At 49.3% G+C, this 56,868-nt stretch carries 61 protein-coding genes, 1 pseudogene, 2 riboswitches and 1 other annotated feature (1 of these 65 only partly in view); of the genes and pseudogenes, 39 read left to right on the top strand and 23 right to left on the bottom strand.

What is annotated here, in order from left to right:
* Together nrdD and nrdG are read left to right on the top strand one after the other, a co-directional pair.
* Positions 1-1,536, top strand: the 3' portion of a protein-coding gene (nrdD, locus tag TX85_RS21550; protein ID WP_101781210.1) for an anaerobic ribonucleoside-triphosphate reductase. The gene continues 645 nt to the left of window position 1, outside the view; 1,536 of the gene's 2,181 nt are visible here — the last part of the coding sequence; its start codon lies off the left edge, out of view; it ends in the stop codon at positions 1,534-1,536.
* A 5-nt stretch (positions 1,537-1,541) separates the two neighbouring features.
* Entirely contained in the window at positions 1,542-2,045 is a 504-nt protein-coding gene (gene nrdG / locus TX85_RS21545) for an anaerobic ribonucleoside-triphosphate reductase activating protein (RefSeq protein WP_044481932.1), read from the top strand.
* 73 nt (positions 2,046-2,118) lie between these two features.
* Here the strand turns inward: nrdG and TX85_RS21540 are convergent, their stop codons facing one another.
* The 3 genes from TX85_RS21540 to ylbJ form a co-directional block, all read right to left on the bottom strand.
* Positions 2,119-3,588, bottom strand: a complete 1,470-nt coding sequence (locus tag TX85_RS21540; RefSeq protein WP_049895151.1) for a S41 family peptidase — start codon at positions 3,586-3,588, stop codon at positions 2,119-2,121.
* Between the two features lie 23 nt (positions 3,589-3,611).
* Positions 3,612-4,415, bottom strand: a complete 804-nt coding sequence (locus TX85_RS21535) for an NAD kinase (RefSeq protein ID WP_044481931.1) — start codon at positions 4,413-4,415, stop codon at positions 3,612-3,614.
* Between the two features lie 77 nt (positions 4,416-4,492).
* Positions 4,493-5,662 carry a sporulation integral membrane protein YlbJ gene (gene ylbJ, locus TX85_RS21530; RefSeq protein WP_233500836.1) on the bottom strand — a complete coding sequence of 390 codons (1,170 nt, stop codon included), beginning with the start codon at positions 5,660-5,662 and terminating at the stop codon, positions 4,493-4,495.
* A gap of 475 nt (positions 5,663-6,137) precedes the next feature.
* On the opposite strand from ylbJ, the gene TX85_RS21525 reads away from it, so the two are divergent.
* Both TX85_RS21525 and TX85_RS21520 read left to right on the top strand, forming a co-directional pair.
* Entirely contained in the window at positions 6,138-6,521 is a 384-nt protein-coding gene (locus TX85_RS21525; RefSeq protein ID WP_044481929.1) for a globin domain-containing protein, read from the top strand.
* 39 nt (positions 6,522-6,560) lie between these two features.
* Complete coding sequence (locus tag TX85_RS21520) at positions 6,561-7,259, top strand: DUF2225 domain-containing protein (RefSeq protein WP_044481928.1); 699 nt, start codon at positions 6,561-6,563, stop codon at positions 7,257-7,259.
* 52 nt (positions 7,260-7,311) lie between these two features.
* Here the strand turns inward: TX85_RS21520 and TX85_RS21515 are convergent, their stop codons facing one another.
* The gene (locus TX85_RS21515; protein WP_044481927.1) at positions 7,312-7,542 is read right to left on the bottom strand and encodes a hypothetical protein; all 231 of its coding nucleotides are present in this window, start codon (positions 7,540-7,542) and stop codon (positions 7,312-7,314) included.
* Positions 7,539-7,712 (bottom strand): YycC family protein, encoded by a 174-nt coding sequence (locus tag TX85_RS26065; RefSeq protein WP_071784237.1) that lies wholly within the window; start codon positions 7,710-7,712, stop codon positions 7,539-7,541. The genes TX85_RS21515 and TX85_RS26065 overlap by 4 nt, the downstream gene beginning before the upstream one ends.
* A gap of 127 nt (positions 7,713-7,839) precedes the next feature.
* Between TX85_RS26065 and TX85_RS21510 the strand changes: the two genes are divergently transcribed.
* Entirely contained in the window at positions 7,840-9,645 is a 1,806-nt protein-coding gene (locus TX85_RS21510; protein WP_044481926.1) for a M3 family oligoendopeptidase, read from the top strand.
* Between the two features lie 333 nt (positions 9,646-9,978).
* On the opposite strand, the gene TX85_RS21505 is transcribed toward TX85_RS21510, so the two are convergent.
* Positions 9,979-10,227 carry a hypothetical protein gene (locus TX85_RS21505; RefSeq protein ID WP_044481925.1) on the bottom strand — a complete coding sequence of 83 codons (249 nt, stop codon included), beginning with the start codon at positions 10,225-10,227 and terminating at the stop codon, positions 9,979-9,981.
* A gap of 272 nt (positions 10,228-10,499) precedes the next feature.
* On the opposite strand from TX85_RS21505, the gene TX85_RS21500 reads away from it, so the two are divergent.
* Positions 10,500-10,916 (top strand): hypothetical protein, encoded by a 417-nt coding sequence (locus TX85_RS21500; RefSeq protein ID WP_044481924.1) that lies wholly within the window; start codon positions 10,500-10,502, stop codon positions 10,914-10,916.
* Positions 10,917-10,986: 70 nt separating this feature from the next.
* Here TX85_RS21500 and TX85_RS21495 read toward each other — a convergent pair whose 3' ends face one another.
* Positions 10,987-11,208: an alpha/beta-type small acid-soluble spore protein gene (locus TX85_RS21495; RefSeq protein WP_044481923.1), complete on the bottom strand. Its 222-nt coding sequence runs from the start codon at positions 11,206-11,208 to the stop codon at positions 10,987-10,989.
* A 228-nt stretch (positions 11,209-11,436) separates the two neighbouring features.
* Positions 11,437-12,420, bottom strand: a complete 984-nt coding sequence (locus TX85_RS21490; RefSeq protein WP_044481922.1) for an aldose 1-epimerase — start codon at positions 12,418-12,420, stop codon at positions 11,437-11,439.
* A gap of 139 nt (positions 12,421-12,559) precedes the next feature.
* Positions 12,560-12,814 (top strand) — a binding site (T-box leader).
* Positions 12,815-12,877: 63 nt separating this feature from the next.
* Between TX85_RS21490 and trpS the strand changes: the two genes are divergently transcribed.
* The 3 genes from trpS (at position 12,878) to TX85_RS21475 (ending at position 16,784) form a co-directional block, all read left to right on the top strand.
* Positions 12,878-13,861 (top strand): tryptophan--tRNA ligase, encoded by a 984-nt coding sequence (gene trpS / locus TX85_RS21485; protein ID WP_044481921.1) that lies wholly within the window; start codon positions 12,878-12,880, stop codon positions 13,859-13,861.
* 1,362 nt (positions 13,862-15,223) lie between these two features.
* Positions 15,224-16,171 carry a heme o synthase gene (cyoE, locus tag TX85_RS21480; protein ID WP_044481920.1) on the top strand — a complete coding sequence of 316 codons (948 nt, stop codon included), beginning with the start codon at positions 15,224-15,226 and terminating at the stop codon, positions 16,169-16,171.
* 13 nt (positions 16,172-16,184) lie between these two features.
* Positions 16,185-16,784 carry an SCO family protein gene (locus TX85_RS21475; RefSeq protein WP_044481919.1) on the top strand — a complete coding sequence of 200 codons (600 nt, stop codon included), beginning with the start codon at positions 16,185-16,187 and terminating at the stop codon, positions 16,782-16,784.
* Positions 16,785-16,790: 6 nt separating this feature from the next.
* Here TX85_RS21475 and TX85_RS21470 read toward each other — a convergent pair whose 3' ends face one another.
* The 3 genes from TX85_RS21470 to TX85_RS21465 form a co-directional block, all read right to left on the bottom strand.
* A complete protein-coding gene (locus TX85_RS21470) occupies positions 16,791-17,138 on the bottom strand; it encodes a toprim domain-containing protein (RefSeq protein WP_044481918.1) in 348 nt (115 codons plus the stop codon).
* Between the two features lie 108 nt (positions 17,139-17,246).
* Positions 17,247-17,369 carry a sporulation protein YjcZ gene (locus TX85_RS27770; protein ID WP_101781209.1) on the bottom strand — a complete coding sequence of 41 codons (123 nt, stop codon included), beginning with the start codon at positions 17,367-17,369 and terminating at the stop codon, positions 17,247-17,249.
* Positions 17,370-17,511: 142 nt separating this feature from the next.
* Positions 17,512-18,666 carry an MFS transporter gene (locus TX85_RS21465; RefSeq protein ID WP_044481917.1) on the bottom strand — a complete coding sequence of 385 codons (1,155 nt, stop codon included), beginning with the start codon at positions 18,664-18,666 and terminating at the stop codon, positions 17,512-17,514.
* 171 nt (positions 18,667-18,837) lie between these two features.
* On the opposite strand from TX85_RS21465, the gene TX85_RS21460 reads away from it, so the two are divergent.
* The 17 genes from TX85_RS21460 (at position 18,838) to TX85_RS21380 (ending at position 38,013) form a co-directional block, all read left to right on the top strand.
* Complete coding sequence (locus TX85_RS21460; RefSeq protein ID WP_233500820.1) at positions 18,838-19,296, top strand: hypothetical protein; 459 nt, start codon at positions 18,838-18,840, stop codon at positions 19,294-19,296.
* Between the two features lie 64 nt (positions 19,297-19,360).
* Positions 19,361-20,518 carry a transglutaminase domain-containing protein gene (locus TX85_RS21455; RefSeq protein ID WP_044481916.1) on the top strand — a complete coding sequence of 386 codons (1,158 nt, stop codon included), beginning with the start codon at positions 19,361-19,363 and terminating at the stop codon, positions 20,516-20,518.
* A 101-nt stretch (positions 20,519-20,619) separates the two neighbouring features.
* Complete coding sequence (locus tag TX85_RS21450; RefSeq protein ID WP_044481915.1) at positions 20,620-22,686, top strand: peptidoglycan D,D-transpeptidase FtsI family protein; 2,067 nt, start codon at positions 20,620-20,622, stop codon at positions 22,684-22,686.
* Positions 22,687-22,862: 176 nt separating this feature from the next.
* On the top strand, positions 22,863-23,837 hold the full coding sequence (locus TX85_RS21445) for a metal ABC transporter solute-binding protein, Zn/Mn family (protein ID WP_044481914.1): 975 nt from the start codon (positions 22,863-22,865) through the stop codon (positions 23,835-23,837).
* 277 nt (positions 23,838-24,114) lie between these two features.
* Positions 24,115-24,876: a metal ABC transporter ATP-binding protein gene (locus tag TX85_RS21440; protein WP_044481913.1), complete on the top strand. Its 762-nt coding sequence runs from the start codon at positions 24,115-24,117 to the stop codon at positions 24,874-24,876.
* A 4-nt stretch (positions 24,877-24,880) separates the two neighbouring features.
* Positions 24,881-25,852 (top strand): metal ABC transporter permease, encoded by a 972-nt coding sequence (locus tag TX85_RS21435; RefSeq protein WP_081671840.1) that lies wholly within the window; start codon positions 24,881-24,883, stop codon positions 25,850-25,852.
* Positions 25,849-26,742: a metal ABC transporter permease gene (locus TX85_RS21430; protein ID WP_044481912.1), complete on the top strand. Its 894-nt coding sequence runs from the start codon at positions 25,849-25,851 to the stop codon at positions 26,740-26,742. The genes TX85_RS21435 and TX85_RS21430 overlap by 4 nt, the downstream gene beginning before the upstream one ends.
* Before the next feature lie 216 nt (positions 26,743-26,958).
* Positions 26,959-27,708, top strand: a complete 750-nt coding sequence (locus TX85_RS21425; RefSeq protein WP_044481911.1) for a Cof-type HAD-IIB family hydrolase — start codon at positions 26,959-26,961, stop codon at positions 27,706-27,708.
* A gap of 10 nt (positions 27,709-27,718) precedes the next feature.
* The gene (locus tag TX85_RS21420) at positions 27,719-28,204 is read left to right on the top strand and encodes a DUF456 domain-containing protein (RefSeq protein ID WP_044482160.1); all 486 of its coding nucleotides are present in this window, start codon (positions 27,719-27,721) and stop codon (positions 28,202-28,204) included.
* Between the two features lie 21 nt (positions 28,205-28,225).
* Positions 28,226-29,878, top strand: coding sequence for a putative polysaccharide biosynthesis protein (locus TX85_RS21415; protein WP_044481910.1), 1,653 nt, complete (start codon positions 28,226-28,228; stop codon positions 29,876-29,878).
* Between the two features lie 96 nt (positions 29,879-29,974).
* Entirely contained in the window at positions 29,975-30,343 is a 369-nt protein-coding gene (locus TX85_RS21410) for a thioredoxin family protein (RefSeq protein WP_044481909.1), read from the top strand.
* Positions 30,344-32,259: 1,916 nt separating this feature from the next.
* The gene (locus tag TX85_RS21405; RefSeq protein WP_044482159.1) at positions 32,260-33,258 is read left to right on the top strand and encodes a COX15/CtaA family protein; all 999 of its coding nucleotides are present in this window, start codon (positions 32,260-32,262) and stop codon (positions 33,256-33,258) included.
* 101 nt (positions 33,259-33,359) lie between these two features.
* Positions 33,360-34,076, top strand: a complete 717-nt coding sequence (locus TX85_RS21400; RefSeq protein ID WP_044481908.1) for a Cthe_2314 family HEPN domain-containing protein — start codon at positions 33,360-33,362, stop codon at positions 34,074-34,076.
* 93 nt (positions 34,077-34,169) lie between these two features.
* Positions 34,170-34,315: riboswitch (SAM riboswitch) on the top strand.
* A 115-nt stretch (positions 34,316-34,430) separates the two neighbouring features.
* On the top strand, positions 34,431-35,456 hold the full coding sequence (locus TX85_RS21395; protein ID WP_044481907.1) for a methionine ABC transporter ATP-binding protein: 1,026 nt from the start codon (positions 34,431-34,433) through the stop codon (positions 35,454-35,456).
* Positions 35,456-36,124 carry a methionine ABC transporter permease gene (locus TX85_RS21390; protein WP_044481906.1) on the top strand — a complete coding sequence of 223 codons (669 nt, stop codon included), beginning with the start codon at positions 35,456-35,458 and terminating at the stop codon, positions 36,122-36,124. Before TX85_RS21395 ends, TX85_RS21390 begins: the two co-directional genes overlap by 1 nt.
* 95 nt (positions 36,125-36,219) lie before the next feature.
* Positions 36,220-37,095 carry a MetQ/NlpA family ABC transporter substrate-binding protein gene (locus tag TX85_RS21385; protein ID WP_044481905.1) on the top strand — a complete coding sequence of 292 codons (876 nt, stop codon included), beginning with the start codon at positions 36,220-36,222 and terminating at the stop codon, positions 37,093-37,095.
* 135 nt (positions 37,096-37,230) lie between these two features.
* Entirely contained in the window at positions 37,231-38,013 is a 783-nt protein-coding gene (locus tag TX85_RS21380) for an SDR family oxidoreductase (RefSeq protein WP_044481904.1), read from the top strand.
* 73 nt (positions 38,014-38,086) lie between these two features.
* Here the strand turns inward: TX85_RS21380 and TX85_RS21375 are convergent, their stop codons facing one another.
* Both TX85_RS21375 and mqnE read right to left on the bottom strand, forming a co-directional pair.
* Positions 38,087-38,332 carry a NifU family protein gene (locus TX85_RS21375; RefSeq protein ID WP_044481903.1) on the bottom strand — a complete coding sequence of 82 codons (246 nt, stop codon included), beginning with the start codon at positions 38,330-38,332 and terminating at the stop codon, positions 38,087-38,089.
* 76 nt (positions 38,333-38,408) lie between these two features.
* Positions 38,409-39,515, bottom strand: coding sequence for an aminofutalosine synthase MqnE (mqnE, locus tag TX85_RS21370; protein WP_044481902.1), 1,107 nt, complete (start codon positions 39,513-39,515; stop codon positions 38,409-38,411).
* A 162-nt stretch (positions 39,516-39,677) separates the two neighbouring features.
* Between mqnE and TX85_RS21365 the strand changes: the two genes are divergently transcribed.
* The 3 genes and pseudogenes from TX85_RS21365 to TX85_RS26345 all read left to right on the top strand — a co-directional run bounded on the left by TX85_RS21365 (position 39,678) and on the right by TX85_RS26345 (position 40,630).
* On the top strand, positions 39,678-40,034 hold the full coding sequence (locus TX85_RS21365) for a HesB/IscA family protein (RefSeq protein ID WP_044481901.1): 357 nt from the start codon (positions 39,678-39,680) through the stop codon (positions 40,032-40,034).
* 167 nt (positions 40,035-40,201) lie between these two features.
* Positions 40,202-40,449 (top strand): annotated as a pseudogene (locus TX85_RS26060) (type II toxin-antitoxin system HicA family toxin).
* Positions 40,415-40,630: a type II toxin-antitoxin system HicB family antitoxin gene (locus tag TX85_RS26345; protein ID WP_044481900.1), complete on the top strand. Its 216-nt coding sequence runs from the start codon at positions 40,415-40,417 to the stop codon at positions 40,628-40,630. The pseudogene TX85_RS26060 and the gene TX85_RS26345 overlap by 35 nt, the downstream one beginning before the upstream one ends.
* A 194-nt stretch (positions 40,631-40,824) precedes the next feature.
* Here TX85_RS26345 and TX85_RS21355 read toward each other — a convergent pair whose 3' ends face one another.
* Positions 40,825-42,024, bottom strand: coding sequence for an AI-2E family transporter (locus tag TX85_RS21355; protein WP_044481899.1), 1,200 nt, complete (start codon positions 42,022-42,024; stop codon positions 40,825-40,827).
* 34 nt (positions 42,025-42,058) lie between these two features.
* Positions 42,059-42,277, bottom strand: a complete 219-nt coding sequence (locus TX85_RS21350; RefSeq protein WP_044481898.1) for a hypothetical protein — start codon at positions 42,275-42,277, stop codon at positions 42,059-42,061.
* Positions 42,278-42,438: 161 nt separating this feature from the next.
* Between TX85_RS21350 and TX85_RS21345 the strand changes: the two genes are divergently transcribed.
* A complete protein-coding gene (locus TX85_RS21345; protein ID WP_044481897.1) occupies positions 42,439-43,104 on the top strand; it encodes a YheC/YheD family protein in 666 nt (221 codons plus the stop codon).
* A 261-nt stretch (positions 43,105-43,365) separates the two neighbouring features.
* The gene (gene sda / locus TX85_RS21340) at positions 43,366-43,506 is read left to right on the top strand and encodes a sporulation histidine kinase inhibitor Sda (protein ID WP_101781208.1); all 141 of its coding nucleotides are present in this window, start codon (positions 43,366-43,368) and stop codon (positions 43,504-43,506) included.
* A gap of 35 nt (positions 43,507-43,541) precedes the next feature.
* On the opposite strand, the gene TX85_RS21335 is transcribed toward sda, so the two are convergent.
* Both TX85_RS21335 and TX85_RS21330 read right to left on the bottom strand, forming a co-directional pair.
* Entirely contained in the window at positions 43,542-43,790 is a 249-nt protein-coding gene (locus tag TX85_RS21335) for a hypothetical protein (protein ID WP_044481896.1), read from the bottom strand.
* A 72-nt stretch (positions 43,791-43,862) separates the two neighbouring features.
* On the bottom strand, positions 43,863-44,861 hold the full coding sequence (locus tag TX85_RS21330; protein ID WP_044481895.1) for an NAD(P)/FAD-dependent oxidoreductase: 999 nt from the start codon (positions 44,859-44,861) through the stop codon (positions 43,863-43,865).
* A gap of 405 nt (positions 44,862-45,266) precedes the next feature.
* Between TX85_RS21330 and TX85_RS21325 the strand changes: the two genes are divergently transcribed.
* Positions 45,267-46,460 (top strand): NAD(P)/FAD-dependent oxidoreductase, encoded by a 1,194-nt coding sequence (locus TX85_RS21325; RefSeq protein ID WP_044481894.1) that lies wholly within the window; start codon positions 45,267-45,269, stop codon positions 46,458-46,460.
* Positions 46,461-46,712 (top strand): hypothetical protein, encoded by a 252-nt coding sequence (locus TX85_RS21320; protein ID WP_044481893.1) that lies wholly within the window; start codon positions 46,461-46,463, stop codon positions 46,710-46,712. It begins immediately after the preceding gene.
* A gap of 107 nt (positions 46,713-46,819) precedes the next feature.
* On the opposite strand, the gene hemQ is transcribed toward TX85_RS21320, so the two are convergent.
* Positions 46,820-47,566 carry a hydrogen peroxide-dependent heme synthase gene (gene hemQ / locus TX85_RS21315; protein ID WP_044481892.1) on the bottom strand — a complete coding sequence of 249 codons (747 nt, stop codon included), beginning with the start codon at positions 47,564-47,566 and terminating at the stop codon, positions 46,820-46,822.
* A 189-nt stretch (positions 47,567-47,755) separates the two neighbouring features.
* Between hemQ and TX85_RS21310 the strand changes: the two genes are divergently transcribed.
* Entirely contained in the window at positions 47,756-48,049 is a 294-nt protein-coding gene (locus TX85_RS21310) for a YuiB family protein (RefSeq protein WP_044481891.1), read from the top strand.
* A 35-nt stretch (positions 48,050-48,084) separates the two neighbouring features.
* On the opposite strand, the gene TX85_RS21305 is transcribed toward TX85_RS21310, so the two are convergent.
* The 4 genes from TX85_RS21305 to TX85_RS21290 form a co-directional block, all read right to left on the bottom strand.
* Complete coding sequence (locus TX85_RS21305) at positions 48,085-48,417, bottom strand: helix-turn-helix domain-containing protein (protein ID WP_044481890.1); 333 nt, start codon at positions 48,415-48,417, stop codon at positions 48,085-48,087.
* Between the two features lie 146 nt (positions 48,418-48,563).
* On the bottom strand, positions 48,564-49,160 hold the full coding sequence (locus tag TX85_RS21300; protein ID WP_044481889.1) for a TasA family protein: 597 nt from the start codon (positions 49,158-49,160) through the stop codon (positions 48,564-48,566).
* 77 nt (positions 49,161-49,237) lie between these two features.
* Positions 49,238-49,810, bottom strand: coding sequence for a signal peptidase I SipW (sipW, locus tag TX85_RS21295; protein WP_044481888.1), 573 nt, complete (start codon positions 49,808-49,810; stop codon positions 49,238-49,240).
* The gene (locus tag TX85_RS21290; RefSeq protein WP_044481887.1) at positions 49,800-50,741 is read right to left on the bottom strand and encodes a hypothetical protein; all 942 of its coding nucleotides are present in this window, start codon (positions 50,739-50,741) and stop codon (positions 49,800-49,802) included. Before TX85_RS21290 ends, sipW begins: the two co-directional genes overlap by 11 nt.
* Positions 50,742-51,109: 368 nt before the next feature.
* Positions 51,110-51,192: riboswitch (cyclic di-GMP riboswitch) on the top strand.
* Positions 51,193-51,228: 36 nt separating this feature from the next.
* On the opposite strand from TX85_RS21290, the gene TX85_RS26340 reads away from it, so the two are divergent.
* The 3 genes from TX85_RS26340 (at position 51,229) to dnaI (ending at position 54,094) form a co-directional block, all read left to right on the top strand.
* On the top strand, positions 51,229-51,399 hold the full coding sequence (locus TX85_RS26340; RefSeq protein WP_101781215.1) for an anti-repressor SinI family protein: 171 nt from the start codon (positions 51,229-51,231) through the stop codon (positions 51,397-51,399).
* A gap of 159 nt (positions 51,400-51,558) precedes the next feature.
* Positions 51,559-53,088, top strand: coding sequence for a DnaD domain protein (locus TX85_RS21285; protein WP_044481886.1), 1,530 nt, complete (start codon positions 51,559-51,561; stop codon positions 53,086-53,088).
* A 43-nt stretch (positions 53,089-53,131) separates the two neighbouring features.
* Complete coding sequence (dnaI, locus tag TX85_RS21280) at positions 53,132-54,094, top strand: primosomal protein DnaI (RefSeq protein ID WP_044481885.1); 963 nt, start codon at positions 53,132-53,134, stop codon at positions 54,092-54,094.
* 86 nt (positions 54,095-54,180) lie between these two features.
* Here dnaI and TX85_RS26585 read toward each other — a convergent pair whose 3' ends face one another.
* On the bottom strand, positions 54,181-54,336 hold the full coding sequence (locus tag TX85_RS26585; protein ID WP_101781207.1) for a YqzM family protein: 156 nt from the start codon (positions 54,334-54,336) through the stop codon (positions 54,181-54,183).
* Between the two features lie 193 nt (positions 54,337-54,529).
* Here TX85_RS26585 and trxA point away from each other — a divergent pair, with 193 nt between their 5' ends.
* A complete protein-coding gene (trxA, locus tag TX85_RS21275; protein WP_044481884.1) occupies positions 54,530-54,847 on the top strand; it encodes a thioredoxin in 318 nt (105 codons plus the stop codon).
* 142 nt (positions 54,848-54,989) lie between these two features.
* Positions 54,990-56,868: excinuclease ABC subunit UvrC (uvrC, locus tag TX85_RS21270; RefSeq protein WP_044482157.1), on the top strand; the 1,879-nt coding region annotated here is incomplete at its 3' end.

Below are 56,868 nucleotides of genomic sequence, written 5' to 3'. Positions count from 1 at the left end.
AGTCATATCTATGGCGGCAATACGATTAATGAGATTGATGTCATTTTGGCTCCGTATGTGTTTGAATCTTTTAAAAAGCATTATCGCAAAGGCCTGGAATGGCTGTATATGCTTGAAGATGAAGAAATCGAAGCCATCGATGTTTCCTGGGAAAATGCTGATCTACATAAGAAATACCCTCGTTGTCTCGAATATGCGAAGAAATTGACCGAAAAAGAAACGTATGATGCATTTCAATCCCTTGAATATGAAATCAATACGCTGGTAAGCGCCAACGGACAAACTCCATTCAGCACGTTTGGCTTCGGACGCGGATTGTCTTGGGCGGAGCGCCAGATCCAGATCGCTATTTTGCAGAACCGGGTCCGCGGGCTGGGAAGAGACGGGAAAACCGCCATTTTCCCTAAGCTGATCTTCGGCCTGGAAGAGGGAGTCAATTTAAAGCCCGGGGATCCCAACTACGATATCAAACAGCTGGCTTTAAAATGCAGCACATTACGGATGTATCCCGACATTATTTCCGTTCCGAAAGTAAAAGAAATTACCGGTTCTTTCAAGTTTCCAATGGGCTGCCGCTCATTTCTGGGCAGATATGAAGAAAACGGGGAGGAACTGCATGACGGCCGATTTAATATGGGGGTAGTAACCGCCAATTTGCCGCGGATCGCAGTCAAAGCGAACGGCTCCGAAGCCGCCTTCTATCGACTCTTGGACGAACTGCTGGAAGTGTGCAAGGAAGGGCTGATGTATCGCATCGAGCGCTTAAAAGGCGTGAAAGCAAAGGTGGCTCCTATTTTGTACATGGAGGGGGCGGCGGGCAGCCGTCTTCAACCGGAGGACACGATCGATCATCTGCTTAAGAACGGCCGAGCCAGCATTTCTTTAGGCTATATCGGGATTCATGAAACGATGATGGCTCTGTACGGCACCTGCCTTTTTGATGATGAGGAATTACGAAAAAAAGGGCTGCAAATCGTACAGCACTTAAGCCAAAAAGCCGAGCAGTGGAAAGAGGAGACCGGTTACGGCTTCAGCTTGTATTCCACACCGGCGGAATCGCTATGCTACCGGTTCTGCAAGCTGGATGAGGAGAAGTTCGGCCATATGGACGGAGTGACGGATAAGGGGTATTATACGAACTCCTTCCATCTCGACGTGAACAAGAAAGTAACTCCTTTTGAAAAGATCGAATTCGAGAAGGATTATCCTCCGTATGCCAATGGCGGATTTATTACGTACTGCGAATTTGATTCGCTCGTCAACAATCCGGAGGCGCTGGAAGCGGTATGGGATTACGCTTATGAACGGGTGCCTTACTTTGGCACGAACACGCCGACCGACAAATGCCTGGAGTGCGGGTTTGAAGGGGAGTTTGAAGCAACCAACACCGGGTTCCAATGTCCAAACTGCGGCAATGCCAATCCGAAAACCTCTTCCGTCATCCGGCGCTGCTGTGGTTATCTGTCGGAGCCGAGCCAACGGCCGTTCAATGCGGGCAAGCAAAAAGAAGTGCTCTCCCGCGTGAAGCATATGTGACGCTTATGTACATCGCGGATTATAAAAGATTTGACGTCATCAATGGGAGAGGACTTCGGCATTCGATATTTACATCAGGCTGTACGCATCACTGCAAAGGCTGCTTTAATGCAGCCACATGGAACTTTAATTACGGAAAGCCCTATACGGAAGAACTGGAAGAGCAAATCATTGGCGATTTGAATATGCCGGATGTTCATATTGCCGGCTTGTCCATATTAGGCGGAGAGCCGTTTCAGAATGTCGACGGACTGCTGCGGCTTGTCTCCAGGGTTCAGAGCGAATGCAGCGGCAAGGATATCTGGGTCTGGTCGGGTTATACGTTCGAAGAGATTGTCGCGGACGAAAGCAGGCGGGAACTGTTAACCTATTGCGACGTTCTGATCGACGGAAAATTTGTTCTGGAACGGCGCAATCTGAAGTTAAAGTGGAGGGGCTCCGACAATCAGCGCGTGATCGATGTGCGTGAAAGCTTGCGATCCAAGCAGGCTGTACTAATGCCCCTATAAACAGAGAAAATACAAAACAGCCCTCGTCTTGAAGTTCAAGGCGGGGGCTGTTAGCTTTGCGCTGCTCGAATTGTTATTTATAAGAAAGTGTAATAGTCCCTTGTTGGTAGCTCCATTTTAAGCCAGAAAACTTGTTTTGAAACTGATGGATTTCTACATAGGTCTCATTATTGATGATCTTTGCGGCATTACTTGAGACGGTGAAGCCGGCCGTTTCTCCGAGCTTGGTTGTTATGGTTACCTTTTGCAGATTGGAGCTCCAGACCACTTCCCCATTGACCAGAGCGTTCAGAACTCTTGATGGTATATACAGCTTGTCTCCGCTTTGGACCACATCAATATAGCCGTTAACCGAGATGCCGTTGATTGCTAGGGAGGAAGAGCTGCCTTTAAGCTCAAGCGATTGCATCCCTGCAAGCCGAAGAGCCAGGACCAATTGAGCAACAGCGTTGTTCTTAACCTCGATATCGGGCGTCAAACCCACATGATTGAAATCCTTGCGGCTTGGCGTCAGGTATTTCTGGACGGTAAGCTTAAGCGAGCTGCCATTGGATAAAGGGAACAGATTCTGGATTCTGGCCTTGCCGTAAGTGGCAGTCCCGACTACGGTAGCAATATTATTATCCTGCAGAGCACCGGTTAAAATCTCGGATGCGCTTGCCGTCATTTCGTTGGTGAGTATGATGACGGGGATGTCAAGGCTCTCGCCGTCAACAATATTGATAGGCTCCAGCTTTCCGCTCTGCCCTGACGTATACATGACCGTTCCATTTGTAATAAAGTTCTTGGCGATATTAATCGCTGCATTCACATAGCCGCCGGTGTTATCGCGCAGATCCAGAACGAGCGATTCCATGCCTGCCTTACGCAGCATTCCCAGCTCCGCGGCAAATTGCTTGTCCGATTGTTCGGTAAAGGAGGATAACGAGATATATCCGACCTTGGAGTCAGGGAAGTACTTTCCGGTAACGGCAAGAACCGTGAAATGGCCGCGTGTAATGGTGAACGTCATCGGCTTGGATCCCCGCAGGACTTCCAGAACAACGTTGGTTCCTTCGATGCCCTGAATACGATAAATATCCTCCATGCCGGTCACCTTGACACCATCCACTTTGGAGATAATGTCCCCTTGCTGGATTCCGGCTGCCAAAGCGGGAGAGCCTGGCAACGGCTGAGTTACAACCAACTGATCATTCGTGAAACGGAGCGTTACGCCAATCCCGACATACTCCTGGTTCAAGCTGCCTTCAAATTCTTCAAGCTCTTCGACGCTGTAATAATCGCTGTAGGGATCATCCAAGGTATAGACCATGCCGCGAATCGCATTTTCCAGAAAAAGCTCCCGGTCTGCCCCTTCAATATTGTAAGCCTCAAGATAATCCAATACCTCCAGCAGGGTATCAAGCTCTGATGATTCCTGAACACTGTCGGCTTCGCTGAGATCAAGCGTTACCCCGGCGCCATGAGCTGTAATCGGCGTCAGCATCATCGGGACGACGAGCATTGGAGCGAGCAGGGCAGTGATTAACTTTTTCAATTTCATGAGGGTACTCCTTCACATATAGATTAGTCCAAAAAAGCGTTGCGAACCCGGGTCCAGAACGGAAACGGACGGTAACGGACAAAGCTGATCTTCTGCTCTGCCACCTTGCAGCGGACAGATATGAGATCAGAAACCCGCAGGTTGACATGATCTACGGTCAGTAGCAGATTCTGCTCCTTCCGCGAGTAAATATCGCAGTGATGGTGATTCGGCAACACCAGGGACGAGCCCATAGTCCGGAATACGCGATTATTAATCGAGGCAATTTCCGAAATTTGAAACGCTTCGATCGAGGGATGAATCATGGCCCCGCCAAGGCTCTTGTTATAGGCGGTGCTTCCGGAAGGAGTGGACACACAGATCCCGTCTCCGCGGAACATTTCGAACATATGATCATTGATATCGACCTGGAGGACGACCGTTCCATCCACGCTTTTCAGTGTGAATTCATTCAAGCAAACATGCTTCAAGACGCCCGACTGCTTAACGATCTCCAGATCGACTAGCGGATACTGGACAATCCGCGGCTTCAGGTGCGAATCCTCCGGATCGCCTGCCATCATCTGAACAAGCTCGGGAATCTCATCCGCCTTCCAATCGGCATAGAAGCCAAGATGTCCGGTATGCACACCGACAAAAGCAGTGGAAGCGATGCGGTCCATGAAGCTGTGAAACGCATGAAGCATCGTGCCGTCTCCTCCGATAGATACGACGATATCGGGAGAATCGGCATCCAGTATAAGCCCCTGATCGGCAGCAAGTTTATGGAAGGACTCGGCAAGCTCAAGGGATAGCTGATCGCCGCGGTCCAGAACATAATATCTCAAGGTGACAGGCTCCTTTTTTTCATTCCTAGTGTAAGGTCATAATGATCATAATCAATTATATATGATAACACAATGTTTCATTTTCGGTTCATTTTCGACGCAAATGAGATGATAAAGGACAGCACCAGCATACCAGCGACCACCGTGCTGGCGAGTCTGAGCAGCTCAACCGCCAGCTCCCAGGGAGGAACCGTTCCCGGCAGGCTGCTGTCAAGACGGCTGAAGACAGAGTCCGTTGCCATAAGAGGCTTCCAAAAAATCAGAAGTAATGCGGCGGACAGTACCCCGTGAATAGCGCGTGCTGCCAGGAAAGGAAGATACCTTAGGTCGGCACCATTCAGAATGCTTGCTACCTGGGCATGGACCGATAACCCGCCCCAGGAAAGGATGAAGGCAGCTGATGCAGCCTTGAAATGGAGGGGAATCTCTGTGGAGATTGCAGAAGCCTTGGAGCCAAGCGTTACCTCGAACAAGCCGCCAACAAGCGGCTCCGCGAGGCCGTCAGGCAGGGACAATAAAGGGAGCAGCATACGAAGCGCATCGTACAGGGTATTCATGACCTGCGAAGCTGTAAGCACTTCAAGCACTACGGAGAAGAAGACGACCAATCCTCCAACGATGGTCATTAGCTGGAGTGACGAGACGACCGCATGACGAAGGAGTTCTCCCAGACTGCGGCCATCCTGAAGACGAGCTTCATGCATGGCCCGAACGGCAAGACGCAGGCTGAAGCCGGAAGCAGAAGAAGTGAGCGCGGCCGGCGTATTTGCCGATGCTTTATGTGCTAATTCCTGTCGGGTTCCATAAAATCGCAGCAGCAATCCGAGCATGATTGCACTTCCATAATGAACCGCTGCCAATGCTCCTGCGAGCTGGGGATTGCCAAAAAAGCCGATCGATACCGCGCCGATCAGAAAGATAGGATCCGAGGTCGTAGTGAAGGCTACCAGCCTCTCTCCCTCGATACGGCTGATCAAGCCTTGCTCCCGCAGCTTGGTGGCCAGCTTGGCGCTAACCGGATAGCCGGAGGCAAACCCCATTGCCAGAACAAAGCCTCCATTGCCGGGAATCCGAAACAGCGGCTTCATCAGCGGATCAAGCAGCTTGCCCAGAAAATGAACAATGCCAAAGCCCAGCAGCACTTCAGATATAACAAAAAACGGAAACAATGAAGGGAACAGCACATCCCACCAGATCGCGAGTCCCCGAACACTGGCATCCCATGAGGCATTCGGATAAGCAATCATTAAAGAAGCCAAAATAAGTGCTGTACCGCCCAGAAGCGGAGCATGCCAAGGCTTTGTTTTCACGAACCGATCCCTCCAGCAAAACATTATGCAATAGTAATTAACAGATTCAAGACAAGTCTATGTTTTTAGTAGGACAAACAGCACAAATTTTGAAGAGAAAACGCTTACAAAAAGGGGTTTATTTTTCATTTGAATATGATAAAATAGACCTATAAATCGACAAACGGATGGAGAGTGTTGAATATGAGTATTGTCGCAGGTATTCTCGTATGCGCCTTTGTGTATGTTATTCGCGCCTCTCTTGTCCATTCCAGTGAAGAGGATTGGCGCACCTATTAAGTCACCAAATTGTTGAAGAGGGTATATTTTTTCCTGAAAGCTCCTGATGGGGCTTTTATTTTTTTGACCATTGTTTGGTATAATAGGGTTTAGTATCAGATGATAAAAGTGAAAAAGGAATGGAGGGAGTATAGTGAACTCTGGAGATAGCCTGTATGAGCAGCTGGGGGGAGCAGAGACAATCCGGAATCTGGTGGAGGCATTTTATCCAAAGGTGCAGGCTAATCCTCTTCTGGGGCCTCTCTTTCCCGAGGACATTTATCCGGTGATGGAGAAGCAATACATGTTCTTGACACAGTTTTTTGGCGGACCAATGCTGTATTCGGAGGCTCATGGCCATCCGATGATGCGCGCCCGCCATCTTCCGTTTCCGGTGACCCCGCAGCGGGCGGAGGCTTGGCTCGGTTGTATGCGTGAAGCGCTGGAGGATCTTGAGGTGCCGGCTCCTCTTCGTGAGGTCGTGTTGCATCGATTGTCCGGACCTGCCTTTCATTTTGTGAACACAGCGCAAGAGTGACTATGCAGCCATATTTCGGATGAGAAAGGAAGTCAGTTTGTGGAATTAGAACCGCTGTATCAGATCAAGGTTACCTGTCTCCACTGCGAAAACACATTTTCAACTTCACGGGTGCGCCCCAGCTTCAAGCGGGCTACGCGCACCGATACCGATTTTTGCGGTTATTATAATGAGGAGAATCCGGATTACTATGTAGTGAGAATATGTCCTTCCTGCGGGTTTGCTTCTACTGAAAATTTTAATGCCAAGCTAAGCGAAGCACAGCGTGCCAAGTTCAAGCAGGATATCGGAGATCGGTTCATCAAGCGAAATTACGACGGCCACCGGGATTGGGAAACGGCACTTGAGTCGTACAAGCTGGGATTATTGTGCGCCCAGACGATCGGTGAGAAGGAACGGATTTTAGCCAGTCTGCTGCATCATATAGCCTGGCTCTATCGCTATAAGAACAATCAAGAGCAAGAGCAGCGTTTCATGAAGTATGCGCTGGAGTCTTATATCCGTGTCTTCGAGACTGAGGATATCCATGGCAGTGATGCCCGGCTGATGTATTTGATCGGTGAACTGCATCGGAGAATTGGAGAATATAATGAAGCGGTGAAATGGTTCGCGAGGGTAATTAATGATAAACGGATCATGGATGCCGCGATGATCCGGGCTTGCCGGGAGCAATGGGCTACGCTTCGGGAAGAAATGATGAACCAAGGGCAAGAGCTGCCCGAGGAGATGCGGGGCTGAAGCAACGCCCCGCAGTCGCCGCGGATCGGCAAGATACGCCCGGCAGGCGCTTCTACCTGATGGCCGTGTCTGTCAGTAAGTAATCCTGATCGCTGTCCAGAATCGTGACTTTGTTGTGACAGCAGGGGAAGACAAGCAGCTTCTTCTTTCCTTCACGCACAAGGACAATATCGCGGGGCTTCAGTGGCAGCAAAATGTGCTCTTTTTTACAAAAAGGGCATTCTTGTACATAAACATCCCCCATAAGAATATCGTAGGGGAGAGTCTTCTCAAAAGGAATCATGATGATGAATCCGGTTTCTCTGGAGATGGAGTAGCCGATTCCTTTTTCGCCAGGTCGGCCAATTTTTGCAGCAGTATATGCTGCGGCATATGCATCAAGTGTTCGATAGGCACCTTTAATTCGGCGGCAAGCTTGATCGCTGTTTCCGGCGAAATTTGCAATGGCTTCATTAGGAGCACCTCCTGTTAGTATAGGGATGGTTGTGCAACTATAGTTATACACTTTTCTGCTATTTAACTTCAACCTTTGAGAAGAAAAAGAATGGCGAATGAAGGGTGAAAAGAAAGGATGAATCGAATGGGACAACTTCAAACACCGGTATCAACGGTATGGGATCTGGAATCGATTTTTCCGGGGGGATCTTCCTCGGAGCAACTAAAGACCTACATCGCTCAATTGGAGCAAGACATTACGGCTCTGGACACTCAGCTTGCGGATGCGTCGGCTCCGGCCACCGTCGAAGAGACGGCCGCATATGACGAGGTGATCGGGAGCCTGCAGAGCATGGTGGCTCGTCTCTCGGAATCGGGAGCCTTTGTAGAGTGTCTGACGGCTCAAAATCAACATGATAAAAAGGCGATTCAACTGGAGAGCAAGCTTCATGGAATGAATGCGAAGTATGAGAACCTGACGACTCGCTTCCAGAGCATTCTGCGCCTGACCGATGATCAGGTTTGGGAGAAATGGCTGGAAAGAGAGGCGGTCGCAAGCATCGCCTTTGTACTGAATGAGAAGCGCCAGGAAGCCAGGGAACGTCTTGCTCCGGAGCTTGAGAGTCTCGCGGCGGATCTTGCGGTGGACGGATATCATGGCTGGAGCCAGCATTACGATACTATTGTGGCAAAGGTGACCATTCCATTCACAGAGAAGGATGGGCAGACCAAGGAGCTTTCCGTGGGGCAGGCGGCAAATAAGCTGGATGATCCGGACAGAGCGCTTCGCGAGGAACTCTTTCCAAAGTGGGAGCGCGCTTGGGGCGAGGTAGCGGATTATGCGGCAGATACGCTGAATCGCTTGGCGGGCTTCCGGCTGAAGCTGTATGAAAAGCGCGGCTGGGAGGATGTGCTGAAGGAGCCTTTGGCAATCAACCGGATGTCCCGTGCTACGCTCGACATGATGTGGGAAGTGATTATCAAACATAAGCCGTTATTTGTGCAGTATCTGGAGCGCAAGGCCAAGCTGCTCGGGGTAGAGAAATTGAACTGGGCTGATGTCGACGCTCCAATTGGTGAAGCAACCGGTAAAGTCGCTTATGAGGATGCTGCGAAAGAGATTGTGGAGCAATTCCATAAGTTTAATCCGAAAATGGCCGATTTTGCTGCTTATGCGTTTAATAAGCGCTGGATCGAAGCGGAGGACCGTCCCGGCAAGCGTCCCGGCGGATTCTGCACCTCGCTGCAGGACAGCAAGCAGACCCGGATCTTTATGACCTACGGAGGAACCATCTCCAATCTGTCCACCTTGGCGCATGAGCTGGGTCACGCCTATCATCAGCATGTGATGAATGACGAAGAGATCTTCAATCAGAACTACGGCATGAATGTGGCGGAGACAGCCTCCACCTTTGCAGAGATGATTGTATCGGATGCCCTAATGCAGAATGCTTCCTCTAAGGAAGAGAAGATTGCGCTATTGGCAGATAAAATTCAACGCGGCGTAGCCTTCTTCATGAATATTCACGCCCGCTTCCTGTTTGAGACCCGGTTCTACGAGCAGCGGAAGTCGGGCATGCTGGATGCGGAGCAATTGTGTAATCTAATGAAGGAAGCTCAGGAAGAAGCATTCTGTGGGGCGCTGGATGTGTACCACCCGCACTTTTGGGCCTCGAAGCTGCATTTTTATATCACAGGGTATCCGTTCTATAACTTCCCTTATACCTTCGGCTACATGTTCAGTACAGGGATTTATGCGCTGGCTGTCAAGGAAGGACAGGGCTTTGCGGATAAATACGATGCGCTGCTTCAGGATACCGGCAAGATGTCGGTAGAGGAGCTTGCGTCCAAGCATCTGAATGTTGATCTGACCCAGCCGGATTTCTGGGAAGGAGCTATGGCTCTGGTTGTAGACGATGTGAAGCAATTCCTTGAATTAACGGCAGAGTAATCAAGCCGGGTAAAAGAAATTAAGGCAGAGTGCCAAGACTGAGTAACAAGACAGAGTAACAAGACAGAGCGATAAGATACAGTAACAAGACAGAGTAACAAGACAGAGTGACAAGATATAGTGACAAGATATAGTGACAAGATACAATGACAAGACAAAGTAACAAGATATATAGTAACAAGACACAGTGATAAGATACAGTAACAAACTTGAGTTCCGGACTTTAAGGGCTATCCCAAAAGGAAATTCGTTTCCTTCAGGGGGCCCTTTTGCTTTAAAGCAATAGTTACTTGTACACCTTTCATGGGTGGAGCTAATAAGTGTAAAAAAGCATTAAAACCGTGCAGTAAACAGCCGAGCTCCGCCATCAGCAATTTTAATGGCTTTCTGCACTAAAATGGTCACCTGAACGTCGCCACCAGGAATTTTAATGACTTTCTGCACTAAAATGGTCACCTGAACGCCGCCACCAGGAATTATAATGACTTTCTGCACTAAAATGGTCACCCGAACGCCGCCATCAGTAATTTTAATGACTTTTTGCATTAAAATCGCCAGTTCGGAGTTTGTACGGAAATTCATGCAAAAATCGTCTCCGAAGGAGCTAGAGCCTGGGTGGAGCTAATAAGTGCAAAAAAGCACTAAAATCCCGCCGCGGTATCTTGCAAGGTCAGTTGGGCGAAATCCGCATAAAAAATGCTACGTATCTATTAGTCAAAGTGCGATCTTTGTACCCCTTATTTCTATTTCCAGCCTCCTAAAATATGTTTAATATTGTTGAAAGATGTAATTTATTGCTCTATAATGGATTATGACCCCTTAAAAGGGAAAGTTTTGAGGGAGGAGGTGTAATGATGATAAACACGGACAATCTGTCTCTGGCGAGACAAATGGATATTGTATTTAAAGAACTGGAGATTGAGCTTGGCTCGATGAACTCCGGGACTGTATTCGTACAAATCCGCAATAACGTGATCGGCAAGTTTGGCGTTCGCCACAATCCCATTGCAGGGCGTGACGGCAGCTTGATGGAAGAAGGCGATGGACTGGATTCTGAACAGCTGGACAACCTGCGAACCATGGCGTTGGAATCGCTGAGATTCAAAAGATATTGGACGCACGGCGAGATCAGCTTTGATTTTACAGTAAAGAAAGACAAGCTGATGATGGATGCCACGCTGGAATCGAATTATAACATGGCCAACCTATTGATTCAGCGCTACCCGAACCGTTCTTCCGCACATACATACAAGGAATCATCCAGTGCATAAGGAAAGAAAGGCGACCTGCATTCACTGCAGACCGCCTTTCCTCCTATTTTAATACTTAGGGAAATTCCGATTACAGGTTCGAACGACCCGACAATTGCTGTTCTGCCAATTGTACCAGACGTTTTGTGATGTAACCCCCGAGGGATCCGGTTTCGCGGGAAGTATAGTTCCCATAGTATCCATCTTGTGGGATGGTTACACCAAGTTCCTGTGCTGCTTCCATTTTCAACTGTTGCAATGCAGCAGTTGCTTGAGGAACTACAAGGTTGTTGGAGCGGCTTTGTCCTGCCATGTTTGTCACCTCCTTCGTCCTTTGTGATGTTAGTATGGTTCTTCGAGAGCAAAATATTCGGTTCTCTGTCATACAAAAGTAGTGGTAATTATTGCATCTTTGAAGAGTAGAGCCGTAATCCTATGAGCAGGCATACTAAAAAGCCGCCCGCACAGCAGAATTGCTGAACGAGCGGCCCTGACAGAAGCAATATTTAATGGACAATAGAGATGCAGACGTAACTTGTTTCTAAGGCTGAGTTTCTTCAGCCGGATGAACGATATCCAGCTTCACCGTCAGATCTAATTTCTGCCCTGGTTGGAGATCGATCAGTCCTGTCTCCTCATTTGGAAGGCCTAAATTAGGAGCATCCGGCAGCCAGGTATAAGGCTCCACGCATATGAATTGATCAGCCTCTCCCTTGGAGTATAATACCCAATGCTTAAAGTAGGCAGGATCCGCAGAGTAGATCAACCCGTAGCCATCATCACGGAAAAGCTCTGCCTTGACAGGAAGATCGCCAATTTTCAACATCGTGTCAAAATTTGTACCCTTCAGATTCAATCCTTCATTGAGCGCTTCTAGCTCTCCCAACGGGGCTGTCTCGCCTGTCGTAATGATCTCTTCGTCAGACAGGTAAATTCCGGATACGGGAACCTTCAGTGTCCAGGCTTCCGGGGCACCGTCGATCAGGAACCAGGTGTGGAGTCCTAATCCGAAGGGAGCAGGGGAAGAGCCAAGATGGCTAACCTTGTAGGTTTGCGTCAGGGATGTTCCTTGAAGCCGAATTGTCATCTCCAGCTTTAAGGGCTCCGGGTATTGGCGCATCCAATTTGGATCATCAGAGGTCAGGAATTCGGTTGTGATCGCGCATCCGTCCTCGTCCTCATCGATGTCGCTTACACACCAAGCCTGAGTCCGGTGTAAGCCGTGAATGTGATTGTCATTAGCGGTATTGCGATCAAATTGATAGGACTGGCCGGCATAAGTAAATTGTCCGCGGCGGATCCGTCCGGGCGGAATCAGCACCGGGATCCCGAAATGATACGGCTTCTGCAGGTAGAAATCCAGTTCTTGCTCCTCCGGATGACGAAGGATGTCGCGCTCATGAACATGGTCCCAAATACGAATGACGTTGTTGCCAAGACGGGGTAGCAGTGTGACTTCAAGTTCGCGGCTATGCAGGATGTACGTATCGTACCCATTCCATCGCCCTTTGGTCACTTTCTTCATATCTTTGCTCCTTTTCCCACATCATAATCGGTTTCTATAAGCTTTAAACTATAATAACACTTTTTGCGCTGGACGAAAAATGGATTTGACATGACTATTTAGGCCATTTATGATGATCATAGACAAATCAGTGAATATTGTAAATACGTTGACAGGGATAAGTAAGTATAGAAGCCTCTCCTTCAGAAAGCCGGTGGTTGCTGTGAACCGGTGGAAGCATCTGGCTGAATGGACCCTTGAGTGCCGAACAGAACGGAAGATGAACGTCTTCTCAATTATGTCGGCCGCTTGACTCCGCGTTATGGAGTTCCAAGGCCGGGCAGCTGGAAGGAAAGTATTGTCAGATTCAGAAGCTCGGTAAAATAGGGTGGCACCACGGTCTCACGTCCCTTGCGGATGTGAGTTTTTTTGTATTTATTTAAGTGCAGCCCAGCATATGAAATGGAGGAATTAGGTTATGAAAAGAGTACTGTCCGGCATCCAGCCAAGCGGGAAGCTAACACTAGGCAATTATATCGGTGCACTGAAAAACTTCGTTACACTTCAGCATGATCATATCTGCAACTTCATGGTTGTAGATCTTCATGCTATTACGGTTCCGCAGAATCCGACTGATTTACGGGAGCAGTCCGAGTCCGTGGCGGCCCTGTTCGTGGCAGCCGGAATCGATCCTGCCAAAGCCAATGTTTATATGCAGTCCCATGTTCGTCAGCACGCTCAGTTGGGATGGATGCTTACGACTTTAGCTTCAATGGGTGAACTGGAACGAATGACCCAGTTCAAAGATAAGTCGGCCGGTAAAGAATCCGTAGGAGCTGGCCTGTTCGTCTATCCTGCATTGATGGCCGCCGATATTCTGATCTATAATGCTGACCTGGTACCGGTAGGAGAAGATCAGAAGCAGCATTTGGAGCTTACCCGGGACCTTGCCGGACGATTCAACAGCCGTTATGGTGAATATTTCAAAATGCCTGAGCCCTACATTCCGAAGGTTGGGGCGAGAATTATGTCCTTGGACGATGCCTCTAAGAAGATGAGCAAGAGCAATCCGAATCCTGGCAGCATGATTGCCTTGTTGGACACTCCGGATGAAATTCGGAAGAAGATCAGCCGCGCAACGACGGATTCCGGACGGGAAGTGAGATTCGATCCTGCGAACAAGCCAGAGGTAAGCAATCTGATCACCATTTACAGTCAGTGCTCTGGATTATCTGTTGCTGAGGTCGAAGCGCGGTATGAAGGACAAATGTACGGACCGTTCAAAAAGGATCTGGCCGAAGTGGTTGTAAGCGAACTTGAGCCGCTACAACAGCGTTATCGGGATATCAGGCAGTCCGGAGAAATCCGCAGCATCTTGCGTCAAGGCGCTGAGAAAGCCTCTGAAATGGCAGAGAAAACGCTGACTGATGTACAGCAGCTTATGGGTTTTCTTCCTTATTGAATGTAAGGACTCGCAAAGCAGGGACTTTCTGAAAAGAAGGCAAGTTAGAGGGGCAACGTGTGAAGAATTGCTACGATCGCTGTTGTTCGCGGATTTCTTTAATTGGACTAAGTTCTAGCAAAGGAGAAATCCGCTCACAAAGGCGAACGCTAACGCTCTATGCTTCCGAAGTAGCTTTCTTACAGAAAGCTTTTACCTTCACACTTATGCCCTGACTACTTTGCCTTTACAGTTCAACTGCAATACATTTTGCACATGCCTGCTCACATGTTGTATTACAGCAAGCTTGCAGTCCGCGGCATCATACAAGCAGGGTAAGCTCGCGCTAGAGTCGCTCCCCGACCTAATGATGCTCCGGCCTTGCACCAAAGCTTCGCCCTGTCCTGCCAGAACTGAAGTTTTCTCCGAACTTCATCCGCTCTACTTGACCAACCTCATTCTGATCGTGCTTTATCCAACTACTCTCCAATGAAATAACTTACCTTAAATTCTTCATTTGACGCTCGAACCCAGTTTTAGTGAAAAAACCTACCTTAGATCGCCAGTATCTAGCCAAACCCACATTTTAGTCAACTTTAAGTACAAAAATTTCACTATATCCGCATTTCTATTATTTCCATTGAATTTAAGGTAACTTTTTTCACTGGATGCGTACGATCCATATTTTCATGCGGTCGACGGATCACCGTCATGCTGCGAAACACAGCGCGCTGGAAGCTGCGCTCGGTGCGAGGTGTGCGCATGCGTACTTGGTGGGTATATTGCTTAATCTACTGAAGTAACCATTGCTCTGCGGGCTTTTTGAAATTGGGGTATCCCAATTGTATCCCCAATGATGATGCAGTGTCGTCTATTTACCTGCTTTGAGTATCTGTGTCTTAGAGAGAGTGCGATGCAATTAGACACTATAATGCCCTACTCAAGAGACTGCGTAAAAGGGCATAAGTGTGAAGTGTGCTGAAGTAAAAGCTTTCTGAAAGAAAGCTACTTCGGGAGCATATGCGCGTAAGCGTTCGCCTTTGAGAGTGGATTCCTACAATTTCAGATTTTATTTAATCAAAGGAATCCGCGAACAACAGCGATCGTAAGCATACTTCACACGTTGCCCTCCGGCACGCGGCAAAATCATTGGTTGGTTTTATATTGGCTGTAGCTGCGCTCTCGCACGAAACAGCGGCGAATGCAACGTTGGCATCATCTGACTTCATGTCACCGAATTGTCACAAGAACAAACTTTAATCATATGTTTGTCAAACACTTTTCGGGTTTGATATGATAAAGTTTATAGCGAGAGATGTATTTTAGACTTTTTTGTGATTCTTTTTATAGACATCATTGAAGAATAGGGAGGCACAACGACAAGTGGATAAACAACTTCGTTACCACGCTCCAGCTGAGTCTGCGGCTCTTGCTGCTGCAAGAACTTCTCCGCCTGGCGAGTCTGCGGCGACCTGGAGAGATTTTGTTGCCGTGACGAAGCCGGGAATACTGCGCTCCAACCTGATCGCAGCGTTTGCCGGATTCTGGGTTGCCTCACAATGGCAGCTGCATTACGGCAGTCTAATACTCACATTACTTGGAACGATGCTGGTCATGGCTTCCTCCTGCGTATTTAATAACTACTTCGACCGTGATCTCGATACAAAGATGGAACGAACCAAGAATCGGGCGCTGCCGATTGGCAAGCTGTCCCCGCGAACGGTACTTATTTATGCAGTCATACTTGGGATTCTTGGACTTGGTATTCTATTTGCCTTCTCGGGATGGCTTGCCGGAGTGTTTGGGATCGTAGGCATGATCGTCTACGTGCTGGTGTACACTTTATGGCTGAAGAGAAGCTCCACCTGGAGCACATCGGTCGGTGCCATTTCCGGTGCAATGCCGCCGCTCATCGGCTATGTTGCCGTCACAGGCAAAGTGGATCTGGGCGCGGTTCTGCTCTTTGCCTTGCTTTTCCTCTGGCAGCCACCCCATTTCTGGGCGCTTGGCATTCGGCGGGTAGAAGAATACAGAGCAGCGGGCTTCCCGCTCCTTCCGGTTGTGAAGGGAATTCGGAGAACCAAATGGCAGATGCTGCCTTATCTTGCGCTGCTGATTCCGATTCCGATCCTTATGTATGTATTTGACTATACCGGGATCTGGTTCCTTGTGATCGGGGAAATCCTATCGGTTGCATGGCTTTTGATGGCTGTCAAGGGATTCCGTTCGAAGAATGATGATCAATGGGCCAAAAAGGTATTTTTATTTTCAGTGAACTACCTGACCATAGCTTTGATCGTGATGATTCTGGATACTGTACGTATTTCGTAATGGAGGGCGAGACATGTCTCTTCTGAAAAAATATAAATGGACCTGGCTGCTTCTGGCCATATTGATCTTGTTGGCAGGCTATTTGCTGTTCACCAGCCTGAATAAGCCTAAGCTTCCGGTCATCGGACCGGTTGAAAGCTTCAGTATGGAGAATGTGGACGGCAGAACGATTACGCTTGCAGATACTCAGGGACAAGTCAGACTATTTTATTTTTTCTTCTCCAATTGCCCTGATGTGTGTCCCTTGACGACTTTCCGGCTCTCTCAGGTTCAGGATATCTTGAAGGAGAAGGGGTTGTTCGGCAAGGACGCTTCATTCGTCTCGGTGACATTTGATCCGGAACGGGATACCCTGGAGAATATGAAGGCGTTCGGCGATAAATTTAAAGTGGATTACAGCGGCTGGTATTTTCTGAGAGGGGATCAGCAGCAGACGATGGATCTGGCGATCAATTCCTTCAAGACCTTGATCACGAAGGATCAGAGCGGGAACTTTGTGCATGCGGATCTGATCGGTCTGGTTGACCGCGACGGAAACTTGCGGGATATATACCGGCCAGAGGCTACGGCAGAAGAAATTGCAAAGGGCGTAGCTAATCTGGCAAAAGAATAAAACAGCTTAATACGGGCTGGCCGGAGGATAAATGATAAATTCCTCAAGGCCGGCCTTTTCTAATTGGGCGATTACATATTCCTCCGGAGTGCCTTCCACGCCCGCATAGCCTCTCCTGGTGTAGATATGGACTGCATCCGGAAATAAATCCCGCAGCACACCCCGAATTTTTTTGCCGGACGAATCATTGTCCATGAACAAGAATACCTCGTCGTCCGCTACTTGCTTGCGTAGTGCTTCGAGCTTCATGGTGTTGAGCGTCCCAAAGGTACAATGGATATTCACGTTGTCCCGGAGTACCCGGCGCAGCTTGCTGCGGTCATTTTTTCCTTCGACAATAATGCTGATGGACAAGTCGGCTCCTCCTGGCTGCAGATTATTCAACTTATATAGTGTATACCGGCAAGTCCTCTTCATGCAAAACGGCCTGCCCGGATGGGCAGACCGCAGCTCTCATTGCTGTTAGCAGATAAAGAACGGGGAGCGCAAAATTATTACCAGCAAAATGTAAAGTACGAGGATAGCGCCTGTAGATGTCCAATTAGGAACTACTGGACCTGGTCCGCAAGGATCAATACCGCCCATAGTTTCACCCCACTTTCAAATCGGTCGGTGTTTACTACACGATATACTATGTGGGGCGTGAGTCTCGGTATTGTACCAATGCCTAAATGGCGAAATTATATTGGTCATCCGTGGAAGCTGAACTAATGAGCGTGCAATGACACTAAGTTGTAACAGGAGGTATTGTATTGGACTTCAGCTTGCTTGTTCTCGGCGGGATGAGAAGGAGCGCGACCATAAGGATCAGAAAAGCGGCGAAATAAGGAGAGGTAATCTTGCCGTGCAGCATTCCTCCGGCAATCGGCCCGATGAACGAGCCGATGGACATGGAGATGGATTGCAAGGAGAATACGGTTCCTAGCCTTTTTCCTCCGCTCAGATCAATGAACATAGATGCGATCGCAGGGAAGGTCACGCCTTTTGCCATTCCTAGTATGAAGAGTGATACTTGCAAAGGCACAAAATCCAGAGCAGCCATCGCAAAGAACGAGAGAGCTATGCCCAGGATGCCCAATGCCGCCCGGACATAAGGGGAATAATGACTTAGAAAGAGCATAGACAGGGTTGCAAGAGCACCCAGACTGATAATGGAGAAGTAAACCCCGGTATTTACAATACCGGATGCTCCGCCTGCCTGGAAAGGAAGCTCGAAGTACAGGATGCCTTGAGAGCAGGATACGGCAAGAGGAAGAATATAAAAGCGCAAGGGAATGATGTTCAGCTTGACCGTCGTCTTCGCGGTCTCTTGAAGCGTGAGCTTGGATGCAGCTCCTTGCGGCTCGCGAATTGTAAATATCGCCAGGATGCCTGTTGCGATCAGCAGCCACCCGAGCGATTGGAACGTGAAGGAATAACTTGTCTGCGCAACCAAAAAGGCGCCGGCTGCGGGAGATACCACGGAGGCAAGGGTATGGACGACGCCATGACCGGCCATGAATTTTCCCTGGCGAATCGGATCGCTGGATAAAGAGGCAAGCATGGCAAGACAGGCCGGGGCGAGAAAGGCCAGCACGAATCCGCTGACAGAGCGCAGGGCCAGAAGCTGCCATGGCTCGGTGACATGGGCTTGCAGCAGCAAAATAATGCCTGCGCTGATCAGGCTGAAGATCATGTATCGGCGGCTCCCATGGCGGTCTACCCCTTGCCCTGCAAGCAGATTTCCCGGCAGATGCGTAAGGGCGTATATGCCCATCATCCAGCCGATAAAAGCCGGGGTAGCTCCCAGGGTCAATGCGAACGGGGTCAGTATCGGATATTGGGCATGTAAATCAAAGAACGCGAGGAACAAGAAGAAATAGAGCCAGAATGCCATTTTCAAATGGGGCAGCCTCCTTATAAAAGAGTGTTATGCTACTACTTGTACGTTTCATCGGACGAACTTATTACAATCCATGGTTAAACTGTCACTGAGCAGGGCCATCATGTATAATGAAAAGGACATCCAGAAGCGCGGAGAAATAATGATATTGAGATTCGGGAGTGTGGAAGAATGGATTTAGGTCTGAACTTGAATGTAGATGTATGGGTTGAATTTCTGAAGGCGAACTGGCTGGTCATTGTAGTGGCCTTGGTCGTGCTGTTTGTCGTCCTGAATTTTGTGAAGACGGTTGTAAAGTGGGCGCTTGTGCTGGTGATCGCCGCCTTCGTGATTATTTACAGCGGAATTGAGCTTAAGGACATTGGAGAAGCTGTGACCGCCGTTAAGGATCAGGCTGTAACAATCAGTAAAAATGAAGCGTTGAATATGCTGAAGGATGAGGCCGGCGAGGCCAAGATGACGAGTAATGGGGACGGAACCTTTACGATTACTACCCCTAACCTGGAGGTTACAGGAAGCCCGGGCGCTGATAAGGTGAAGGTTTCCTTTCATGGAGTGCCTTTGGGCGAATGGTCAATGAACGATACACTGGAAGCCTTCATCCAGGAGGCAACGCGCAATTCCAAGTAAATCACCAGCCTGCGGTCTACTGCCAACTTGGATGATGGAATAGACAACCAGAGGAGGTGGAAGGATGGAGGGACCGAATTTGGAAGGGTTAAGTCTGGAAAATCTAAATCTGATCAGCTTGCTGCTGTTAGGCATTATGATTCTTTCGGTGATCCAAGGATTGTTCCGTGGGGCTTCCCGTTCGGCGGGACGACTGGTATCATTGGTTAGCGGCGGTGTGCTTACGGCTTTAAGTCTGCTTGCATCCATTCCGCTGACGCTTTGGCTGTCGCCTATGGTTCAAACCTGGCTCTCGGGAGTGAAGCCGCCCCAGCGCGAGCTGTCCGGCTTTGAACAGGTTTACTACACCTTGCTCACGGCGGTGGCAGATTATCCGCTTATGCGGTTCGCGGTGGTATTTCTGCTCGGCTACTGGCTGCTGCGCACCCTTCTTGGCCTGGCCGCTGCATTTTTGCTGGGGGGAAGCTCATTCCTTGGACGGATGATGGTTCGAGGAGAACGCCCTTCCTCTCTGCTAAGCCGGCTTGCTGGGGCCGTCTTGGGCGGAATGATCGGCGGTGCGCGCTGTCTGACCGTCATTGCGGTATTGTTTATCGTGGTCACGCTCAACCCGGAGAGCGGGTTCAGCCGGTATGTCGAGTCATCGCCTGTGTATCAGCAGGGCGCGCGCAGTGTCATAGAGCCGCTTACCGGCAACCTGATCAAAGAGAAATTGCCTGTATTCACGCGCAGTGTGGAAGCCGAACTGAACGGAATTCTACAGCGCAGGTATGAAGTGATTGATGCTGACATTCCTTCGTCTATCGGGAATACGGCTGCCTTAGTCACCAAAGGCGCCTCTACAGATAAAGAGAAGGCTAGAAGACTGTATGATTGGATTGGCTCCCAGGTCAGTTATGATTACGATAAGGTAAAAGATTACGAAGAGAATGGCAATTGGCGGGAACAGACTCCGCAAATGACCTTTGATACCAAGCTTGGCGTATGTATTGATTATTCCCGGCTTTATGCGGTCATGGCGAGGTCGCAGGACCTGGATGTTCGCGTCGTAACCGGACTGGGATATGACGGACGGGGCGGTTATGGGCCTCATGCCTGGAATGAAGTGTATTTGTCGGAAGAGAGCCGTTGGATTCCACTGGATTCTACTTGGGCAGGGAGCGGGGATTGGTTTGATCCTCCGGCCTTTGCGGAGACACATATCCCTGACAAAGCGGTATAAAAATTCGAGGCAGGCTGTAACTTCGTCAGGCTGCCATTCGTTATGCTAATATAGAGTTGTTGCAGTTTTTTGAGGATTAAGAGCAATGGGGAGAACAGGTAATGAAAAGTGTCTATAAAGATGATCCGCGCGAGCAAGAAGCGGCAATGCAGCGCCACTTTAATATCAGGCTGAATTTATTTTTCTTCAGCGCGTTTGCTATTTTTACGGTCATCATTGTCCGGCTGGCCATTCTGCAATTTGTTGAGGGGCCTAGTCTGTCGCAGCAGGAGAGCGATATGCGGGTAAGAGCCGTTCCGATGACTCCGATTCGGGGCAGTATTCTGGCTGCGGGGGGCGAAGCGCTTGCCTACTCGACGCCTGTCCAGTCTCTGTATATTACCCTGCAGAAGGACTACAGCCAAAGCACAGATCGCGGCAAGGGGAACCGTCACGAAGCGCTGGCGCTGGCGAGCGAATTGAAGGAGGTCTTCGATAAGTACGGGGATCCCGAGCAAGATCCCATGACACTGGAAGATATCATCAAGGCCATGGACCTTGATTATCGTCAGAATAACGGCTTTACTCCCCGGCGAATCAAGGTTGGCTTAACCAAAGAGGAAATGGCCTATTTCCTGGAGCGAAAGGACCAGTTCGCTGGAATCGAAATCGTGGAGGAGAGTATTCGCCACTATGATCCGGATACGGTCGCCGTTCAGACGATCGGTTATCTGAAGAAATTCTCTAGCGCGTCGACGACGGATAGTTCGGATTTTAAGTATTATAAGGATATCCGCGAGCAAACGGAGACCGATCCGGCGCTCCAATATACAGAATCAGAACTCGTAGGTTACGATGGATTGGAGCTCTATTACCAGGAGGAGCTTCGTGGAAAGAACGGCTTCAAGAGCGTGCCCATCGACCCAAGAAATATGGCGACTGGAATCCCGGAGGTCACCGCCCCGGTTAAGGGATATGACCTGCATACAACGATCAATAAAAATATTCAGATGATTACGGAGCAAGCCATCCTTGACCAGATCGATTGGGTGCACAAAAACCCTGTGTCCGGTAAAACGCACCCTAATGCTAAGACGGGTTACGCTGTAGCTATGGAAGTGGATACAGGAAATATTGTGGCTATGGCAAGTATGCCAGATTACGATACGAACTTATGGCAGAATGGAAGCATCTCCAATGATGATTGGAGCAAGATTATGACGAACTACCAGAACGGGACAATAACCCCGATCAGTTCCGGCCGTTCGGGTCATGATTTCGATTCTGCCGTCCTGCTTGGATCGACTGTTAAACCATTGTCAGTATTGATAGGCTTGAATGAAAATTTGTTCACGACCAACACTACTTATCCGGACCGCGGTGTGGCCTACTTCGGTAAAAATGATTCAGCAAGGGTCCGCAACTCCCAGGGACACGTCTACGGAAATATCAAACCAGCTGAGGCAATCCGTGTCTCATCCAATGCGTTCATGGTCGATATGGTTGGGGAGAAACTGTATTATAAATATTATGCGGAGGGCCCTACTGTTTGGGATAATTATATGAAGCAGTTTGGACTTGGTGTTTCAACAGGAGTTGACTTGCCTAATGAATTCCTTGGGAAGCTTGGTTATTTTGAAGAGTCCGAGACGAACCTTTCCAACTTGGTATATGCCTCTTTTGGCCAAAAAGGCGGGTATACTGCCATGCAACTGGCTCAGTATGCCACGACGCTTGCTACTCGCGGCAAGCGAATGGAGCCGCATTTAGTAAGTAAAATTACAGATGAACAAGGCAATATCGTTAAGGAGTTCCAGCCGACAGTCTTGAATGAAGTGGATTTCAAGAAAGCCTATTGGGACGAAGTGATCAAGGGCATGTCTACAAATGTGTCCTCGGCGTTCTCGGGCTTTCCTTATGACTTTGCACGGAAGACGGGTACCTCGGAGCAATGGGGGAAAGGGGCTAACCGGGATAACGGCGTATTTATAGCGTTTGCTCCCCGTGAGAATCCAAAGCTTGCCGTAGCTGTCATTATTCCGGAAGGCGGCTTCGGAGGCTCCAGCGCCGCGCCTGTCGCACGCAAAATCTTTGATGCTTATGATCAGGAATATGGTCTGGACGGGGTACCAAAGAAAAACTCAGTGAAAAATAATGAGGCGGATACCACAACCTCCGATGGACAGTAATTGAACTGCATAAAGTGAGCATGGCCAAGCAAGGGGAATTTTCCTCTTGCTTTTTTATTTGCAAAGTTATAAAATTTGCACTAGGGAAACATTATTGTCCGAAGCTATAATTTAATGATAGAGGAAACAAGTGTTTACTCGTACAACAATCAATTGATTTTTAGAGGAGGTTTAACATGAATCAGACAACAATCAAAAAAAGCCCGTTTCAACGGGCTAAGATGACTCTAAGTGTTCTTGCGTTTATATTGATCGTCGGTTGTTCCCAGGTTGAGGTGAATCCCGAGAGCAGGCAACGGTCAGGGGATGAGAATCCGATTGAAGTGGTGACGACGACAGGAATGATCAGCGACGTAGTTCAGGAGGTTGGCGGCGAAGAGGTGCATGTTACCGGGTTAATGCGGCCGGGCGTAGACCCTCACCTTTATAAAGCCTCGCAAGGAGACATGGCAAAGCTTGATCAAGCAGAGCTCGTGTTCTACAACGGGCTTCATCTGGAAGGCAAAATGACAGAAATCTTTGAGAAGCTGGAGCGGAGCAGGCCGACGGTTGCGGTCTCGAAAAATCTGGATCCTTCAAAGCTGCGGTCCGGGGCGGATACGGGAGGAACCGAATATGATCCGCATATCTGGTTCAATGTTCGCAACTGGATCTCGGCTGCCGAGACGGTGCGGGATACGCTGATTGAATATGATCCGGATCACGCCGATATCTATCGGCAGAATGCGGAGGCATACATTAGTCAACTTGACGAACTGGATAAAGAGGTAAGAACCAAAATTGCTTCCATTCCTGAGGAGGGACGGGTGCTCGTTACCGCTCATGATGCATTCGGGTATTACGGAGATGCCTATGATATCAAAGTAATGGGCCTCCAGGGCATCAGTACGGCTGCGGAATACGGCTCCAAGGATGTCGCCAAGCTTCGGGACTATCTGGTGGAGAATCAGATTAAGGCGGTCTTCGTCGAATCAAGCATTCCGACCAAGTCGATGGAAGCGGTCATTGCAGGGGCGGAGGAAATGGGGCACCAAGTTATTATTGGCGGAGAATTGTATTCGGACTCCATGGGCGAGCCGGGTTCCGATGCGGATACTTATATCAAGATGGTCCGGCATAATACTGACACAATTGTTCAAGCGTTAAAATAAAACAGAAGGAGCTAATATATAAGTTGAATTATAAAGCTGCGGAGAAAGGGCATAAGTGCGGAGTGTGCTGAAGTGAAAGCTTTCTGCAAGAAAGCTGCTTCGGGAGCATACGCTCGTAAGCGTTCGCCTTTGTGAGTGGATTTATACCGTATAATATCTTAGTTAAATTAAGAGAAATCCGCGAACAACAGCGATCGTAAGAACACTTCACACGTTGCCCCCAGAACGTAAAATTCAGTAGTTCAACTTATATAGCTCAAGGAAGAAGGAGATTAGAATGACGACATATCCGTTGGAAGTGGAACGGTTAACCGTCGCTTATCAGAAAAAGCCGGTGCTCAATTCCGTATCGTTCAAGATCCCATCCGGCAAGCTGATTGGAGTACTGGGACCAAACGGAGCAGGGAAGTCAACCTTACTTAAGGCGATGCTAGGTCTCATCCCGGTTGTGGATGGCGATGTGAAAATATTTGGCGGTGCTTACCATGAACAGCGTAAGAGAGTGGGTTATGTACCGCAGCGGGAATCGGTCGACTGGGATTTTCCGACGCATGCGCTCGATGTGGTCATGATGGGCCGCTATGGACATCTGGGCTGGTTCCGCCGTCCGGGTGCAGCTGAGCGTAATCTTGCACTGGAGTGCTTGACCAAGGTGGGCATGTCCGAGCTGGCGGGAAGACAGATCAGCCAATTGTCGGGCGGACAGCAGCAGCGGGTGTTTTTAGCGAGAGCTTTGGCTCAAACAGCAGATTTATATTTTATGGATGAGCCCTTTGCGGGCGTGGATGCTACCACCGAGAAGGCGATTGTGGCTTTGTTGCAAGAGCTGAAGGAGCAAGGGAAGACCGTCCTGGTTGTTCATCATGACCTGGCGACGGTTGAGCAGTATTTTGACCATGTGCTTCTGCTTAATGGCGGATTGGTAGCTGAAGGACCGACACAGGAAGTCTTCACGCCGGATAACCTACAGAAAACCTATGGCGGACGTATTGCGATTTTGCAGGACTTTTCTGCTTCCGCTTCAGCAGGGCAGGTGTAACGGTATGCTATCCTCCTTCACAAGCTGGTTCGCAGATCCGAATCTGCAATGGATACTTATGGGCTCGCTGCTGCTGGGGCTGGGGAGCGGAGTGATCGGCTCCTTCGCTTATCTTCGCAAGCAGAGCCTGTTGGGCGACGCGCTTGCCCATGCCGCTCTGCCGGGGATTTGTATCGCCTTTATGCTAAGCGGTGTGAAATCCATGGGGCTGTTCATTCTGGGTGCTATTATCTCGGGCGCTCTGGCCACCTTCGGAATTCATGCCATAACCCGGTTTTCAAGAATCAAACAGGATGCGGCTCTGGGGATTGTGCTGTCCGTGTTCTTCGGTATCGGCGTTGTCCTCATGACCAAGATTCAGCATAGCGGGAACGGTAACCAGAGCGGACTTGATAAATATATGTTCGGGCAGGCCGCATCCATGATGCTGTCGGATGTCTATTTGGTAGGAGCGGTATCGCTGGTGCTCATCCTGATCTGTGCGCTGCTCTTCAAGGAATTCAAGCTGGTCAGCTTCGACCCGGGGTTTGCCCGGGGAATGGGGATGAAGACGGCGTTTCTGGAGCAGTTGCTCCTGCTTATGACAGTTATTGCGGTGGTGATCGGCATTCAGGCGGTGGGCGTTGTGCTTGTTGCCGCACTGCTTATTACACCGGCAGTTGCCGCACGTTACTGGACGGACAGATTAGGAGTTATGGTGGTATTTGCCGGGGTGTTTGGCGGTTTGTCCGGAGCGGTAGGGACGATGATCAGCGGAACACTGTCGAATCTGCCTACCGGCCCTGTAACCGTGCTGGCAGCAACGTTGCTATTTACGGTTTCTGCTCTTTTTGCACCCAATCGAGGGCTTGTCGCCAAACTGATGAGACGCAGCCGTCAGCGCGCAGCAGTCAGACAATGGGCTGGAACAGCTGAGCCCGGCTTGGGAGCAGCAGCTTCCAGAAGATATGCCGGGGAAAGGAGTGCAGACTCATGATGGATTTCTGGATTATTCTAACCGGTTCGCTTGTGGCCGCGACATGCGGGGTGCTTGGCTGCTTTCTCGTCTTGAGAAAAATGGCGATGGTCGGCGATGCGATCAGTCACTCGGTTCTGCCGGGGATTGCGATTGCTTTCCTGATCAGCGGCTCCCGGGATTCCGTGCTGATGCTTGCAGGTGCTGCGGTGCTGGGCCTGATTACCGTATTTCTCATTCAAATGCTTCAGCAAAGCGGACTTCAATCGGATGCGTCTATCGGGATCGTCTTTACAGCGCTGTTTGCGATCGGTGTGATCCTGATCAGTCTGAATGCCTCTCATATCGATCTGGATCTCGACTGCGTGTTATTCGGAGAGATTGCCTATGTTCCTTGGGATACATGGATTTTGAACGGATACGATATGGGGCCTGCCGCTGTCTGGATGCTGGGAGGAACCCTTCTGCTGGTGCTTGCCCTGATCGGGTTGTTCTACAAGCAGTTCAAGCTGTGTGCCTTCGATCCTGCATTGGCAGCTGCCGTCGGCATTCCCGTGGTGCTGTTCCACTACCTGTTGATGGGAATGGTATCGGTAGCTACGGTTGCCTCCTTTGAAAGTGTAGGCGCGATACTGGTTGTCGGGATGCTGATCGTACCGGCATCGACAGCGTACTTGCTGACAGACCGGCTTAGCCGGATGCTGCTGTACAGTGTGCTGATCGGTATTCTGAGCTCGGCAGGAGGTTATTACCTGGCTAAATGGCTGGATGCTTCTATCGCAGGAGCCATGATTAGTGTGGCAGGGATTTTGTTTGTGCTTGCCTTTATCTTCTCACCGCTGCACGGTCTTGCGGCACGTTACTTGAAGCGCCGCCGTTTGAAGGCCGGGACGGGGATGGCTCAGGCATAAAGATTTTCAAAGCTGAGCCGATCAATAAAACAGGGAATGCAGTCAGCCAAGATCGCGGGGATTCACATCCCCAGGTCTTCTGACTGCTTTTTTGCGTGGAGGAAGAATATGGAATCCTATGACCAATGCCAGGGACTTGACCGACCGTCTTGCCTAGTGCTAGTCACCGGGTTGTGATAAAATGGCGTTATGGCTTGGGATAGGAGGGCACATAAAATGGAACTTAAATATAAATTACTTGCCTTGGATATGGATGGAACCTTATTGACGGATCAGCATGATATTTCTCCGGAGACAGAGCGGTGGATTCGCAAGGCTATGCAGGCCGGAGTCCATGTTTGTCTATCAACGGGAAGAGGATTTGACGAGGCGGTGCCATTTGGAGAAAAACTGGGGCTTAACACGCCGATGATTACTGCGAACGGCAGCGAAATCTGGAGATCTCCTTATGAATTGTATCACCGGGATTTGCTGGATAAGGCGGTTATTGCCCGGATGCACGGTCTTGCCCAGCGTTATGGCGTATGGTTCTGGGCTTATTCTGTAGAAGGAAGCTACAATGAGAAAAATTGGGATCCGGCTCTGCTGGACGTGAATCAATGGGTCAAATTCGGCTATCACACCGAGGATGACGATATTCGCCATAAGCTTATGATGGAGCTGCAGACTATGGGCGGCTTGGAAATTACGAATTCATCGCCTTACAATCTGGAGATTAATCCGGCTGGTGTGAATAAAGCGAGCGGGATCCGAACGGTATGCGAGCTGCTTGGCATTCAAATGTCGGAGACGGTTGCTGTTGGAGACAGCCTGAATGATCTGGCAGCGATTCAAGCGGCTGGTCTTGGCGTAGCCATGGGCAATGCACAGCTTGCGGTACAGGAAAACGCTGACGTGGTGACTGCATCCAATAATGATGATGGAATTGCGTGGATCATCAGAGATTATATTTTACCGAAGGAGTGAGCCGTTCATGTTGGAAATTGTGGGTTGGCTCCTGGTCATCCTGTTGTTTGTCGTCGGGATGGCGGGAACGGTATATCCGGTATTGCCGGGTGTGGTGGCTGTTTATTTTGCTTTCTTTGTGTATGGATGGTTCTTCTCGTTTGAATCCTTCGGCTGGTTTTTCTGGACGCTTCAGACGTTAATCGTCGTGGTGCTGCTGATCGCGGATTATGCGGTCGGAGCCTGGGGCGTGAAAAAGTTCGGCGGCAGCAAGCTGTCCGTCTGGCTCAGTACCATCGGCATTATCGTAGGTCCGTTCGTGATCCCCGCGTTCGGTCTGGTGCTGGGTCCGTTGATTGGCGCCATGCTTGGTGAGCTGTTCAGGGGAGAATCGCTGGAAAAAGCCTTCAAGGTCGGGGTCGGCTCGGTCGTGGGGTTATTTAGCAGCATGGTCGTCAAGATTATTCTGCAGCTTGCCATGATCATTATTTTTATCATCTGGATCGTCTTGTTCTAGAGAGAAGGAAGGAATTATTTCGTGTCCAATCAGGAAAAAAAGGAATCATTCATCCAAGGTACCTTAATTCTTGCCGGAGCGGCGCTTATTGCAAGAGTGCTGGGGTTATTCCAGCGGGTGCCTCTGGAGCATATTCTCGGGGTGACGGGGAATGCTGCTTATGGCCAGGCTAATGCCGCTTATTTTATGCTGCTGACACTCGCAACGGCGGGCATCCCCAGCACATTAAGCAAGATGGTCTCCGAGCGGCATGCGCTGAACCGGCCGGAAGAGGCGCGCAGGGTGTATCAGGCTGCATTGATCTTTGCGGTTGTGGCCGGGGTTATTATGTTCGCCTTGCTCTATGTTCTGGCTCCTTATTATGCAGCGCGTGCGCAGGTTCCGGAATCAGCGATAGCGATTCGGGCGCTGGCTCCGGCCTTGCTGCTCTTTCCGTTGATCGCCATGATCCGCGGCTATCTGCAGGGACGGAATATTATGATTGCCGGCGGGGTCTCCCAGGTCATTGAGCAGATTGTCCGGGTTGCCACAGGTATTGGCCTGGCATTCCTGTTCTACTATTGGGGTTATTCCGAGGAAAAGGTGGCCGCAGGGGCAACCTTTGGCGCCGTGCTTGGCGGTGTGGCGGCGCTGATCGTTATGATCACCTACAGCACCCGGGTTAGACGCAAAGACCGGATCACGGCCCGGAAGCCGGGATCGACTCCAACCGAGAAATCCCGGATATCATACGGTAAAATTTATGCCGATATTTTCAAGCTGTCTATTCCGATCGTGCTGACGGCACTGGCCGTGCCTGCAGTCAATTTCATTGATGGTTCACTCGTAAAGCCGCTGCTTAGCGGACAAGTTGGCTCGTTAGAAGCAGAGAATATCCTGGGGATTTTGACCAATCGGGCTCAAATGATCGCAGGTATTCCGCCTATCCTGGCGATTGCACTTAGCCAATCTCTGGTACCGATCATCTCGGCCGCTTATGCCAAAGGGGACTCGGAGCATTTGACGCGTCAGGTGACGCTGGCAATGAGAGTCTCGATCCTGACGGGAGCACCTATTATTCTTGCACTCGGAGCAGCGGCTTATTCTGTGAACGGATTGCTCTTTAGTACAAGAGAGGGCAGTGCCATAGTCGGGCTGCTGACCGTCATGACCATTTTCCAGATTACCATGATGACGAGCAATTCGATCCTGCTTGGAATTAGCAAGGCGAACCGCTCGATGGTTCACGTAGCGATCGGGATCGGCGTCAAGCTGGCGGCCAACTATATCCTGGCCCCTGTATGGGGGATATACGGGATTATCACGGCGACCGGGCTGGGCTTTCTTGTCATTACGGTGCTGAATGTATTGACGATGAAGCGTATTGTCCCGTTTTCGATTCTTGGCAGCCGCTGGATTGGATTCCTGGCGTCCTGCGCCGCGCTTGGCGCGGGGGGATATGCCTTGAACACGGCTTCGAACAATATGCTGCTTCCGCTGCTGCCCGACCGTCTTGCGTTCCTGATCACTTGCGGCATCGTCGGCCTTGTCGTGGTTGTATTCTATTTTGTGCTGCTGATTGCACTGCGAGTCGTCAAACGGGATGAGCTGTCGAGCTATCCTGCACCGCTTCGCAAGGTATTTGGGCCGCTTATGCGGCTTCAGGGCAGACCGCGCTCCAAGGCTTCTGAATAAGTCGGGGAGCGGGCTGCCGATTTGACTTCCGGGTTTGACTTTGGTTGACTAGAAATTAGAAGATCGTAATCCTCATAAGTGAAAGGGTGGATAGGGATGAAGCAGGTACAAAATGCAGCAGAATTCCAGGTTAGCATTCAATCAAGCAATCTGATCATTGCGGTGTTTAAGGCAGACTGGTGCGGAGATTGCAAATATATCGATCCATTCATGCCAGAGGTGGAGGAGAAGTACAAGGACCGCCTCACCTTTATTGAGGTCGATGTCGACAAGGTTGGCGATGTCAGCCAGGAGCAAGGCATTATGGGAATCCCGAGCTTTGTCGCCTATGCGGACGGCCGGGAGCTGGTTCGCTTTGTGAACAAGCTTCGCAAATCCCGCGAGGAGATTGAAGATTTTGTAGGGAAAGCGCTGGATGTGTATCATACCTTGCATGATACGGCGGACGCGCTAAAGAATAGTTAGCGGACACGATGCGTGAAGTGACTGTCCAATAAGCTTGCAAAAAAGGCTGGGAGAGAGAACTTAAGGTTTTCGCCCAGCCTTTTTTGTGCTGCCGCTTTTGCAGGAAAGTGTGCAATAGTAGCAAAATGTGCAATAGCAGAAGACAGTTAAACATCATCGGAGGGGCGAGTTGAGGGGCAACGTGTGAAGAGTTGCTACGATCGCTGTTGTTCGCGGATTTCCATGATTGGACTAAATTCTCATAATGAAGAAATCCGCTCACAAAGGCGAACGCTCACGCTCTATGCTTCCGAAGTAGCTTTCTTACAGAAAGCTTTTGCCTTCACACTTATGCCCTGATTACTTCGCAATTGCAGTTCAACTGCTATTACCTTACCTCCCTGCGGCATACAAGCAGGATACGTCCAGCCTTGGGATTAAACACGAATGGAAGCTGCGCGAATGCTTATGCACGACGTCAATGACCTGCCGTGCATTTAGTTGCGCCTCCGACTCACGATGCTCCGGTTTTAAAGTGAAAGCTTCGCTTGTCCCACAGACCTCCCAGTTTTGCACCGAAATTAACTTTCTCCACTTGCCCAGCCTCATTCCGATCACGCTCCAGTGAAATTACTTACCTTAAATTCTTCATTCGGCGCTCGAATCCACATGTAGTGAAAAAACTTACCTTAGATCGCCAGTAACTAGCCAAACCCTTGTTTTAGTCAACTTTAAGTACAAAAATTTCACTATATCCGCATTTCTATTATTTCCACTGAATTTAAGGTAACTTTTTTCACTGGATGCGTGTGATCCGTATATGCATAGTGTCTGCCAACCGACGTCATGCTGTGAAGCACCGTACGTTGGAGCTTTGAGCAGGTTGAGATCTGCATGATGCTGATGTGAGGTGCGTATACGTACTCTGTTGCTATTTTGCAGAATTTGCTGGGGGATAGTCCTTGTGCGGGTAGTTGTCCATGCACCTGCCCCCCTGAAGATACAATGATGCGCAGTTACTGTTTACTGTGCAATAGCAGTTAGCAGGTTGAACCGCAACTAGGCACGTAGAAAGGGCAGTCGTGTGAAATGATCCTACAATCGCTGTTGTTCGCGGATTTCCATGATTGGACTAAGTTCTGACAAGGGGGAAATCCGCTCACAAAGGCGACCGCTTCGCTTTTTCAGATTCATTTCACACTCTTGCCCTAACTATCGCGCTTATTGGCTTCAACTGCAATGCAGCTTGCACATGAATATGCCTAAGCTGCATTGCAATACGCTTGTCGCCTATGCGCACAAACAGGATAATCAGACTGGCCATTCCAGTCTTGCTTCGAACTTCACTCGTCCTACCTAATCAGCCTCATTCTGGTCACGCTTCAGTGAAGACTGCAGTGCATCAGCTCCATCCGGCACAGTATAGCCGGATGACGAGCCTATAATGAATCGGAGTGCTTTGGCTACCGCATGAAGGGCCGTGTGTGAGCTACTATAGTGCATTTCAGCACTATAATGCCGAACTAACGAGCCTGCGTAGAAAGGGCATAAGTGTGAAGTGTGCTGAAGAAACGGAGTGTTCGCCTTTGCGAGTGGATTCCCTACCATTTCAGATTTTACTCAATCAAAGGAATCCGTGAACAACAGCGATCGTAAGCATACTTCACACGTTGCCCTCCGGCACGCGGCAAAATCATTGGTTGGTTTTATATTGGCTGTAGCTGTGCTCTCGCAGGATGTAACGCAACAGCGATCGAAAGCAAGCTTCACACGTTACCCCCAGAACGCACAATCATTAATCCGGTCTTTTACTATTTGTGAACATTTTGTTGCAGAAACCTATGAAGATGAATAGCTGATCGGTTATAATGGTTGTAATTGTGTCCTATTTTCCAGACCGAATACATACTCCTTTCCGGATGAAATGGGTGATTTTATTGAATACGAAGCAGCTAAAATGGCTCAGTTATGCTTCCGTTTTGATTATGTTTCTTGCTACGCTTGGAGGCACTGTCGTTACGAAGACGGAGTCCGGACTTGGCTGCGGAACAGACTTTCCGCTCTGCAACGGGAAGTTCGTTCCCGCGCACACTGTCGCTTCCATCATTGAGTACTCCCATCGGGCGGTCAGCGGAGCTGCCGGGCTGCTGGCGCTTGGGGCTTACATTGCCTTCCGCGTCTACCGGAAGATGCGCCGCGACCTGGTCGGTTACGCGGGGCTTGCTCTGATCTTTGTTATGGTTCAAGCATTTATGGGGGCTATGGCTGTCAAAAGCCCGTCTTCCTCAGCGGTGATGGCCCTGCATTTCGGCTTCTCCTTAATTGCCTTCGCCAGCTCGGTGATGCTTGCCCTAGGCATCCGTCAGGAAGAAAGGCAACAGCAGGAGGCTCCGTCAAAGGGAGCTTACACGGTGACCAAAGGCTTCCGCAATTTGACCTGGTTTGCAACCGTATACACTTATATCGTTGTATATATCGGGGCTTATGTCAGCCACACTGATTCTGCCGGAGGCTGCAGCGGATGGCCGCTCTGTAATGGCGAGTTCATACCCGAGCTCTCCGGCGGAGTGGGGATTGCCTTTTTCCATCGAGTAGCTGCGGCGCTGCTTTTTATACTGATGGCCCTGCTAGGGCATTGGGCCTTTTGGCGCCATCCTGGGAACCGGGAGATCCGACTCCTGGGTGTGGCGGCGACAGCGTTGACCGCAATTCAGGTGCTGACCGGCGCCTTCATCGTGCTTACGTTGGATAACCTGGAGGTGTATCTGTTTGCCTCACTTTCCCACATGCTTGCGATTGCAGGACTGTTCGGCGTGCTCTGTTATTTGAGTGTAAGAACCTGGCAGTTGAGTCGGTCGGGAAGCGGTAAGAAGCTGGAGGGCACTTCCATTTCTTCTGTAGAGTCCGAAGCTGCCAATTCCCGTCGGGAAGCTTAACTACAGAATCAGAATGAGGAAAGGCCTTTTCGGGCAGTGATAAAGGTACCTTTCCTGAATGAATGGAACGAGTCAATTTTGATGATACCGGAGGAACCTATATGCTGCGAACTTTACTGGGCGAGCCGCCCAGAAAGAATGAAGGCTTGCTTGGAGAGACGATCGATGCAATGGCAGGCACCGCCAGGCTTCTGCGGAAAGAGATGGAGATTTCCAAAGATCCGACTCACGATTTTCGTAAGCTGGAAATCTGGGTGCTCGGTCTGATTACCTCGCTGGATGAGCTGGAGCAGTGCCTGTTTGCATCGGCCTTTTTCAGGGGAAAAGTCACGAATGCTTCCGTGGATGATATGGATCCCGCAGAGCGCGGTGATTATGCACGGCATGTATTTTTCTACAAGGATGGCTTTATCCGGGTCTTCGCGACCTTGGACAAGCTCGGGACCGTATTGAATGAACTGTTTGACCTGGAGACCTCCAAGGTGAAGGAGCACTTTTCTTATTTTACCGTGCTGCGTCAATTCAATTATAAGAAGACTCATTTGGATTTGGCCAGAGAGCTGGAGAAGATTAAGGACCAGTACAAGGATGCGCTTCGGGTATTGCGGGGGCGGCGGAATATGGAAATTCATTATATGAATTCTGAACTGAAGGATGATTTGTGGCAGCGGAATCAAGCGCTTCAAGGCAAGATCAAGCTGGAGGATCTGGACGAATATTTGCGGGATTTGGAGCAGGGACTTCACATGGTGACAGAAACCTTAAGGGCGGTGTTTACATACACAAATCAGCGCTGGAAGAAGCTTTCCCGAAAATAAAAATTTTTCCTTTGACATACGATGGAAAAGACCCTATACTCAAAATTAAGTTTCAAGTCTAATTCATAGTAAATTGATCAGTTAACTTCATATTTCTTATCGAGAGTGGCGGAGGGAAAGGCCCGATGAAGCCCAGCAACCGATTTGAGTCTGAATAGACGGGTTCTCCCGCTGTGCAGCCGCAAATGCCATGGTGCTAAATCCTTCAAAACCTTAATGCAGGTTTTGGCAGATGAGAAGGCATTGTCTTTACGTAAAGAGAGCCCTCTGAATCTGTGGAGCTCTCTTTTTTTATTTTTATCCTGTAGGATTGGGACATGCTATGAGATAGCGGGATCCCTGGAGGTGCGCGGTTTGATTGAACTTAAGCAAATAACGAAGATTTACGGTAATAAAAAGAAGCGGACAACCGCACTATCCGGATTGAACCTGAAGGTAGAGAAGGGTGAAATATTCGGAGTTATCGGACATTCGGGGGCCGGGAAGAGTACCTTGATCCGCTGCATCAATCTACTGGAGCGGCCGAGCGAAGGAGAGGTCTGGGTTGGAGGTATCGAGCTTACCGGCCTGGGTAAAAGAGAGCTGCAGCAGCAGCGCCGGAAAATCGGGATGATCTTCCAGCACTTTAATCTGTTATCCTCGGCAACGGTATATGATAATGTGGCTTTTCCGCTTACCCTGATCGGAACACCGAAGAATCAGATCCGCAAGAAGGTGGATGAGCTTCTCTCGCTCGTCGGCCTGGAGGATCACCGCAGCAAGTATCCGGCCCAGTTATCGGGCGGTCAGAAGCAACGGGTGGGCATTGCCCGTGCGTTGGCAAGCGATCCTGATGTACTGCTCTGTGATGAAGCGACTTCGGCGCTAGATCCGCAGACGACGGATTCCATCTTGAAGCTGCTGCTAGACATTAACAAACGTTTTGGGCTGACCATCCTGCTGATCACCCATGAGATGCATGTTATTCAGAGCATCTGTGATCGGGTTGCAGTCATTCATGAAGGCGGCATTGTAGAGGAAGGACCGGTTACGGAAGTGTTCCTTAAGCCGCAGCACACGGTCACCCGCGAGTTCATCAACCGCGATGCCTCCGGAGCGGAAGGGGAAGAAGGGCTTCGCTTAGCCGCTTCCGTTCCCCGGCCGACCTGGGCCAAGCTGGTGCGGATTACTTTCCTTGGCGCGAAAACCTATGAATCGGTACTGTCACAAGTGGTCAGAGAGACCGGCGTTCATTTTGCAATCCTTCAAGGTACGATCTCCACGATCAAGGATGTCCCCTACGGCAAACTGACCGTTTCCTTCGAAGGGGATAGCGGGCAAGTGGAACAGACTCTTGCGCTCCTTAAGGAACGGGAGCTTGATGTGGAGGTGATCGGATAATGGATCAGCTGGATTTTTCAAAGATTGATTGGTCGGAAATGGCGACTGCCTCCGGAGATACCCTTCAAATGATGGGCTTTTCCACCTTGTTCACTTTCCTGATCGGGCTGCCGTTGGGGATTTTACTCTATATTTTTTCAAAGTCTAATGCACCTGTACTCATCTGGATCTATCGGGTTCTGTCCTTCATTGTAAATATTGTGCGATCTGTACCGTTTATCATTCTGATCATAGCCTTGATCCCGTTTACCCGGATGATTATGGGCGTATCCTCCGGGGTGGAAGGCACGATACCGCCGCTCGTAATCGGGGCAGCTCCGTTCTTTGCCCGTCTGGTTGAGACGGCACTGCGGGAGGTGGATCGCGGAGTCATCGAGGCATCCTATGCGATGGGGGCGTCAACGGCTCAAGTCGTCCGCAAGGTGCTGCTGCCGGAGTCTCTGCCAGGGTTAATCGCAGGCATGACGATTACGGCGGTCACACTCGTATCCTATACGGCCATGTCGGGCATGATTGGCGGCGGCGGTCTTGGCGATCTAGCGATCCGATATGGTTATTATCGGTACGAAACGGAAGTTATGATTATCTCCGTATTTTTTATGGTCGTTCTGGTGCAGGTGCTGCAAATGCTGGGCGACCGGCTGGTCATTTATTTCACACGGAAATAAGGAATCAAAACATATATAGAGTGAGTTCAAAAGATGACTTTTTGAACAACCTCATTAAAATCCTTATTCAAAAAACACTGGGAGGGTTACCTATTATGAAGAAATGGACATTTTCAATCTTGACGCTTGCACTGGTGCTTGTTCTGGCTGCTTGCGGTAACAACAGCACCAACAATTCGGCGGCTGGCAACAACACATCGGCTGGCGAAAATACGTCGACCAATAAAACTGAACCGGCAACTGATACTGCAGAGCCTGTAAAGCTGGTTGTTGGAGCAACAGTACCTCATGCAGACATTCTTAAATTTATTGCCCCTGCTCTGAAAGAAGAAGGCGTGGAGCTGGAAGTCCGTGAATTCTCAGATTATGTACAGCCTAACGTTCAAGTATATGAGCAGCAGCTTGATGCGAACTACTTCCAGCATCAGCCTTACCTGGATGATCAAAACGCCCAAAACGGCTTTGATCTAGTTCCTGTAATCGGCGTGCACGTTGAGCCGTTTGGTGCTTATTCCAAGACGCTGACATCGATTGATGAGCTGAAGGATGGCGCAAGAGTAGCGATTCCGAATGATGCTACCAATGGCGGCCGCGCTCTGTTGTTGCTTGAGAAGCAAGGCTTGATCAAGCTCGACGAAGCAGCAGGTATCACAGCAACCAAGAAGGATATTACTGAAAATCCGAAGAACCTCACGTTCATTGAAGTGGAGGCAGCTATTCTTCCGCGTCAGCTTGAAGAAGTGGACCTGGCCTTGATCAACACGAACTATGCGCTTGAAGCCGGATTGAATCCGACGACAGATGCGCTGTTCATTGAAGATAAGGATTCACCGTACACCAACCTGCTGGTATCCCGTCCGGACAACAAGGACTCCGAGGCGATCCAGAAGCTGGCCAAAGCGCTCACAAGCGAAGAGGTCAGAACCTTCATTAACGATACTTACAAAGGTGCGCTGGTTCCGGTATTCTAAGCCGGCCCCGTATGCTACAATCCCGTTGTCCGAAATTGGGCAGCGGGATTTTTTTGATGCTTGGTTTGTCCCGATGCCGTAAATCTTTTATACTTAATACAGTGCTTGGCGATCTCAAATCAAGGGAGGAAGGACATGCAGGGGAAGGTTGCACTTATCACCGGAAGTGCCAAGGGACTGGGAAAAAGAACCGCATTGACGCTGGCGGAGCAAGGCTGCCATGTTGCGCTGAATTATGTACATAGTGAATCTGATGCATTGCTCCTCCGCTCCTCCATCGAAGCGAAAGGTGTAAAATGCATCGCCGTGCAAGCCGATATCTCCAAACGTGAGGATATAGCGGGCTTGGCGGATGAAGTTCAGAGGCAGCTGGGAACGGTAGATATTCTTGTCAACAATGCAGGACCGTTCATTCGGGAGCGGAAGATGTTCGCGGATTATACGGATGCGGATATTTTGGCAATGATTGACGGGAACCTGGTAGGCACCATACTGCTTGATCATCTGATTCTGCCGGGCATGCGCAGCAAAGGCTGGGGAAGAATTATTCACTTTGGCTTTGGTCATGCGGCTGAATCGCGAGCTTGGCCGTACCGTGCGGTCTATGCCGCAGCGAAGACGGGCCTGGTCTCGTTCACCAAGACATTGGCAGTAGAGGAAGCCTCCAATGGCATTACAGTTAACATGGTCTGTCCGGGCGATATCCGGGGAAGGAACAAGGAGATTCTGATCTCGGAAGCCCGTGAAATTTCAGATGGCGATACACCGCTTGGACGAACTGGAAGCGGCGAGGATATAGCGAGAGTCATTGCCTTCCTGTGTGACGTGGATTCGGACTTTATAACAGGCAATATTATGGACATCTCCGGCGGGTTGGATCCGATTCGCCCGTGGAGCAAGCGGACCAAGGACATGTGATCTTTCTTTGATCCCGGATAAGCATTGAAGATAGAGGAAGAGGCTGACCGAATGGCCAGCCTCTTCTCGTATATTAAAATACTTGTACGACCTCTTGAACGCCGTCCACTTCTTCAAAGAGAGCACGTTCAATCCCTGCCTTCAGGGTAATGGTGGAACTTGGGCAGCTGCCGCAAGCACCCATCAGTCTCAGCTTAACAATGCCGTCCTCAACGTCAACCAATTCAACGTCACCGCCGTCACGTTGCAGGAACGGACGAAGCTTATCCAGTACCTCAAGTACCTCATCATACAATTTATCCTGTACATGTTCACTCATCATTCTCAACTCCTTTCTCAATTCATTATAGTACAAAACACTTTAAATTTAAATCCTTATCCCCGGCAGGCAGGATTTACTCGTAAACCTCGACTTCATTATAGAAGGTATCCCGTTCAACCGGAATCCGGCCTGCGCCCTTGACCAGCCAGATCAACTCCTTGCGCGTCAAGCCGTCAGGGGTTAAAGCTCCTGCCGCATGGCTGATCTGCTCACGCACGATCGTGCCGTGGACGTCGGAAGCACCGAATGTCAGGGCCACTTGAGTCAGTTGAACACCAATGTTGATAAAATAGGCTTTGATATGCTGGATATTATCAAGCATCAATCGGCTGATCGCAATCGTCTTGAGATCCTCGTAAGCCGAGTTGCGCCGCATAATGCCGGCATTTTTGTTGCGAGGCTGCATCGATAGCGGGATGAATACCATAAATCCGCCGGTCTCATCCTGCAGCTCGCGGATTTGCAGCATATGACGAATCCGATCCTCATGCGATTCGATGGAGCCGTACAGCATGGTGGTATGGGTCTTCATGCCAAGCTGGTGAGCGGTACGGTGCACATCCAGATATTGGTCGACGTTGGCCTTTTCGACCTTCATTTTTTGGCGATACTGGTCGGATAGAATTTCCGCACCGCCCCCGGTCAGGGATTTTAGCCCGGCTTTTTGCAGCTCCAATAGTACTTCCTTTGTGCTAAGCCCGCTCAAGCGGGTGAAGAATTCAATCTCTGCCGCTGTGTAAGCCTTCAAAGTGACCTCCGGGAAGTTCTCATTCAGAGCCTTCAAGGAATCCACATAGTATTGGAAGGGAACATGCTGATTATGCCCGCCGACAATATGGAATTCGCGCACGCCCGGTGTGATGTGCTGTTTCACATACGAGACCATCTCTTCGCCGGACAAGGTATAGGAGCCGTCCTCGCCCTGGTCCTTGCGGAAGCTGCAGAAGGCGCAGTGCGATTCACAGACATTGGTGAAATACAGGCTCATATTTTCAATAAAATAGACCTTCTTGCCATTCTTGCGCAAATTGACCTCATTGGCCAGCTGACCGATAGTTAACAAATCATCGCTTTCATACAAATAAACGCCGTCTTCTAATGTTAAGCGCTCTCCACGTCTTACCTTTTCTATAATCTCGGCCATTTTATGGTCGATACCCGGTGTTACCGTAGTAATCATGATAAAACCTCCATTTCTCATAACCTATTTCATTATAAACCTCTGTGGAAAAAGGGACAACAAGTGTAAAGGAGATATATGGAATTTGCTGCAATAAAAATCACATCCGCTTGAGAGCGGACGACATGTGGAGTATACTTTGAGTATAAAGGAGGGGTAACGATGATTGTTATTTCTGACAGCGCTGCGGGGCGAATCAAGGATATGATCGCCGAGGAGGAGACGCCTGATATGTTCCTGAGGCTGGGAGTCAATCCGGGAGGATGCAGCGGCTTTTCATATAGCATGGGCCTGGATGACGAGGAAAGCGAGGAAGACGTCTATCTTGACGTGCAGGGAATCAAGGTTGTGATTGCCAAGGAGAGCATGCGGTATTTGAATGGTCTTGAAATCGACTTCGAAGAGCATGGCATGTCCGGCGGTTTCACCATCAATAATCCGAATGCCATCGCTTCCTGCGGTTGCGGCCAGTCATTTAAAATGCGGAATGAGGAAGGCCGTCCGGAAGTTTGTGATTAGAGCATTATTCAGTAGCGTACGTTAATAACTTTCAAGGCACATTTATAAGCTATTGATTACGACTTCTAATGCGTAGATCATACGTTTTAGAGGTCGTTTTCTATGTCAATATCCACTGATACGTGCTAATATACGTGTTATGATGAAGGGAGAAGGATGGTGGGGACATGAGGGGTTATTCTTCGAGGGAATTAGTAAAACTAATCGAAGCTGCTGGATGGTACTTGTAAGAGCAACAGGCGATCATTATCAGTTTAAACATCCCACCAAGCCTGGTAAGGTGACAATCCCTCACCCAAACAAAGATTTACCGCAAAAAACAATTTTAAGTATACTCAAACAGGCAGGGCAAAATAGTTCCTCCAAAGGAGGTCATAAATATGAAAGACCGATATGTATATCCCGCAGTTTTTGATTATGCAGACGATGGTATTTCTATAGAATTTCCAGACTTACCTGGTGCAATTACTTGCGGCGACACTGATGAAGAAGCTTTGTATATGGCGAAGGACGAGAACAAGGTTAATTATTCGCACATTCTGCAGGATGCGTTGAAAGAGTATCTTGGCGTAAACATGCGCAAAAAAACGCGTTGACTGCAGTTCCAAATGAAAAGCGGATTTAATAATAGTATGGTCTTCCTTCTTGAAAACGAATGTTTAAAAGCAGCCTTTACCCGAGCGATCTAAAGAGTACTCGGGTAAAGCTTTTTTCTTGAGGTTCGATTTCCAGTAAATAACCACTTGTTTCAATTGATAAATGAAACAAGTGGTTGGACGAGATGTTGCAGCTATTCCTCTTCCTTCACAGTCACAGTAACCTCAACCTCGCTGGAATCTCCTTCCGATGGTTCCTCCCCGCTCTCATACAAATGAGAACGCAGCTCGAACCATTTGAACAAATGACCGGCAATGACCTTTAACACGGCATAACCAGGCACAGCGAGGATGATCCCTACAATTCCGAACAGATTACCGGCGGTCAGGATGACAAAAATGATGGTAATCGGGTGGATCCGGAGGGTTTTACCCATGATTTGCGGAGAAATGAACTTGCCCTCCACGAGCTGCACGACCGTCCAAACGATGATCAGCTTCAGCAGCATGAATGGTGAAGTTACAATCGCAATGATCAGGGCAGGCGTAATGGCAATTGCCGGTCCGAGATAAGGCACAATGCTCGTAAAGGAGGCAATGATGGCCAGTACGAGCGAGTAATCGAGCCCGATAATCAGAAAGCCGATGTAGAGCAGTACGCCGATACAGAAGCTGACAATGATCTGTCCGCGAATATACGAGCTGATCTGGCCGTTCATTTCCGTCATGACATGCTTGGTCTGTCCTCTAAGGCGTACAGGTACGAAGCGGAGGATGAACGAAGGGAGCTTCTTGCCGTCCTTCAGCAGGTAGAACAGGATGAACGGCACGGTGATCACGGCCAGTACAATATCCTTCAAGGCGCCAAGGAATCCGCCAATACCGGACCAGGCACCGTCTATTAATGTAGTGGCCTGACTGGAGATCGATTCGGCAATCTTGGTCGGGCTAAAGCCTGTCGATTCCTGCATCTGATGAAAGAAGTCGCTTCCGATCAGGGCTTCAAACTCCAATTGCACCTGATAGCTGTAACGCGGAAAATTGGAGATCAGATCCGTAATCTGATCCCGAACGACGGGAACGATCGAGATAACGACGATCGTAATTAATCCCGCAATCAGAAGATACAAGGCTACGATTGTATAGACTCGTCCGATCCCCTTCTGTTCGAGCCAATCCACCAGAGGATTCAGCAGATAAAAGATAGCGCCAGTGAGCAAGATCGGCAGCATCACGGTCTTGAGCAGCACGGCGATCGGTGTGAATATGTATGAGATTTTGCCCAGTACCATAATGTTCAGGCCAATGAGCAGTAGAATCAGCAGGAAGAGAACGAATCGGTTGTTTAGAAAAAACTTCTTGAATCGCCCGCCCCAGGTAGATGTACTCTCCATAAAAATTGCCCCCTGTATCCAATGATCAATCTATTTAGGTTAAAAATTGTCGGTTTATCATCAGAATCACCATTACGGCTGCCACCAGCGAAAAAATAATACTGCCGACTCCGAGTCCCTTACGATTGCTCCTGGTGAACTTGATCCCCGTGATGAACAGCAGCACTGTAATGGCTGCAAGCATCAATGACATGGCGACCATTCCGAACCAGTACAATACTTCGATAATTGCCCCTTCCTTTTCCAAGGCCATCCCCCTCTCTCTCCAAGGTTTGTTAGGACAATAATATATGTTTATACGTCCAATATGCAACTTCGGTTACAGTCAAAAAAGGCGCGAGCCGTGGACAATCATCCAAGAAACCGCATGGGAGAATGAGTATGAATAACTTATAACGGAAAGGGGATGGTGTCATGGCAGGAAGACAACTGGCTGACAAATGGCTCAAAACGGAAGCGCTCCTCAGCAACGCTGACGTGGCCCCCCACATACCACATACCCAAATTTACAGTGCCGATACACTGAAAAGCATGGTGCATCAGCATGGCATGGTCGTGATCAAGCCACTCCGGGGCGGGGGAGGCTATGGCGTCATCCGAGTCGCCTGGAAAAATGGGCGCTATGCTTTCACGTACATGTCCAAGACAAGGGTGTTTGGCAGCTTTGAAGCCATGTTCACAGCGCTCGAAAAGGCGCGGACGAAGAGGAAGTATATGATCCAGCAAGGCATAGTCCTGGCTCGGATCGGGGGTCGTCCCATTGATTACAGGGTCAAGGTCGTAAAGGAAAACGGCAAATGGGGATATAGATCCATGGTAGGAAGACTCGCCAGACCCGGCTTGTTCGTCACGAACCTGTGCAAGGGAGGGACGATGATGACAGCGCGGGAGGGCCTTGCTTTGTCTTTCCGCAATAAAAAAGTGAGCACGAAAAAAAGAAGGGAGATGCGGAACTTGACCAATACATGCATCTCCATTATGGAGAACGCTTTTCCGGGAATTGAGCAGTTGGGTTTTGACTATGGTGTGGATACGGGGGGCAAGATTTGGATTTTTGAAGTGAATACGCGTCCCCAATAAGTATCCCGGCGTTTGAACCTTTTTTTGACAGGTTATATAGAAAATATGAATCTTTGAAAAAAATTTTTTGCGGATTTTCCTGTGGTCAAATCCTGTGAATAACTTTTATCCACATTATCCCAGCTTATTTTACAATAACTGCAGAGGTTTACTCACAGCTTATTCACAGGATTTCCACAGACTTATGTGGATAACAGAACGCTTGTTCTGGAAAGGGATTCTTGATATGATTAGGAAAAATATAGAAAGGAAGTGTTAGTGATGGCGATGTTAACAGATGAGATGCTGCTCGAGTCCTACCAAATGGCAACCCAGCTTGATTTGGAACGGGAATTCATAGCACTGCTGTTGGCAGAGATCCATAGACGTAATCTGATTAGCGATCCTACCGTGTTGCACTAAGGATACAGATCGTTATTTGATGGACAAGCTAATGATTAAGGCGCTTTCCAAGCGTTTACATGATAGATATAACCTTCATGGCAGTGTGGACAGACCACGACATGTTCGCAGCCCGGGCTGATTTGGAGCGAATAGACTGCGGTGTATTGATCTGCAGATCCATATGGACTGTAGGGGCCGATATAATCGCTTTTCATTCCCGCATCCTCCAGCACATGTCCGCAATCCGGACATGTGGCCGTGAATGAGGCAAGTCCGTTGCATAACGGGCAGATATAAGACAAGGGGTATCTCTCCTTTACAGCATGTTTTCCTGCGTAAAGTTAAGATACCCCTTTTTGTGTCTACTCATGTAATCAGATCTTCATATTACTGCTATGTCCAGGTGACAGCTTGGCTTCGGGATCAATATATACCTTTGCGTTATTCACAGCTGTAGGAGCTTCGCCGAAGCCGACAGCAATCAGGTCAAGCTTGCCGGGATAGGTAGTAATATCCCCAGCTGCGAAGATGCCCGGAATGGAGCTCTCCATGCGCGAATCGACAACGATGGCATTGGACTCAATGTTCAGTCCCCATTCAGCAATCGGACCCAACGAAGATACGAATCCAAAGGTCACGATAACATCATCCACCTCAAGCTCCTGGGTTTCTCCGGTCTTGCAGTGAGCCAGCGTAACGCGCTCAATCCGGTCCTCCCCGTGAAGTACGGCAATCTCGGTTGGTGTGATGACCTGAACGCTGGATGCAAGCAGCTTCTCCACGCTGTGTTCATGGGCGCGGAATTTATCGCGGCGATGCACCAAGGTGACCTGTTCAGCAATCGGCTCAAGCATTAACGCCCAATCGACTGCGGAATCGCCGCCGCCGCTGATCAGCACACGGCGTCCTTGAAACTTGCTTAAATCGCTGACAAAATAATGAAGATTGCTCTTTTCGTATTGTGCGGCCCCTTCGACTTCAAGACGACGCGGTTCGAAGGCTCCGACTCCGGCCGTAATGATCAGGGCACGGGCATGATGGACATCCTTGTCCGTCGTGACCACGAAGTGACGCTCTTCTTTCTTCTCGATATGAAGCACCTTTTCTTCAAGACGTATATCCGGGTTGAACAGCTTGATCTGCTCGTTCAAGTTGTTGATCAGTTCTTGGCCGGTGATCTTGGGGAAACCGGCAATATCGTAAATATATTTCTCAGGATAGAGAGCTGCGACTTGCCCTCCCAGCTGAGGCATACTTTCGATCAGTTTGACAGATGCTTTACGCATTCCGCCATAGAATGCAGCGAACATGCCCGCCGGCCCGCCGCCGATAATAAGCAGGTCGGAAAACTCGCCGCTTGCTTGGGAACTCATGCAAACACCTCCAGAAATTTTCAAGAAAGCTTATAATGTCATTTCTACTTTATTATATCTGTCACAACCTTGATTGCAAGTATGAGCTCATTTGCACATTTGTTCTTAGCATACCCGTGAAAAAACGCGGGAATACGCGTAAAATAAGACTTGATCTTTTGTAGAAAAGTCGATATCATTCAAATGTATGCACATTTATATGTGACGAAATGAGTACATTTATTAAAACTTTGGCCCCTGGTTTTGAAAAAGGCTGCTCGAAGCCTTACAATGACTGTGATCAATGTCGCAAGACTTCCCATATTTTTTAGAAAACTACTATTATATGTGGCTATTTTCACATTGAATCATGACAGCAGGACACACTATCAAATATAGAGATACACCTGGAAGGAGAACAACCAAATGAGCACCATACCGAAAATCGTCATCCTCGGAGCGGGCTATGGCGGGATTTTAACGGCCCAGCGACTGCAGAAAGAGTTGAACTACAATGAGGCGGATGTAACTCTGGTTAACCGCCATGATTACCACTACTTCACGACCCATTTGCATATGCCGGCAGCGGGGACCGATTCGATTGATCATTCGCGTGTTTCAATCTCCAGGCTGATTGATGAATTTAAAATCGATCTCGTGAAATCCAATGTTCAGGAGATCCGGCTTTCCGATAAAAAGGTTGTTCTCCAGGATGGGACGTTATCTTACGACTATCTGATTATCGCGCTCGGCGGTGAACCGGAGTCCTTCGGGATTCCAGGATTGTCTGACTATGCGATGACGATCCGCAGTATTAACTCTGTGCGCATGATTCGGCAGCATATCGAATATCAATTTGCAATGTTCAAGGCTGATGAGAGCCGTACAGACCGGCTTAACTTTGTTGTCGGAGGAGCGGGCTTCAGCGGCGTAGAATTTGTAGCCGAGCTTGCTGACCGGATTCCTAAGCTGTGCAAGGAATATGACGTGGATCCGAATATGGTGAATGTTTACAATATCGAAGCGGCTCCAACCGTATTGCCGGGCTTTGATCCTGACCTGGTGGAATATGCGATGGAGGTGCTGCGCAAGAAGGGTGTCCAGTTCAAGATTGGCACAGCGATCAAGGAATGTACGCCAAGCGGTGTCGTGCTTGCCACTGGAGAAGAGATCAAATCCGCGACAGTGGTATGGACCGGGGGGATCCGCGGCAACCGTCTTGTTGAGGCGGCAGGCTTTGAGACCGCGCGCGGCCGTGTGAAGGTGGATGAGTATCTGCGTGCCCCGGGGCATGAACGGGTATTCATCATCGGTGATAATTCCCTGATGTTCAATCCGGAAGGCCGGCCATATCCGCCAACGGCCCAGATCGCCATGCAGCAAGGTGTGGTCTGCGCCCAGAACGTGGTAGCTGCCATTCGCGGCAAGGAACTGAAGAAATTCATCTTCAGCCATAAAGGAACTGTGGCTTCGCTCGGGAAGGGAGAAGCCATCGCTTCGGCCTTCGGCAAGAAATATACAGGCTGGGTAGCCGCCCAATTGAAGAAGGTCGTCGACCTGCGTTATTTGTTAACCATTGGCGGGATTCCTCTTGTACTCCGGAAAGGGAGATTTTTCTAAATGCGTCACTGCAGCGTTCAGGTAAGAGGTCTGCTGACGCGTGAGGAATTGGACAGATACAACGCATTGATGGAAGTAGGCTCTTATCTGGAAGGACAGAAGCAATACGACCTGTCCTATATCGTGCAGAAGGAAGTGGATCTGCTGATTATGCCGGCCATAGAACGGCTGAAGGAGAAGAGCAGAGACCGCGACCGGGCAACGGAGGAGTTTCTGGAATCGCTAAGAAAGCTTCAGGAAGAAGAGGAATGAGTTCTTGACAAGCATAATCGGGTGGCTTTCTAAGAAAGACCCCAAAATGAAAAGTTGGACGAAACCGCAAGGCTTTCGTCCAACTTTTTTTCGTTCGTCTTACCGGTTTAGAGCTTAAGCATTTGCTCCAGCAAGGGTTCGTTCAGCAGATTGCCGACATAGAACGAGCCGAATTCGCCGAAGCGGGCGCTTACTTCATCAAACCGCATTTCATAGACCAGCTTCTTGAACTGGAGCGCATCATCAGCGAACAAGGTGACGCCCCATTCCCAATCATCCAGTCCGACAGACCCGGTAATGATCTGTTTCACCTTACCGGCGTAGCTCCGGCCGATCATGCCGTGGCTGCGCATCATTCCCCGGCGCTCCTCAATGGACAGCATGTACCAGTTGTCATTCAGATCGCGCTTCTTGTTCATCGGGTAGAAGCAAATATGGTTCGACTTCGGAAGAATCGGCTCAAGTCTGGCACGGATTTCCGGATTGTCCTTGGGATCTCCATCGCCGGAAGCCAGATAATTGCTAAGCTCCACGATGCTTACGTAGGAATAAGCCTTCGTTGTATACTGGGCAAATGTCGTCTTGTTGAAGGCATTCTCCAGCGCATTCAATTCTTCAAGCGTCTCCCGCAGGTGCATGAACAGGATATCTGCCTTTTGCCCTACGATGGAGTACACGGCGGTACTACCCTTTTTGCTGAGCTCGATATCGGTCCACTCTTGCAAAAACTGGTGCAAATCCTCCAAAGCTCCGGCGCGTTCTTCATCGTCCGCTGCCTTCCAGGCTGACCAATCTATAGACCGAAAATCATGAAGAGCATACCAGCCTTCCAAAGTTAAAGCTGCTTCATTCATTAACTAATCACTCCTTGGATACAAACGCTTCCTTTATTGTATCTCAATGTTTATCAAAGGAGCAAACAGAATTGGGGGTTAAACTTGGAAAGTTCATTGATTTGCAATATTTTTTCTAGTAAACTATCTTCTAGCTCATGTTCATGTGATAATAATTATAGTAAAGAATACAGAGGGTGAGGGTAGCGTATGGGATGGCTCATCGTTTTGGTGCTGATGGTATTGTTCTTTGTCATGATGTTCGGCATCGGTTTTATTCTCAATATGCTTATGAAGACAACCTGGTTTCCCGCATACATATTCGTTATTGTGATCCTGCCGATCGTGGTATACACGCTGTGGGATCATGAAAAAGGGTTCGGGGCCTATCTGGCATCTTTTCGGATCGTGGATTATTTGACAGCGCTTGCGGGACTGGCCGGTGCGATTCTGAGTGGCTGGACAATTCAGAAGCTGCGTCAGGGCGGCTACAAAATGTTCTAGGAAGCTGCCCGCAAATTATAGAAGAGAGGCGTGGATCAATTCTTCTGATCCCGCTTCCATTTTTGGTATTCAAGAAATTCCTTGAACTCCTGCTTGCTGACTCCGGAGGACATGGCTTCATGAAGCAGCGAAGACCATTCGGGGTCGAGCAACTGATCTGGCTGGTCTCCATACAGGAGCACCCCGACGGAGACGTTCAGAGCATGAGATATTTTCTCGATAAATGAAATAGAAGGATTGATCTGGATGTTTCGCTCAACATTGCTCAAATAGGATTTGGCGACATCCGCTTTAGCCGCCAATTCGGATAAGGATAATCCGAGCTCCTGGCGGATTTTTTGTATGCGCTTTCCGATCAGTTCAGCCATGTCATCTTCGTCCTTTGTTTGCGTCTTTGGAGTTATTATATCAAAAGAAAGATGGCGGACAAAGCTGAAATAGAAGTGAACACCTCATTTCGTTGCAGAAAATGAGGTGTTCACTATTTATATTGCGCTTAAATTAGCGCAATGGATTATTTTTCGGAGCCATTTCCTTGTACAGCATTGAACGTCCATTTCAAGCTCAGGGCATCCCCTTGGAATTGGTTCTGGTCTTCACCGTTGTCCACGAATTCGAATCTGACGATCAGATTATCGGAGTCGCCTGCTTTAAGTCCGGCACGCTCGTCAACGAATGGGAGGTAGAAGCTGTTCTCAACGGCATCCGGAGTCTTTTGCTGAAGATCATAAAGTGTTGTTTGGTAAATCACTTCATCAGTCTTGTCTACGTTCGTCAAGAACTTGACGAGAATGTGCTTGCCGAAGTCATCCGTATTTGCAGGAGCGCCTGCTTGGTTGACCACGTCGTAAGTTGTAACCAGCTTCACTTTGCTGATATCCAGTGTGCCTTTGTTCAGCAGCTTGAAGGTTCTGGTAGCTCCGTCGCCAGGTTTCAGGTTCGAGACATCAATGATTGCGGTTGGACTTGCATCCAGATCCAGCGTTCCTGCAGCAAACGTGCCAGTAGTTTGCACGGAATCGCTAAAGTAAGCAAAAGTTCCTCCTCCGATCAGTGACAAACCGAGTGCTGCAGCGGCTACGCCGAATCCTAATGTCTTTTTGATTCCCATTCCTAAAATCCTCCCTAAAATAGAATATATATTTATTGAATCCTTATGGGTTGCATAAGGAATACAACCTTGGCTGCTTACTCGGAAAGAGTCTCCTTCGGCTGCTTGCCGGCTTCCTCCAGAGATGAAATAGCTCTCCAAAGCGTGGATATGGCGTATAGCACTAATAGAATTCCAGGCACAATCAACAGGGTCACGTTCCCCATCTTGCTGCCTGCGAAGCTAGCTGCATAACCGGCGTACGGGAGGGTAAATCCGGTATACTTCCCGATCACATTCGCGGAGAGAACTGGATTCAGATCCGGGGCGTCGTTGTTATCGCCTTTAGTCCGATACATGACTTGACCCGTAAGCTCATTCTTTACGACCTCTATGACCCGGTGAGTAATCAGCCGATTTTCACTCTCTCGGAAGGTAATGACATCCCCCTCCTGAAACGAGGTTGTATCGCTAAAGGGCTTGATGGCAATAATGGATCCGGTCTTAATGCCAGGCTCCATCGAACCGGATAGTACGCTCTTCACCTGGTAACCATAAAATCCGGGTTCTCCTCCCGATATCTTCGATGTGATGAAGGAACCGAACACCGCAATAAATAGCACGACCATCATGAAAGTAAATGTATGGCTGATCACGCGTCTAAGCTTCATCGCTTTTCACCTCTATATCCCCTGAGTCCTGACTCCAGTACGAAATCGAATGCTTCAATCCGGACATCGCTTCTTCTATGGAAGCCTGCAGCTCTATATATTGTTGGAAGGCCGTTCGGTTTAAGGGCTCTCCAAGGGCTTCCGGCTTCATAAAGGCAATGGGACTCATTTGGTTGGATGGGTCAGCTTCCGCCAGAAGACCGGATTGTGATACTCTCCGTAAATAGAAAACCGCTGCGTCGATCTGCTGCTGCATGGATAAAGATAACAGCTCTTGTCTGCTTACCCGGGAGAGTTCATCCAGCAGCCCGATATTGGCAATCTCGACGCAATTGGAATGAAGCTCCTCCAAAATCAAGAGCAGTTCCTGCAGCTGCCGACCTCCTTCCGTGACCTCGCTGGTGATGAGGTTCATGGCTAATTGATTGGCATCGAATTGCAGTTGAAGCGCTTGAAGCTGGCTCGTAAGCTTTGAGATCTGCAACTCCCAACTGTCCGTGTAATCTTCTCCGCCGCCTGCGTAGACATCGTCGGTTACAGACGGAGAAGAGTCACCGGATCCTTCACCATATACGCTATCCGTCACTGAAGGAGGTGTCGGCTCCGATTCATAAGCGGCGGATGAATTTCCGTAGACCTGCCATGTGACGGTGACCGGAGCAATCCTTGCTTTATGTACAGCCGCTAGTTCAAGATGACCGGTTACACTTGAGAGCAACTCTTCAATTTTGCCGGGGAAGACGCGGCAGGTCTGGAAATACCCCTCCGTAGCCTGAGTGCTGTTGAATTCTCCGTAGGTGGTGCCTATTTGTTTGGTGGAGTAGGCAAGAAGAGAAGAGATCAGCAGACTGGATTGAAGGATAGCGCTCATCGTCTTTTGACGCTTCAGCTTTCTTTTTTTCTGGATTCTGACACTTCTGCTTCTTCGCAAAAGAGGCCCTTCTTTCTACAAAGTCTATTGTTCTTTGTATCGTTCTTAATAAAGAACGACTTGCGAGTTCAATATAACGAATTTAGGAAGGATTGAAAACCCTGGATTTGAGCTGTATCAGACAGAAATACATATTAAATAGCCAGATATCTTTCATTTTCCCGAGTATACTGAATATTTCTCCTGATTGTTCGCTTTAACATGTGTTTGTCTTGAAATAGACAACTGCATCCTAAATGCGACATGATCGACGAAAAAAACAGAGTCTTTTTAATCAGACAACGTTCATGCTGTGACATACTTTTTGATTGGCAGTCTTTATAATGTGGTTATTGCCAAGAGGGTCTTACATAAGCGGATGGATAAGAACCAGTAAAAGGTAAACCTGCCGAAAGGCAGGGGCGCAAAGTCTCAGATCCGGGAAGCTTCTCAGGATGGCTGGACTGCCTGGTGGACATGAATAATCATCTTTTAGGAGGAGATTATGTTGGAGAAGTCTGCCCGGATGAGTATGGATAGAAATGTGCTGGAGGAAAGTGAACTAGAATGGATCCATCTGCTCTTGATGGCAAGGGATGCCGGGCTCTCCGTAGAGGAGGTGCGACAGTTTTTAAGGCATGCGAGCGCGGGAGAGGCGGCTATACGCAATCTTGCTTGATAACTCTAACTCAATGAATATAACGGGGCTGCCGCGGACTGGTTTGGCTCCGTTCTTTTTTTGCATATAAAAATAGAAGCATACGATTCGGTTCGAACCGTTTTATGATAGAATAGAGAAGGTCTTGAAGGAACGATGAGGAGAGGGAGAGATTAAGCCGTGCGCATCAACAACATGCTGCATTTTACCGAAAACCACAGATATTGCGTATACCGCGACTTCTCTCTTAGTCCTGTGGATGATAAAATGCTGAGCCTCATCTATCAGCCGATGATTGGCGCTGTAGCTGTGGCTCTTTACCGGTTGCTGGCGGAACAGGTTCCGATTGATCAAATCGGCTATTCGGCCATTGAGCAGCAGAGAAACTTGTTCTTGACCCTTGGCTTGGAGCCCGGAGAACGGGGAAGAAGTGTGCTGGTGCAGCAAGCTTCCAAGCTGGAGGCGGTCGGACTTATGCAGACCAGTCGTCTGTATATTCCGGACAGTGATGATTATTTGTACGAATATGAGCTGCAGGCTCCTTTATCGCCAGGGGAATTTTTCCGGACCCAGCATTTGACGCTTCTGTTGAGGGACAGGATTGGAAAGTTTGCGGTGTTGTCCTTGCAGGAACGCTTTTTCTGTGTCGAGCCGGGGGATATGTATGGACTTACCTATAATAAGGAAAATATTTCACTGCCTTTTTATGAGATTTTTGAACTGAATGCTCATTCGATCGATCATGAACTGGAGCAGGCTATCGCAGAGACGGCGATTGCCAGACAGCCTGCCTTGAAGGCCGGCCTGGACGAGGAAGGCAAGATTAACTACGCCGATATTATTATCCGCTACCCCCGGGATTCGATAAATCGGGCCTTTGTCGAGAAACTTCGCTTTGATCCGGAAGGGATGGGGATTCTCAACTACGTGGCCCGCAAATATGAGTTGAACGTGCAGGATGTGTGTCGGCTCCTGGATGAGGATGACGTCTTCGATCCAGCAGGCGGGCTGATCCTGGACGAGCTTCAGCACAAGGCTAATCTTCATTTCCGCCTAGGCAAGCGCCGGAAGGAAGGCAGGGAGATTGCTTACGCGAAGGCTGCGGCTGTCCATGCGGAGAGTGAAGCCGGTCAGACGCCGGCGGGTCATCCGGAAGAGATTGCGGTGCAGATGGAATTTTATGTCGAGGTGCCGCAGCAGTTCCAATCCAAATGCGATGCACATCAATATAACATGATGCTGAGGAACGAGCCTTACACGCGGCTGCTAAAGACGTTCTTTCCGGGCTCGGTGCCGGATAATCTGCTCGATATATTTGAGAAAATCGATCTGAACTACAAGCTGCCGGATGAAGTCATTAACGTTCTGATCCACTATTTGATGACCCTGCTTACCTCCGGGAAGGAGCAGCGGATTAACCGCAACTTTATTGATGCTATCGCCTCAAATATGCTGATGAAGCAAATCGACAGCTATGAGAAGGCTGTGCAATATATTCGGGATCAGGCAAGTCTGAAGGACAAGCTCTCGACGCAGCAGGATAAGTCTCGGGACAATCATTCGCGAAGCTATGCTTCCAGAAACGCCAAAGCAAAGCCTGAAATTCCGATCGTGGAACAAACCGGCGAGTCTCCGCAAAGCGTATCGGAGGAAGAGTATGCGGAGCTGTTAAAAATGGCCGAGCAGATGAAGGCCCATAAGAAGAGGTAACGGGAACGGATGCCGTTCTCCGTTAGAGAGGTGGTGATCATAGATGGAGTCGCTGGGAGAGTTGATAACTCAATTGCAAAGCCCGCAGCTTAGACGCAGAACGGAGGAACTGACGGCCAGGCTTATGAATGAACCGCTGGTTCGCGAATTGCGCGAGCGCCATCCGGAATTGCAGAAGGAGCAGCTGATCCGGGATATGGCGAAGTTGTATCACTATATTAACGATAGCCGTCACTGTATGAACTGTCCGGGACTGGAGCAGTGTCCCAATGATTTTCAAGGGCATTATACCAAGATTACAGTGGAGGACCATGGTCTTGGGCCGCAGGTGGTCGACCGCCAGATTCCTTGCCAGAAGCAATTGCAATTTGAGCATGAATCCAGCGTGAAGAAACGGATTCATAGCTTTTACATTGATGAGCGTGCTTTGCAGCAAGGATATGACGAGGTTGAAATTTTGTCCAAGGACGGGGCTAGAGTACCGGCCGTGAGCCAGGTGTTCAGATATATTAATGAGACAAAGGCCTCCGGGCTTCAACCGAGAGGATTGTATCTGGAGGGGCATTTTGGTACAGGGAAGACCTTCCTGATGTGCTATCTGCTGCATGAGTTGGCCAAAGAGGGCTACTCCGGTGTGATCGTCTATATGCCTGAGTTTGTGGAGGATCTCAAGTCGATGCTTCAGGATAGCCAGAAGCTTAAGGATACGACCGAAATGATGAAGCAGGCGGACTTGCTTATCTTTGATGATATCGGAGCAGAGAATCTGAGCCCTTGGGTTCGGGATCATGTGATGGGCTCGATTCTGAACTACCGGATGAACCGCAAGCCTACCTTTTATACCTCAAATTATTCCCTGGATGCATTGGAGAAGCATCTGAGCTTCACCAGCAAAGATGGGGAGGAAGCTCACAAAGGGCAGCGGCTGATGGATCGGATTGCCCCGTTTGTGGAAGTGGTCTCGGTCAATGGCACGAACAAGCGCGGTAAGAGACAGCAATTATAGGTGAAAAGGGAGCAGGCTGCCCCTTTAGGAACCGATAAGTCCGTTCCTAAAGGGGCAGCCTGCTCAGTGTAGAGACAGTCACAGGGTTATCCGGCAATGAACTTGATGATGACCATGCCGAAGAAGATGACGGCCATGAAGGTGAACATGCCGAAGAAGCCGTTCATCAAGTCAAAAAAGTCATTGCGCGGTTCTTCGTTGATATGCTCTCTGGGATCATTAACATGAGGATTGGCATCCATTGCGGCAGACCTCCTAGATGATCAAATTCGCTTTTGTCAATATAATAAATCATTGACAAACCGAATTTAGGTTAATAATAGTATAACCACCCATGAAGAACTTTGTAAAGAAGGCTTTCCGATTGGAGTTTTTCATTTGTGGAATAAATGTGGTATAATGGTCAACACGCGTTGATAAGGAGGGTAATTACCGATGGCAATTGTTAATGTATCTGACCAAACTTTTAATAATGAAGTAGAAAGCCAAGGCACAGTCCTGGTTGACTTTTGGGCTCCATGGTGCGGCCCTTGCAAAATGATTGCTCCAATTCTTGAGGATTTGTCCGGTGATCTGGGGGACTCCGTAAAGATTGCTAAGTTGAATGTGGACGAGAATCCGGAATCTGCATCCCGCTTTGGTGTGATGAGCATCCCGACTCTGATCCTGTTCAAGGACGGACAGCCGGTCGACAAGATCGTCGGTTTGAACTCCAAGGATTCGCTCAAGAATCTGATCGCTAAGCATCAATAAGATTGAGTCTCGATCGGGCTTGGTCTACCGCCTCCGGCTTGTCCCGGGGGCGTTTTTGCGTAAGTCGGGGAATCGTTTGCCTTGAAAGGAGGTTGTCTGCTTGAACCCACATCTGGAGGAGGAGCGGGAAAAGGAGAAGGCGATGGAGGGAATCCGCCATAAGCTCGCATTGCTTCCTGATCTTCCAGGTTGTTACCTGATGAAGAACCGGGATGGAACCATTATTTATGTCGGAAAAGCCAAGATTCTGAAGAACCGGGTAAGATCTTATTTTACCGGCAGCCATGACGGAAAAACACAGCGGCTGGTATCGGATATTCGGGATTTTGAATATATTGTCACCGGCAGCAATATGGAAGCCCTTATTCTAGAATGCAATTTAATCAAGACCCATCATCCTAAATACAATGTCTTGCTTAAGGACGACAAGACATTTCCTTATATTAAAATTACGAATGAACGCCATCCGCGGCTGGAGGTTACACGCCGGGTGCTGAAGGACAAGGCCAAATATTTTGGGCCTTACCCCAATGCCTATGCGGCCCAGCAGACCAAAAAGCTGCTTGACCGCATGTATCCGCTGCGCAAGTGCAATGTGATGCCTAAGGAGGTCTGCCTGTATTATCATATCGGCCAATGCCTGGCCCCTTGTGAGAAGGAGGTCGGAAATGAGGTCTACGATCAGATGATTCAGGAGATCAGCTCATTTCTCAGCGGCGGGCATGAGGAGATCAAGAAGGAGCTCCAGCGGAAGATGCACGAGGCCGCGGAGGAACTGAACTTTGAGCGGGCCAAGGAGCTTCGGGACCAGATTATGAATATTGATGCCCTGATGGAGAAGCAGAAGATTACTACCGCAGACGCCAAGGATCGGGATGTATTCGGCTATGCGGTGGACAAGGGCTGGATGTGCGTGCAAATTCTCTATATGCGCCAGGGGAAAATGATCGAGCGTCATGCCTCTGTATTTCCGTTCTTCGGCGAGCCGTATAGCGACTTCCTGTCGTTCGTCACACAATATTACAGTGATAATCCGGCCTTGCCGAAGGAGATTCTGCTTCCCGGCGCAGCTGATGAATCCAATGTGACGGATGGGGCAGCCGAGTCTCAGGAGTCTGCGGAGAGCCTGCAGACCGAGGCTAATGCTGTGAATGAAGAAGCGCCGGAGACGCTGGGTGCGGTAAGCGGAGCGAATGCATTGAACGAGTGGCTCGGTGTCAAGACCTTGCTCCCGCAGCGGGGGTTGAAGCGCCAAATGGTGAAGATGGCCGAGGACAATGCGCGGGTAGCTCTGGAAGAGAAATTCCGCCTGATTGAGCGGGATGAGGTGCGGACCAGCGGCGCTGCCCAGAATCTTGGCGCGGCCATCGGTCTGGGACGTCTTTCACGGATTGAGGCATTCGATAATTCCAATATTCAGGGAGCCAACCCGGTATCGGCTATGGTTGTCTTTATTGATGGCAAGCCCGCGAAGAAGGAGTATCGGAAATACAAGGTTCGAACGGTACAAGGTCCGGATGACTATGAGACGATGCGCGAGGTGATCCGGCGCCGGTATGAAAGGGTGCTGAAGGAAAATCTGCCTCGTCCCGATATGATTGTCGTCGATGGAGGCAAAGGACAGATTTCGGCAGCGATAGATGTGCTGGAGAATGAACTGGGCTTGTTCATTCCGGTAGGCGGACTTGTCAAGGATGCCAAGCACCGGACAGCCCAGTTGATGGTGGGAGATCCTCCCCAGCCGGTTTCCCTTCCAAGAGACAGCCAGGAGTTTTATCTGCTGCAGCGGATTCAGGATGAGGTTCACCGTTATGCGATCTCGTTCCACCGAGAATTGCGAGGGAAATCCATGGTAGTCTCCAAGCTGGATTCCATTCCGGGGATCGGTGAGAAGCGGCGGAAGCTGCTCTTGAAGCATTTCGGCTCCCTCAAAAAAATAAAAGAGGCCTCAGTCGAAGACTTCCGGCCCCTTTCCATTGGTGACAAGCTAGCGAATGAAATTATAAATGCCCTCCGAGATG

It is taken from the genome of Paenibacillus antibioticophila (genome assembly GCF_000455265.1).
In the GTDB taxonomy this organism is placed as follows: Bacteria; Bacillota; Bacilli; order Paenibacillales; family Paenibacillaceae; genus Fontibacillus; species Fontibacillus antibioticophila.
The sequence above is the reverse complement of the archived record's forward strand: the minus strand, read 5'-3'. Positions and strand labels throughout refer to the sequence as shown.

Bases quoted from the DNA above. Each gene is read 5' to 3' on its own strand.
- nrdG (WP_044481932.1), top strand. From the start codon at position 1,542: ATGTACATCGCGGATTATAAAAGATTTGACGTCATCAATGGGAGAGGA.
- TX85_RS21540 (WP_049895151.1), bottom strand. From the start codon at position 3,588: ATGAAATTGAAAAAGTTAATCACTGCCCTGCTCGCTCCAATGCTCGTC.
- ylbJ (WP_233500836.1), bottom strand. From the start codon at position 5,662: ATGATTGCTTATCCGAATGCCTCATGGGATGCCAGTGTTCGGGGACTC.
- TX85_RS21515 (WP_044481927.1), bottom strand. From the start codon at position 7,542: ATGATTCCTTTTGAGAAGACTCTCCCCTACGATATTCTTATGGGGGAT.
- TX85_RS26065 (WP_071784237.1), bottom strand. From the start codon at position 7,712: ATGAAGCCATTGCAAATTTCGCCGGAAACAGCGATCAAGCTTGCCGCC.
- TX85_RS21510 (WP_044481926.1), top strand. From the start codon at position 7,840: ATGGGACAACTTCAAACACCGGTATCAACGGTATGGGATCTGGAATCG.
- TX85_RS21505 (WP_044481925.1), bottom strand. From the start codon at position 10,227: ATGAATTTCCGTACAAACTCCGAACTGGCGATTTTAATGCAAAAAGTC.
- TX85_RS21500 (WP_044481924.1), top strand. From the start codon at position 10,500: ATGATAAACACGGACAATCTGTCTCTGGCGAGACAAATGGATATTGTA.
- TX85_RS21495 (WP_044481923.1), bottom strand. From the start codon at position 11,208: ATGGCAGGACAAAGCCGCTCCAACAACCTTGTAGTTCCTCAAGCAACT.
- TX85_RS21490 (WP_044481922.1), bottom strand. From the start codon at position 12,420: ATGAAGAAAGTGACCAAAGGGCGATGGAATGGGTACGATACGTACATC.
- trpS (WP_044481921.1), top strand. From the start codon at position 12,878: ATGAAAAGAGTACTGTCCGGCATCCAGCCAAGCGGGAAGCTAACACTA.
- TX85_RS21475 (WP_044481919.1), top strand. From the start codon at position 16,185: ATGTCTCTTCTGAAAAAATATAAATGGACCTGGCTGCTTCTGGCCATA.
- TX85_RS27770 (WP_101781209.1), bottom strand. From the start codon at position 17,369: ATGGGCGGTATTGATCCTTGCGGACCAGGTCCAGTAGTTCCTAATTGG.
- TX85_RS21460 (WP_233500820.1), top strand. From the start codon at position 18,838: ATGGATTTAGGTCTGAACTTGAATGTAGATGTATGGGTTGAATTTCTG.
- TX85_RS21455 (WP_044481916.1), top strand. From the start codon at position 19,361: ATGGAGGGACCGAATTTGGAAGGGTTAAGTCTGGAAAATCTAAATCTG.
- TX85_RS21450 (WP_044481915.1), top strand. From the start codon at position 20,620: ATGAAAAGTGTCTATAAAGATGATCCGCGCGAGCAAGAAGCGGCAATG.
- TX85_RS21445 (WP_044481914.1), top strand. From the start codon at position 22,863: ATGAATCAGACAACAATCAAAAAAAGCCCGTTTCAACGGGCTAAGATG.
- TX85_RS21440 (WP_044481913.1), top strand. From the start codon at position 24,115: ATGACGACATATCCGTTGGAAGTGGAACGGTTAACCGTCGCTTATCAG.
- TX85_RS21435 (WP_081671840.1), top strand. From the start codon at position 24,881: ATGCTATCCTCCTTCACAAGCTGGTTCGCAGATCCGAATCTGCAATGG.
- TX85_RS21430 (WP_044481912.1), top strand. From the start codon at position 25,849: ATGATGGATTTCTGGATTATTCTAACCGGTTCGCTTGTGGCCGCGACA.
- TX85_RS21425 (WP_044481911.1), top strand. From the start codon at position 26,959: ATGGAACTTAAATATAAATTACTTGCCTTGGATATGGATGGAACCTTA.
- TX85_RS21410 (WP_044481909.1), top strand. From the start codon at position 29,975: ATGAAGCAGGTACAAAATGCAGCAGAATTCCAGGTTAGCATTCAATCA.
- TX85_RS21400 (WP_044481908.1), top strand. From the start codon at position 33,360: ATGCTGCGAACTTTACTGGGCGAGCCGCCCAGAAAGAATGAAGGCTTG.
- TX85_RS21390 (WP_044481906.1), top strand. From the start codon at position 35,456: ATGGATCAGCTGGATTTTTCAAAGATTGATTGGTCGGAAATGGCGACT.
- TX85_RS21385 (WP_044481905.1), top strand. From the start codon at position 36,220: ATGAAGAAATGGACATTTTCAATCTTGACGCTTGCACTGGTGCTTGTT.
- TX85_RS21380 (WP_044481904.1), top strand. From the start codon at position 37,231: ATGCAGGGGAAGGTTGCACTTATCACCGGAAGTGCCAAGGGACTGGGA.
- TX85_RS21375 (WP_044481903.1), bottom strand. From the start codon at position 38,332: ATGAGTGAACATGTACAGGATAAATTGTATGATGAGGTACTTGAGGTA.
- mqnE (WP_044481902.1), bottom strand. From the start codon at position 39,515: ATGATTACTACGGTAACACCGGGTATCGACCATAAAATGGCCGAGATT.
- TX85_RS21365 (WP_044481901.1), top strand. From the start codon at position 39,678: ATGATTGTTATTTCTGACAGCGCTGCGGGGCGAATCAAGGATATGATC.
- TX85_RS26345 (WP_044481900.1), top strand. From the start codon at position 40,415: ATGAAAGACCGATATGTATATCCCGCAGTTTTTGATTATGCAGACGAT.
- TX85_RS21355 (WP_044481899.1), bottom strand. From the start codon at position 42,024: ATGGAGAGTACATCTACCTGGGGCGGGCGATTCAAGAAGTTTTTTCTA.
- TX85_RS21350 (WP_044481898.1), bottom strand. From the start codon at position 42,277: ATGGCCTTGGAAAAGGAAGGGGCAATTATCGAAGTATTGTACTGGTTC.
- TX85_RS21345 (WP_044481897.1), top strand. From the start codon at position 42,439: ATGGCAGGAAGACAACTGGCTGACAAATGGCTCAAAACGGAAGCGCTC.
- sda (WP_101781208.1), top strand. From the start codon at position 43,366: ATGGCGATGTTAACAGATGAGATGCTGCTCGAGTCCTACCAAATGGCA.
- TX85_RS21330 (WP_044481895.1), bottom strand. From the start codon at position 44,861: ATGAGTTCCCAAGCAAGCGGCGAGTTTTCCGACCTGCTTATTATCGGC.
- TX85_RS21325 (WP_044481894.1), top strand. From the start codon at position 45,267: ATGAGCACCATACCGAAAATCGTCATCCTCGGAGCGGGCTATGGCGGG.
- TX85_RS21320 (WP_044481893.1), top strand. From the start codon at position 46,461: ATGCGTCACTGCAGCGTTCAGGTAAGAGGTCTGCTGACGCGTGAGGAA.
- hemQ (WP_044481892.1), bottom strand. From the start codon at position 47,566: ATGAATGAAGCAGCTTTAACTTTGGAAGGCTGGTATGCTCTTCATGAT.
- TX85_RS21310 (WP_044481891.1), top strand. From the start codon at position 47,756: ATGGGATGGCTCATCGTTTTGGTGCTGATGGTATTGTTCTTTGTCATG.
- TX85_RS21305 (WP_044481890.1), bottom strand. From the start codon at position 48,417: ATGGCTGAACTGATCGGAAAGCGCATACAAAAAATCCGCCAGGAGCTC.
- TX85_RS21300 (WP_044481889.1), bottom strand. From the start codon at position 49,160: ATGGGAATCAAAAAGACATTAGGATTCGGCGTAGCCGCTGCAGCACTC.
- sipW (WP_044481888.1), bottom strand. From the start codon at position 49,810: ATGAAGCTTAGACGCGTGATCAGCCATACATTTACTTTCATGATGGTC.
- dnaI (WP_044481885.1), top strand. From the start codon at position 53,132: ATGGAGTCGCTGGGAGAGTTGATAACTCAATTGCAAAGCCCGCAGCTT.
- TX85_RS26585 (WP_101781207.1), bottom strand. From the start codon at position 54,336: ATGGATGCCAATCCTCATGTTAATGATCCCAGAGAGCATATCAACGAA.
- trxA (WP_044481884.1), top strand. From the start codon at position 54,530: ATGGCAATTGTTAATGTATCTGACCAAACTTTTAATAATGAAGTAGAA.